General features: G+C 71.7%; 50 protein-coding genes (2 of these 50 running past the window's edge). 24 read left to right on the plus strand and 26 right to left on the minus strand.

Annotated features, from left to right (window positions below):
• Positions 1-631, minus strand: the 5' portion of a protein-coding gene (locus tag AMS65_RS03465; RefSeq protein ID WP_075200819.1) for a DUF1206 domain-containing protein. It extends 173 nt beyond the left edge of the window; 631 of the gene's 804 nt are visible here — the first part of the coding sequence; the start codon lies at positions 629-631; its stop codon lies beyond the left edge, outside the window.
• An 85-nt stretch (positions 632-716) separates the two neighbouring features.
• Between AMS65_RS03465 and AMS65_RS03470 the strand changes: the two genes are divergently transcribed.
• From AMS65_RS03470 to AMS65_RS03480, 3 genes are all read left to right on the plus strand, one after another.
• Positions 717-1,742, plus strand: a complete 1,026-nt coding sequence (locus AMS65_RS03470) for a hypothetical protein (protein WP_241489323.1) — start codon at positions 717-719, stop codon at positions 1,740-1,742.
• 27 nt (positions 1,743-1,769) lie between these two features.
• On the plus strand, positions 1,770-2,702 hold the full coding sequence (locus AMS65_RS03475; RefSeq protein ID WP_053382772.1) for an aldo/keto reductase: 933 nt from the start codon (positions 1,770-1,772) through the stop codon (positions 2,700-2,702).
• A gap of 199 nt (positions 2,703-2,901) precedes the next feature.
• Positions 2,902-3,288 carry a DUF1304 domain-containing protein gene (locus AMS65_RS03480; protein WP_053382773.1) on the plus strand — a complete coding sequence of 129 codons (387 nt, stop codon included), beginning with the start codon at positions 2,902-2,904 and terminating at the stop codon, positions 3,286-3,288.
• A 106-nt stretch (positions 3,289-3,394) separates the two neighbouring features.
• Here AMS65_RS03480 and AMS65_RS03485 read toward each other — a convergent pair whose 3' ends face one another.
• Together AMS65_RS03485 and AMS65_RS03490 are read right to left on the minus strand one after the other, a co-directional pair.
• The gene (locus AMS65_RS03485; protein ID WP_053382774.1) at positions 3,395-4,177 is read right to left on the minus strand and encodes an ABC transporter ATP-binding protein; all 783 of its coding nucleotides are present in this window, start codon (positions 4,175-4,177) and stop codon (positions 3,395-3,397) included.
• Between the two features lie 120 nt (positions 4,178-4,297).
• Entirely contained in the window at positions 4,298-5,245 is a 948-nt protein-coding gene (locus tag AMS65_RS03490) for an ABC transporter substrate-binding protein (RefSeq protein WP_083451455.1), read from the minus strand.
• Between the two features lie 40 nt (positions 5,246-5,285).
• On the opposite strand from AMS65_RS03490, the gene AMS65_RS03495 reads away from it, so the two are divergent.
• The 4 genes from AMS65_RS03495 to AMS65_RS03510 are packed head-to-tail and all read left to right on the plus strand — an operon-like array spanning position 5,286 to position 9,821.
• Positions 5,286-6,335 carry a FecCD family ABC transporter permease gene (locus tag AMS65_RS03495; protein ID WP_241489324.1) on the plus strand — a complete coding sequence of 350 codons (1,050 nt, stop codon included), beginning with the start codon at positions 5,286-5,288 and terminating at the stop codon, positions 6,333-6,335.
• Positions 6,332-7,393 (plus strand): FecCD family ABC transporter permease, encoded by a 1,062-nt coding sequence (locus tag AMS65_RS03500; RefSeq protein WP_241489325.1) that lies wholly within the window; start codon positions 6,332-6,334, stop codon positions 7,391-7,393. Before AMS65_RS03495 ends, AMS65_RS03500 begins: the two co-directional genes overlap by 4 nt.
• Positions 7,386-8,285 (plus strand): siderophore-interacting protein, encoded by a 900-nt coding sequence (locus AMS65_RS03505; RefSeq protein ID WP_083451457.1) that lies wholly within the window; start codon positions 7,386-7,388, stop codon positions 8,283-8,285. The genes AMS65_RS03500 and AMS65_RS03505 overlap by 8 nt, the downstream gene beginning before the upstream one ends.
• 51 nt (positions 8,286-8,336) lie before the next feature.
• Positions 8,337-9,821 (plus strand): lipase maturation factor family protein, encoded by a 1,485-nt coding sequence (locus AMS65_RS03510; protein WP_053382775.1) that lies wholly within the window; start codon positions 8,337-8,339, stop codon positions 9,819-9,821.
• 252 nt (positions 9,822-10,073) lie between these two features.
• On the opposite strand, the gene AMS65_RS03515 is transcribed toward AMS65_RS03510, so the two are convergent.
• On the minus strand, positions 10,074-10,544 hold the full coding sequence (locus AMS65_RS03515; RefSeq protein ID WP_053382776.1) for an Hsp20/alpha crystallin family protein: 471 nt from the start codon (positions 10,542-10,544) through the stop codon (positions 10,074-10,076).
• A gap of 96 nt (positions 10,545-10,640) precedes the next feature.
• Positions 10,641-11,747, minus strand: coding sequence for a PQQ-dependent sugar dehydrogenase (locus AMS65_RS03520; protein WP_053382777.1), 1,107 nt, complete (start codon positions 11,745-11,747; stop codon positions 10,641-10,643).
• Positions 11,748-12,041: 294 nt separating this feature from the next.
• Here AMS65_RS03520 and AMS65_RS03525 point away from each other — a divergent pair, with 294 nt between their 5' ends.
• A complete protein-coding gene (locus AMS65_RS03525; protein WP_053382778.1) occupies positions 12,042-13,463 on the plus strand; it encodes a YibE/F family protein in 1,422 nt (473 codons plus the stop codon).
• Here the strand turns inward: AMS65_RS03525 and AMS65_RS03530 are convergent.
• Positions 13,447-13,812, minus strand: coding sequence for a DoxX family protein (locus tag AMS65_RS03530; protein WP_053382779.1), 366 nt, complete (start codon positions 13,810-13,812; stop codon positions 13,447-13,449). The genes AMS65_RS03525 and AMS65_RS03530 overlap by 17 nt on opposite strands.
• Positions 13,813-13,924: 112 nt before the next feature.
• Between AMS65_RS03530 and AMS65_RS03535 the strand changes: the two genes are divergently transcribed.
• The 3 genes from AMS65_RS03535 to AMS65_RS03545 all read left to right on the plus strand — a co-directional run bounded on the left by AMS65_RS03535 (position 13,925) and on the right by AMS65_RS03545 (position 16,032).
• The gene (locus AMS65_RS03535; RefSeq protein ID WP_053382780.1) at positions 13,925-14,374 is read left to right on the plus strand and encodes a winged helix-turn-helix transcriptional regulator; all 450 of its coding nucleotides are present in this window, start codon (positions 13,925-13,927) and stop codon (positions 14,372-14,374) included.
• A gap of 9 nt (positions 14,375-14,383) precedes the next feature.
• Complete coding sequence (locus AMS65_RS03540) at positions 14,384-15,025, plus strand: cyclase family protein (RefSeq protein WP_075200820.1); 642 nt, start codon at positions 14,384-14,386, stop codon at positions 15,023-15,025.
• Between the two features lie 392 nt (positions 15,026-15,417).
• On the plus strand, positions 15,418-16,032 hold the full coding sequence (locus AMS65_RS03545) for a 1-acyl-sn-glycerol-3-phosphate acyltransferase (RefSeq protein WP_053382781.1): 615 nt from the start codon (positions 15,418-15,420) through the stop codon (positions 16,030-16,032).
• A gap of 149 nt (positions 16,033-16,181) precedes the next feature.
• Here AMS65_RS03545 and AMS65_RS03550 read toward each other — a convergent pair whose 3' ends face one another.
• The 8 genes from AMS65_RS03550 to AMS65_RS03585 form a co-directional block, all read right to left on the minus strand.
• The gene (locus AMS65_RS03550; RefSeq protein ID WP_157502045.1) at positions 16,182-16,856 is read right to left on the minus strand and encodes a hypothetical protein; all 675 of its coding nucleotides are present in this window, start codon (positions 16,854-16,856) and stop codon (positions 16,182-16,184) included.
• 14 nt (positions 16,857-16,870) lie between these two features.
• On the minus strand, positions 16,871-18,649 hold the full coding sequence (locus tag AMS65_RS03555) for a carboxypeptidase-like regulatory domain-containing protein (RefSeq protein WP_053382783.1): 1,779 nt from the start codon (positions 18,647-18,649) through the stop codon (positions 16,871-16,873).
• A 53-nt stretch (positions 18,650-18,702) separates the two neighbouring features.
• A complete protein-coding gene (locus AMS65_RS03560) occupies positions 18,703-19,893 on the minus strand; it encodes an FAD-dependent monooxygenase (protein ID WP_053382784.1) in 1,191 nt (396 codons plus the stop codon).
• 40 nt (positions 19,894-19,933) lie between these two features.
• A complete protein-coding gene (locus AMS65_RS03565; protein WP_053382785.1) occupies positions 19,934-20,839 on the minus strand; it encodes a hypothetical protein in 906 nt (301 codons plus the stop codon).
• Positions 20,836-21,138 (minus strand): hypothetical protein, encoded by a 303-nt coding sequence (locus AMS65_RS03570; protein ID WP_053382786.1) that lies wholly within the window; start codon positions 21,136-21,138, stop codon positions 20,836-20,838. Before AMS65_RS03570 ends, AMS65_RS03565 begins: the two co-directional genes overlap by 4 nt.
• Entirely contained in the window at positions 21,135-22,937 is a 1,803-nt protein-coding gene (locus AMS65_RS03575) for a serine hydrolase domain-containing protein (protein ID WP_053382787.1), read from the minus strand. The genes AMS65_RS03570 and AMS65_RS03575 overlap by 4 nt, the downstream gene beginning before the upstream one ends.
• 133 nt (positions 22,938-23,070) lie before the next feature.
• Positions 23,071-25,167 carry an Ig-like domain-containing protein gene (locus AMS65_RS19765; protein ID WP_053382788.1) on the minus strand — a complete coding sequence of 699 codons (2,097 nt, stop codon included), beginning with the start codon at positions 25,165-25,167 and terminating at the stop codon, positions 23,071-23,073.
• Positions 25,164-27,245 (minus strand): carboxypeptidase regulatory-like domain-containing protein, encoded by a 2,082-nt coding sequence (locus tag AMS65_RS03585; RefSeq protein WP_053382789.1) that lies wholly within the window; start codon positions 27,243-27,245, stop codon positions 25,164-25,166. Before AMS65_RS03585 ends, AMS65_RS19765 begins: the two co-directional genes overlap by 4 nt.
• Before the next feature lie 374 nt (positions 27,246-27,619).
• Between AMS65_RS03585 and AMS65_RS20305 the strand changes: the two genes are divergently transcribed.
• The 7 genes from AMS65_RS20305 (at position 27,620) to AMS65_RS03620 (ending at position 35,297) form a co-directional block, all read left to right on the plus strand.
• On the plus strand, positions 27,620-28,603 hold the full coding sequence (locus AMS65_RS20305; protein WP_053382790.1) for a helix-turn-helix transcriptional regulator: 984 nt from the start codon (positions 27,620-27,622) through the stop codon (positions 28,601-28,603).
• A 5-nt stretch (positions 28,604-28,608) separates the two neighbouring features.
• Complete coding sequence (locus tag AMS65_RS19310) at positions 28,609-29,826, plus strand: helix-turn-helix domain-containing protein (protein WP_162231746.1); 1,218 nt, start codon at positions 28,609-28,611, stop codon at positions 29,824-29,826.
• A gap of 84 nt (positions 29,827-29,910) precedes the next feature.
• Complete coding sequence (locus AMS65_RS03600) at positions 29,911-30,534, plus strand: TetR/AcrR family transcriptional regulator (RefSeq protein ID WP_157502049.1); 624 nt, start codon at positions 29,911-29,913, stop codon at positions 30,532-30,534.
• Between the two features lie 148 nt (positions 30,535-30,682).
• Positions 30,683-31,366: a hypothetical protein gene (locus AMS65_RS03605; protein WP_053382793.1), complete on the plus strand. Its 684-nt coding sequence runs from the start codon at positions 30,683-30,685 to the stop codon at positions 31,364-31,366.
• Positions 31,363-33,279: a DUF2207 domain-containing protein gene (locus AMS65_RS03610; protein WP_053382794.1), complete on the plus strand. Its 1,917-nt coding sequence runs from the start codon at positions 31,363-31,365 to the stop codon at positions 33,277-33,279. Before AMS65_RS03605 ends, AMS65_RS03610 begins: the two co-directional genes overlap by 4 nt.
• 182 nt (positions 33,280-33,461) lie before the next feature.
• Positions 33,462-34,550, plus strand: a complete 1,089-nt coding sequence (locus AMS65_RS03615; RefSeq protein ID WP_053382795.1) for an EamA family transporter — start codon at positions 33,462-33,464, stop codon at positions 34,548-34,550.
• 105 nt (positions 34,551-34,655) lie between these two features.
• Positions 34,656-35,297, plus strand: coding sequence for a TetR/AcrR family transcriptional regulator (locus AMS65_RS03620; RefSeq protein WP_053382796.1), 642 nt, complete (start codon positions 34,656-34,658; stop codon positions 35,295-35,297).
• 166 nt (positions 35,298-35,463) lie between these two features.
• On the opposite strand, the gene AMS65_RS03625 is transcribed toward AMS65_RS03620, so the two are convergent.
• The 3 genes from AMS65_RS03625 to AMS65_RS03635 all read right to left on the minus strand — a co-directional run bounded on the left by AMS65_RS03625 (position 35,464) and on the right by AMS65_RS03635 (position 39,203).
• Complete coding sequence (locus AMS65_RS03625; RefSeq protein ID WP_053382797.1) at positions 35,464-36,891, minus strand: hypothetical protein; 1,428 nt, start codon at positions 36,889-36,891, stop codon at positions 35,464-35,466.
• Between the two features lie 95 nt (positions 36,892-36,986).
• Entirely contained in the window at positions 36,987-38,429 is a 1,443-nt protein-coding gene (locus tag AMS65_RS03630; protein ID WP_053382798.1) for a hypothetical protein, read from the minus strand.
• A gap of 93 nt (positions 38,430-38,522) precedes the next feature.
• On the minus strand, positions 38,523-39,203 hold the full coding sequence (locus AMS65_RS03635) for a TetR/AcrR family transcriptional regulator (RefSeq protein WP_162231747.1): 681 nt from the start codon (positions 39,201-39,203) through the stop codon (positions 38,523-38,525).
• Positions 39,204-39,358: 155 nt separating this feature from the next.
• Here AMS65_RS03635 and AMS65_RS03640 point away from each other — a divergent pair, with 155 nt between their 5' ends.
• The 4 genes from AMS65_RS03640 to AMS65_RS03655 are packed head-to-tail and all read left to right on the plus strand — an operon-like array spanning position 39,359 to position 43,081.
• Positions 39,359-39,928, plus strand: coding sequence for a DUF6790 family protein (locus tag AMS65_RS03640; protein ID WP_053382800.1), 570 nt, complete (start codon positions 39,359-39,361; stop codon positions 39,926-39,928).
• Positions 39,912-41,534, plus strand: coding sequence for a serine hydrolase (locus AMS65_RS03645; RefSeq protein WP_053382801.1), 1,623 nt, complete (start codon positions 39,912-39,914; stop codon positions 41,532-41,534). Before AMS65_RS03640 ends, AMS65_RS03645 begins: the two co-directional genes overlap by 17 nt.
• Positions 41,535-41,540: 6 nt before the next feature.
• Positions 41,541-42,212: a hypothetical protein gene (locus tag AMS65_RS03650; RefSeq protein WP_053382802.1), complete on the plus strand. Its 672-nt coding sequence runs from the start codon at positions 41,541-41,543 to the stop codon at positions 42,210-42,212.
• Complete coding sequence (locus tag AMS65_RS03655) at positions 42,209-43,081, plus strand: PrsW family glutamic-type intramembrane protease (RefSeq protein ID WP_053382803.1); 873 nt, start codon at positions 42,209-42,211, stop codon at positions 43,079-43,081. Before AMS65_RS03650 ends, AMS65_RS03655 begins: the two co-directional genes overlap by 4 nt.
• On the opposite strand, the gene AMS65_RS03660 is transcribed toward AMS65_RS03655, so the two are convergent.
• From AMS65_RS03660 to AMS65_RS03675, 4 genes are all read right to left on the minus strand, one after another.
• Complete coding sequence (locus AMS65_RS03660) at positions 43,014-44,165, minus strand: agmatine deiminase family protein (RefSeq protein WP_241489326.1); 1,152 nt, start codon at positions 44,163-44,165, stop codon at positions 43,014-43,016. The genes AMS65_RS03655 and AMS65_RS03660 overlap by 68 nt on opposite strands.
• Positions 44,162-45,151 (minus strand): EamA family transporter, encoded by a 990-nt coding sequence (locus tag AMS65_RS03665; RefSeq protein WP_053382804.1) that lies wholly within the window; start codon positions 45,149-45,151, stop codon positions 44,162-44,164. The genes AMS65_RS03660 and AMS65_RS03665 overlap by 4 nt, the downstream gene beginning before the upstream one ends.
• Before the next feature lie 280 nt (positions 45,152-45,431).
• Positions 45,432-46,874, minus strand: a complete 1,443-nt coding sequence (locus AMS65_RS03670) for an MFS transporter (RefSeq protein ID WP_075200821.1) — start codon at positions 46,872-46,874, stop codon at positions 45,432-45,434.
• Between the two features lie 25 nt (positions 46,875-46,899).
• Entirely contained in the window at positions 46,900-48,033 is a 1,134-nt protein-coding gene (locus AMS65_RS03675) for a 3-isopropylmalate dehydrogenase (protein ID WP_053382805.1), read from the minus strand.
• A 152-nt stretch (positions 48,034-48,185) separates the two neighbouring features.
• Here AMS65_RS03675 and AMS65_RS03680 point away from each other — a divergent pair, with 152 nt between their 5' ends.
• Together AMS65_RS03680 and AMS65_RS03685 are read left to right on the plus strand one after the other, a co-directional pair.
• Positions 48,186-49,658 carry an aldehyde dehydrogenase family protein gene (locus tag AMS65_RS03680; protein WP_053382806.1) on the plus strand — a complete coding sequence of 491 codons (1,473 nt, stop codon included), beginning with the start codon at positions 48,186-48,188 and terminating at the stop codon, positions 49,656-49,658.
• A 150-nt stretch (positions 49,659-49,808) separates the two neighbouring features.
• On the plus strand, positions 49,809-50,609 hold the full coding sequence (locus tag AMS65_RS03685) for an SDR family NAD(P)-dependent oxidoreductase (protein ID WP_053382807.1): 801 nt from the start codon (positions 49,809-49,811) through the stop codon (positions 50,607-50,609).
• Between the two features lie 332 nt (positions 50,610-50,941).
• Here AMS65_RS03685 and AMS65_RS03690 read toward each other — a convergent pair whose 3' ends face one another.
• From AMS65_RS03690 to AMS65_RS03710, 5 genes are all read right to left on the minus strand, one after another.
• Positions 50,942-52,342, minus strand: coding sequence for an amidase (locus AMS65_RS03690; RefSeq protein ID WP_053382808.1), 1,401 nt, complete (start codon positions 52,340-52,342; stop codon positions 50,942-50,944).
• Positions 52,343-52,439: 97 nt separating this feature from the next.
• On the minus strand, positions 52,440-54,368 hold the full coding sequence (locus AMS65_RS03695; protein ID WP_053382809.1) for a dipeptide ABC transporter ATP-binding protein: 1,929 nt from the start codon (positions 54,366-54,368) through the stop codon (positions 52,440-52,442).
• Positions 54,368-55,279 (minus strand): ABC transporter permease, encoded by a 912-nt coding sequence (locus AMS65_RS03700; protein WP_193787002.1) that lies wholly within the window; start codon positions 55,277-55,279, stop codon positions 54,368-54,370. The genes AMS65_RS03695 and AMS65_RS03700 overlap by 1 nt, the downstream gene beginning before the upstream one ends.
• Positions 55,280-55,281: 2 nt before the next feature.
• On the minus strand, positions 55,282-56,229 hold the full coding sequence (locus AMS65_RS03705; RefSeq protein WP_053382810.1) for an ABC transporter permease: 948 nt from the start codon (positions 56,227-56,229) through the stop codon (positions 55,282-55,284).
• 185 nt (positions 56,230-56,414) lie between these two features.
• Positions 56,415-57,124 carry the 3' portion of an ABC transporter substrate-binding protein gene (locus tag AMS65_RS03710; RefSeq protein ID WP_053382811.1) on the minus strand. The gene runs 811 nt beyond the window's last position, so only the last 710 of its 1,521 coding nucleotides appear in the window; the start codon falls outside the window, past its right edge; the stop codon is at positions 56,415-56,417.

Genomic DNA, 57,124 nt, shown 5'->3' on the forward strand with positions numbered 1-57,124 from the left:
GCACGCAGATCACGACCAGCGCGATTCCCTTGGCGATGAAGCCGAACGCGCCGAGGCCCGAGATCCAGTGCCCCGCCGCGCCTGACGGGAGGTCGAGCCGCGCCCGGAAGCTGCGCCGCGCGCCCATGACGATGAACACGATGCCGCCGATCCCGATCGCGAGACCCGCCGTGGTGAGCAGGAACGGCCCGCCGGGGAAGGCGAGCACACCCCGCCCGGCGTTTTCGGCGCTCTGCTCGGCGTTCGGTCGCGCGCCGAGCGCCACGGCCGCGGCGAGGGAGCCCATCGCGAGGAAGACGGCCGCCTGCCCCCACTCGGCGAGTCTGCGGCCCCACCGCTTCGGGCGGCTGTCGATGCGAACCGCAATGCCGTGGATCGCGTGGTAGGCGCCCAGCGCCCACAGCAGGGCGGCGATCACCCACAGGCCCAGGAACCCCAGGGGCACGTCGGCGATGGCCGTGAGCGCGCCCGCCTGGTCGCTCTCGCCGCGCCTGCTCCACGCGACCACCAGGGCGATGACGCCGACGAGCAGGTGCACGACGCCGGTCGCGACGTATCCGCCGCGGGCCAGCGCGCGCAGCGCAGGATGCCGCTCCGCGGCGCGAGCGGCCGATTTCACCGAGTCAGGCACAGGTGCAGCTTACGCCGGAGTGCCACCGGTCGCGCACATCGTCGTATACCGGTATCCCTCACCCGGGCTTCGTAGAATCGGGGCGATGAGCGAACTGCAGCATCCGGCGACCCCGTCGCCGGGCCTCTCCGGGGCGATCGGCGGGCCGGTCGCGCCCGGATCGCCGGGTGTTCCGGGCGCTCCGGCTGTTCCGGCTGGTCCGGGCGCGCCCGCCGCTCCTCACCGCCCAGCCTTCGCGCGGGCGCTCGACCGGGCGCTCGCGGTGCAGCGGCCCGTGGTGCTCGCGCACATCCGCAGCGTGCGGCTGCGGCATCCGCACGCGAATCCCGACCAGCTCGTGCGCATGCTCGAGCGCCGCTACCTGCTCGCGATCACCGGAGGCGGGGCCGCGGTGGGTGCGACCGCGGTGATCCCCGCCATCAGCACGCCGGCCACGCTCGCGCTCTCCGGCGTCGAGACGGTCGGCTTCCTCGAGAGCACCGCCCTGTTCGCGCAGTCGGTCGCCGAGGTGCACGGCATCCCCGTCGAGAACCCCGACCGCGCCCGCGTGCTGGTCATGAGCCTCATGCTCGGGCGGGAGGGCGCCGATCTGCTGAGCCAGCTCACGCGCCAGACCGTCGGCCGGGGCGGCGGGCGCCCGGCGTTCTGGGGCGAGGTCGTGACGAAGACGCTGCCCAGGGGTGCCGTGCGGCCGGTGCTCGACGGGCTGCAGCGATCCTTCGTCAAGCACTTCGCGAAGATCGGCGGCGGCTCGTTCGTGGGCAAGGCGCTGCCGTTCGGGATCGGCGCCGCGGTCGGCGGCGCAGGCAACCACATCCTCGGGCGCCGCGTGGTCGCGGCCTCGCGTCTCGCGTTCGGGCCGGCCCCCGTGTGGTTCGCGCCCGAGCTCGCACCGAGGGAGGGCGCCGAGCGGCTCGAGCGGAGGATCCTGCGCGGGGCCCGTGCCGCGGGCGGCTCGATCGCTGCGGGCGCCGGCGCGGGGGCGGGCGCGATCGCTCGCACCGCGAAGCAGGCCGCGCGATCCGCTCGCCGCAAGCGCGATTCGGAGGGGACGGGGACTCCGGCGGTCGACCGGCTCGCGGAGCTCTCGACGGAGCATCGCGCCGAGTAGAGTGACAGAATCGACCGAGGGAGCACCATGAAGACCTTCCAGATGCCCGGCACCGACCTGGTCGTACCCAACGTGGTGCTCGGCCTGATGCGCATCCAGGACAAGAGCGACGACGAGGTGCGAACACTCGTGGGCGCGGCCCGTGACGCCGGCATCGCGTTCCTCGACCACGCCGACATCTACGGCTCCGAGGTGCACGGCTGCGAGCGCCGCTTCGCCGAGGCGCTGCGGCTCACCCCTTCGGAGCGCGAGCAGTTCGTGATCCAGTCGAAGGCCGGCATCGTCAAGGACGGGCCGTACTTCGACTTCTCGTACGAGCACATCGTCGAGTCGGTCGACGGCTCGCTCGAAGCGCTCGGCACCGACTACCTCGACATCCTGCTGCTGCACCGGCCCGACGCGCTCGTGGAGCCGGAGGAGGTGGCGCGCGCGTTCGACGAGCTGTCGGCCGCCGGCAAGGTGCGCGCCTTCGGCGTGTCCAACCACACGCCCCGCCAGATCGACCTGCTGCGCCGATACGTCGAGCAGCCGCTCGTCGCCAACCAGCTGCAGCTCTCCATCACCCACTCGCCGTCGATCGCCCAGGGCATCGCCGCGAACATGCAGGGACTCGACCAGTCGGTCTCGCGCGATGACGGCATCATCGACTACTGCCGTCTGCACGACCTCACGGTGCAGGCGTGGTCCCCGTTCCAGGCCGGCTTCTTCGACGGCCCGTTCCTCGGTTCGCTGCGCTTCCCGGAGCTGAACGCCGTGATCGAGCGGCTGAGCGCGAAGTACGACGTGCCGGGTGAAGCGATCGCGGTGGCCTGGATCACGCGGCATCCCGCACAGATGCAGGTGGTGCTCGGAACGACGTCGCCCGAGCGGGTGGCCGCGGCCGCGCTCGGCTCGGAGGTGCCGCTCACCCGCGCTGAGTGGTACGAGCTGTTCCGCGTCGCGGGGTACACCGTGCCGTGACCCCTCCGGGAACGGGTGAGTTCTACTTCGAGACGCGCCTGCTGCACTATCCCGCACATAGTGCAGCACACGCGACCGTAATCCCGAGCGAGGCTGCGCCGGCCACAGGACCCCGCCGTTGCCGCACGGGGAGAGCCCAGAGGTCGGATAGGGTCGGGGCAGAGCACCCGGCCGCCGGGTGCGCGGGAGGAGCCGCACGATGATCATCGCAGGACTGGTACTCGCGGGCCTTGCCGCGCTGCTGCACGTCTACATCTTCTACATGGAGTCGATCGCCTGGACGAGCCCGCGAGTACGGGCCACGTTCGGCACCTCCGAGAGCGGGGCCGCCGCGACGAAGGAGCTGGCCTTCAACCAGGGCTTCTACAACCTGTTCCTCGCGGTCGCCGTGTTCCTGGGCATCGTGTTCTCCGTGTCCGGGCAGACCTCGATCGGCGCAACGCTCGTCTTCGTGGGCGCGGGTTCGATGGTCGCGGCGTCGCTCGTTCTGCTGCTGTCGAGCCCCGGCAAGGCGAGAGCCGCCCTCGTGCAGGGCGTGATCCCGGCGCTCGGCGTTCTCGCGCTCGCCGTCGGCCTGGCGGCCTGAGACGAACCGGGATCGGGCTGAGATCCGGGCCCCGATCCCGAGCCGGATCGGCCGCGAGCCGGATCCCGAACTGAATCAGCCGCGAGCCGGCACTGGCCGCCACGGGCTATCTGCGCAGCACCATGGGCGTGCGGGTCACGGGGTCCGGGTGGATGACGGCGTCGATGCCGAAGACCTCGCCGACCCGGTCGGCGGTGATGAGCGATTCCGGGCTGCCCGTGGCCACGACCCGGCCGTCCTTCATGAGGACGAGGTGGTCGGCGTAGCGCGCCGCCTGATTGAGGTCGTGCAGCACCGCCACGATCGTCTTGCCCTGCGCATTCAGGCGCCGCAGCAGGTCGAGCAGCTCGTACTGGTGGGCGATGTCGAGAAACGTGGTGGGCTCGTCGAGCAGCAGCACCGGGGTCTGCTGCGCCAGCAGCAGCGCGATCCAGACCCGCTGGCGCTGGCCTCCCGAGAGCTGATCGACGAAGCGGTCCGCGAGTTCCGCGGTCCCGGTGGCGAGGAGCGCCTCGCGCGTCGCCTCATCGTCGGCGACGGTCCAGCGCTGGAGCGGCGTGTGGTGCGGGTGCCGCCCGCGCGACACGAGATCCGCGACCCGCATCCCCTCCGGCACGATCGCGTCCTGGGGCAGCAGCCCCATGCGGCGCGCGAGGGCCCGGGAGCCGTACTCGGCGAGGTCCCGGCCGTCGAAGAGGATCGTGCCCGACTCGGGGCGCAGCACCCGGGCGAGCGAGCGCAGCACCGTCGATTTGCCCGACGCGTTCGGGCCGAGGATCACGGTGAACGAGCCCGCGGGAAGCGCGAGGTCGATGCCGTCCACCACGACCCTCCGGTCGTAGGACACCACGAGTCGGCGGGCCTCGAGTGCGGCGGGCGGTGCGGTCATGGGCGGAGGCCTCCGTTGCGCGGGGTGGCCGGTCGAACGCCGGTCCGGGGCGGGCGGGATCGAACGGGTTCGGTCGAAGTCGGGACGGCGGCTCCCGCGTGACCGGGAGCCGCCGCGGGATCAGGCGAGCAGTTCCTCGACCTGGTCGATCACGAGGTTTGCTCCGAGCACGCCGATGCCCACCATCCAGGTGTCGTCCTCGACCTCGTAGGCCGAGTCGCCGCTGACGCCGGGCAGCGCCGACCACAGACCGGTGATCTGCTCCTGGGTGGTCGCAGACGGGTCGCCGCCCGGGCTCATGTAGAACACGACGTCGCCGTCGATCTGCTCGTACAGCTCGGGGCTGAGCTCCATCATCGACCACTCGTTCCAGTCGCGCTCGCCGAGGTCGAAGCCCATGTCGGTGAGGAGGGAGCCGGAGAACGTCTCGGGGCCGTAGAGCCGGAAGTTGTCGGCGCGGAAGCGCACGATGGAGGCGGTGGTGCCCTCGGCGCCCACGGTCTCGCCCACCTCGGCGGCACGGGCCGAGACCTCCTCGATCTTCTCCTGCATGTCGGCGGAGCGGTCGACCGCGGCGGCGGTGAGCTCGGCCTGCTCGGTCCAGTTCGTTCCGGTGTCCTCGGAGAAGACCGTGGGGGCTATCGAGGAGAGCTCGCTGTAGAGCGCTTCGTGGCGCACCTTGGAGCCGAGGATCAGGTCGGGGGCGAGGTTGGCGATCGCGTCGATGTCGGGCTCGGCGATGTAGCCGACCGGCTCGGTCCCGTCGAGCTCGTCGGCGAGGTAGGCCGGGAAGCTCCGGCCCTCGCCGATCTCGGGGGCGCCGACGGGGGTGATGCCGAGCGCGACCAGCGCGTCGATCATCGGCGAGTCGAGCACGACGATCCGCTCGGGAACCGCGTCGAACTCGGTCTCGCCCATGGCGTGTTCGACGGTGTAGGAGCTCCCGTTCCCGGCTGCGGCGGGTTGCTCGGCGGCGGAGCCGGCGCATCCAGCGAGGAGTGCGAGGCCGCCGACGGCGGCGATGGCGGCGATCAGTCTGCGGGCTGGGGAGGAGGATTCTCTGTTCACGATTGTTCATCATATGAAGATTTGGTTAGGCTTACCAAACGTGGCCGATCCGATCCTCACCGAACACCCCTCTCCTCGATCGTACAGAGTACGGTCCACGCGGGGGTGGGGGATCGCGGTGCTGGCCGCCGCACTTCTGGCGGTATCACTGGTGCTCAGCCTCGCCGTCGGCGCGCGGTTCGTGCCGTTCGACCAGGTGGTGCGGTCGCTGTTCGGCACCGGAGATGAGAATGTGCTGAACATCGTGGGCACCCTGCGTGTCAACCGCACCGTCAACGCGGTCTTCTGCGGCGCGGCCCTCGGCGCGGCGGGCGTGCTGATGCAGTCGCTCACCCGCAACCCGATCGCGGATCCGGGCATCCTCGGCGTCAACGCCGGCGCGGCGTTCGGAGTCGTCGCCGGGCTCAGCCTCTTCGGTGCGATCGGCGCGGTCGGTGCGATCTGGTTCGCGCTCGCGGGTGCCGCGCTGGCGGCCTTCGTGATCTTCACGTTCTCGGTCAGTCGTTTCGCCGCCGGATCGCCGGTGCGCCTCACCCTCGCCGGGGTGGCGTTCTCGGCAGTGCTCGTCGGCGTGTCGCAGGCACTCGTGCTCACGAGCGAGTCAGTGCTCGACGTGTACCGCTTCTGGCGGATCGGCTCGCTCACCGCCCGGCCGCTGGAAGAGGCGCTGCCCCTGCTCGTCTTCCTCGTCGCGGGCACCCTGCTCGCGCTCGCACTCGGGCCCGCGCTGAACCTGATGGCCCTCGGCGACGACAGCGCCATCGCGCTGGGGGTGCGGCCGGGTGCCGTGCGCGCGCTCGTGCTGGTGGCCGTCACGCTGCTCTGCGGCACCGCCACCGCGCTCGCGGGCCCGATCTCGTTCGTGGGGCTCGTGGTGCCGCACATGCTGCGTCGCGCCGTGGGGCCCGACCTGCGGCTCGTGCTGCCGCTCTCGCTGCTCGCGGCCCCCGCGCTGCTGCTCGTCGCCGACGTGCTCGGACGCGTCATCGGCAACGGCGCCGAGGTACAGGTGGGCGTGGTGACGGCGTTCATCGGCGGACCGCTGCTCATCGCGTTCGTCACCGGGCGGCGGAAGGCGGGGCTGTCGTGAGCGTGCGCGTGCGCGAGCACGCGCTGACGGCCGAAGACCGCGTACTCCGATCCGCACGCGGCCGGTGGTCGCTGCGCTTCGGTCGCCGCACCGCCCGGGTCTGCGCCGCGCTCGCCGTCGCGCTCGTGCTGCTGCTCACCGCCGCCCTCATGCTCGGCGACTTCGTCGTCACGCCGGCCGCGGTGGTCGAGACGCTGCTCGGGAACGCGCCCGATCAGCGCACGGAGTTCTTCGTGATCGGGCGGCGTCTGCCGCGCGCGCTCATCGCCATGACGGTCGGGGCCTGTCTCGCCGTCGCCGGCGCGGTGTTCCAGACCCTCACGCGCAACCCGCTCGCGAGCCCGGACATCATCGGGATCAGCGGCGGGGCGTCCGTCGGCGCCGTGTTCGTGATGCTCGTGCTGGGCGGCTCGACCGGGCAGGCGAGCCTGGGCGCCGTGGTCGGCGCGATCGCGATGGCCGGGGTGATCGTCGCACTCACGGCGCGCGCGGGGCTGCACGGGGTGCAGCTCATCCTCACCGGAGTCGCGCTCTCGGCCATCGCGATGGCCGCGGTCGAGTACGTGCTCTCGCAGGTGTTCGTGGCCAGCGCCACGACCGCGCAGACCTGGCTGGTGGGCTCGCTCCAGGGACGCAGCTGGCCGGATCTGGTGCCCGCGGCGGCGATGCTCGCGCTGGCTGTGCCGATCCTGTGGTGGAAGGCCGCCGACGCGCGCATGATGGTGCTCGGAGACAGCGCCTCCATCGCGCTCGGCGTGCGCACCTCGCGGGTGCGGTGGATCCTGCTGGCGGTCGCCACGCTGCTCGTCGCGGTGGCGGTGGCCACGGCCGGCCCGATCTCGTTCGTGGCGCTCGTGGCGCCGCACGTCGCCCGTCGGCTCTGCCGCTCCGAGAGCCTCCTCTGCGCGGGGCTCGCCGGCGCCGTTCTGCTCGTCGCGAGCGACCTCGTGGCGCTCTACGCCTTCGCCGCGCCCGTTCCCGTCGGAGTCGTCACGATCACGCTCGGCGGCGGGTTCTTCCTGTGGCTGCTGTGGCGGGAGGGGCGTCGTCATGCCTGATCCCGCACCGGGTGCCGCGCCCGATCCCGCAGCGGGCGCCACGCCCGATCCCGCACCCGGGGCCGCGACTGGAACGGCATCGGAAAGCGCGCCCGAGACCCCGGCCGCGCGCGGCCCGCGACGCCCGCGGCGCGCCCGCCCGCGGGTGTTCGCCGCTCGGGTGACGGTCGCCGAACAGGTGACTCCGGGCATGCGCCGGCTCACGATCGCGGCCCCCGAACTCGCGGACTACGCGCCCATGGGGCCCGATGAGTACCTCGGGCTGCTGCTGCCCCGCACCGAGCACGCGCCGCTCGTGCTGCCGCCGGCCGAGCGCGCCGACGCCATCCGGGCCGCCGTGGCCGAGCTGCCCGAGGAAGTGCGGCCCGAGCTGCGCTGGTACACGCTCCGCGCTCACCGTCCGGCCGATGCCGAGATCGACGTCGACTTCGTGGTGCACGGCGACGAGGGGCCCGGTACGCGCTTCGCCCGGCGCGCGAGGCCCGGATCCGCGCTCGGCATCCGGGAGTGCACCGCCCTGTACGACCCGCCGCCCGGCGTGCGGACGCAGGTGATCGCCGGCGACGAGTCGGCGATCCCGGCCATCGCGCGGATCCTGGAGAGTACTCCGGGCGAGATGCGGACGCACGCTTTCATCGAGATCGCCGACCCCCGCGACCGCCAGGATCTCGGCGCCGAGATCGCCTGGGTCGATCGGGACGAGCGTCCCGGTGCCGCGCTGGAGCGCGCGGTTCGGGCCGCCGAGCTTCCCGACCGCATCGACTACGCCTGGGTGTGCGCGGAGCGCGGGGGCGTGCAGGGCATTCGCCGGCACCTCGTCGACGACCGAGGCGTGGCCAAATCCCGCATCGTGTTCTCGGGGTACTGGCGCCTCGGCGAAGCGCGCGGGTAGGCATCGCGCACCCCTGCTGCGGCGCTCGGAGCGGAGGCGTACCCTGTCGATATGGACGGTTTCGCGGCTGTCGATTTCGGCTTCGCGCGCGAGATCCTGCAGCGCGGGATCGCGGCGCTGTACCTCGTCGCGTTCGTCTCCAGCCTGAACCAGTTCCGCCCGCTGCTCGGCGAGCGCGGGCTGCTGCCGGCACCGCGGCTGCTCGAGTGGGCGTCCGTCTCGCGGGATCGCGGGCGCGCGATCCGGCCCACGCTGTTCCGCCGTGTCCGCTACACCGACCGCCGGCTGGCGCTGCTGTGCTGGGCCGGCATCGCGGTCGCGGCGATCCTGGTGATCGGGATCCCGCAACTCGCGCCGCCCTGGGTACCGATGCTGGGCTTCCTCGCCCTGTGGTTCGGGTACATGTCGATCTCGAGCATCGGGCGGACGTTCTACGGCTTCGGATGGGAGATGCTGCTGCTCGAGGCGGGGTTCCTCGCCGCGTTCCTGGGATCGCGGGATCAGCCGCCGCCGACCGCGGTGATCGTGCTGTTCTGGTGGCTCCTGTTCCGTCTCGAGTTCGGCGCGGGCATGATCAAGATCCGCGGCGGACGCGAGTGGCGCGACCTGACCGCGCTCACCTACCACCACGAGACCCAGCCGATGCCGGGCCCGCTGAGTCGGCAGGCGCACCTGCTGCCGAGGTGGTTCCACCGGGGAGAGGTGCTCGGCAATCACTTCGCGCAGCTGGTCGTGCCGTTCTTCCTGTTCGCGCCGATCCTCGGCCTCTGGGTTCCGGGGCCGGTGCCCGCGCTCGTCGGCACCGTGGCGGCGGGCATCGTGATCGCCACGCAGCTGTGGCTCGTGCTCACGGGCAACTTCGCGTGGCTCAACTGGGCGACCATCGTGCTGGCGTTCTCGGCGGTCTCGATGCCGGCGCCGGGTTCCGCGGCGACCCGGTCGTCGGAGCCGGGCGCGGGGATCGACGGCCTGCCCTGGTACTGGTTCGGGATCACGGGCGCCGTGGCGCTGTTGTACCTCGTGCTGAGCATGCCCGCCCTGCGCAACCTGTTCGCGAGGCGCCAGCTGATGAACGCGAGCTTCAACCGCTGGCAGCTCGCGAACGCCTACGGGGCCTTCGGCACGGTCACGAAGGAGCGGATCGAATACGTCATCGAGGGCACGATGGATGACGACCCCGAGGCGGCCGACTGGCGGGAGTACGAGTTCAAGGGCAAGCCCGGCGATGTGCGGCGCGTCCCTCGGCAGTTCGCCCCGTACCACCTGCGGCTGGACTGGCTGATGTGGTTCCTGCCGCTCGGGCGTTCGCTCGACGAGTGGTTCACGACCCTGCTGGTGCGGCTGCTGGAGGCGGACGCCCCGATCCTCGCACTGCTGCGCCGCGATCCCTTCGGCGGCGAGCCGCCCCGATGGGTGCGGGTGGTGTCGTACCGCTACCGCTTCTCCTCCCGCGCCGAGCGCGGGGAGCACGGCGCGGTCTGGACGTGGGATCATCGCCGCGTGCTCGTGGCCCCGATCCGGCTGAACACTGGTTGAGCGGTCTCGTGCGATCCGCGATGGCGCCGCTGCGCCATGCGAGTCGGAGCAGCCCGCCTGTCGCCGGTTGAGCGAGCGACGAAGGAGCGAGTCGAAACCCAGAAGATCCCGAGGGTGTCGGCGTCGACTCCGCTGCGCTCCGCTCGATCGGGGCCGGGTGCTCCGCTCGATCGGCGACCGTGATGCAGCGCAGCGATGAGGCTCCGGCGAGGAACCCCTCGCCGGAGCCTCGTGTCCGGATCAGCCGTGCGGCTATGCCTTCGCGTCTTCGAGCAGACGGGCCTCGGATCCCGCCTCGGTCGATGCGGCCTCGGACTCGATCACCGGCCCGCTCTTGACCTGGACCTTGCGCGGCTTCGCCCGCTCGCTCACCGGGATCGTGACGCTCAGCACGCCGTTGTCGTAGCCGGCGGAGATCCGCTCGGTGTCGATGCCCTGGCCCAGGCTGAGCTGGCGCAGGAAGCTGCCGGGGGTGCGCTCGCGCGTGATCCACTTCACGTTCTCGTAGTCGGGCAGCGTGCGCTCGGCGCGAATGGTCAGCAGCTGGCCGTCGACGTCGATATCGACCGAACCCGGATCCATGCCGGGGAGATCCGCCGTGAGCAGGTACTGGTCGCCGTCGCGGTAGAGATCCATGGGCATCTGCCGGGGACCTCGTGCCGGGCCGTCGAGCAGCGCATCGGCGAGGCGTTCCATCTCGCGAATCGGACTGTAGTGTGCCATCACTTCACCTTTCATCGGGTCTGCATCAGTGCCGGTTGAAAGTTGAGTGCTGTTGACTCAACCTGTGCCCAGATTAGCACTCTGATGGTGAGAGTGCTAAGGGTGTTCGCCGAAGGCGAGCAGCCGGTCGTCCTCCGGCCCCGGCTCGCCGCGCCCGTCGGTGTTGTTCGTGAGCACCCACAGCGAGCCGTCGGGGGCGGCGACCGCGTCGCGCAGGCGCCCGTACTCGCCCACGACGAGTTCCGTCGAGGTCGAGGGATCGGCGAGCGGCACGCTGCGCAGCCGCTCGCCGCGCAGGTTCGCGATGTAGAGGTGGTCGCCGAGAACCGCGATCCCGCTGGGGCTCGCGTCGGCTGGAGCCCACTGCTGCACCGGGTCGATGAACCCGCTCACCCCGGCGATGCCCTCGACGTCGGGCCAGCCGTAGTTGCCGCCCGCCTCGATCGTATTGAGTTCGTCCCAGGTGTTCTGGCCGAACTCGCTCGAGTAGAGGGTGCCGTCGTCGTCCCAGGCCAGACCCTGCGGGTTGCGGTGTCCGAGGCTGTAGACCGGCGAGCCGGGGAACGGGTTGTCGGAGGGGATCTCGCCGGACGGCGTGACGCGCAGGATCTTGCCGGCGAGCGAGTCGGGATCCTGCGCACTGCCGGGGCTCCCGGCGTCGCCGGCCGTCGCGTAGAGCATCCCGTCGGGCCCGAAGGCGATCCTGCCGCCGTTGTGATTGCCGGCGGCGGGGATTCCGTCGAGGATCGTCTCGGGGGTGCCCAGGCCGGACAGCTCCGACCTGCCCCGCAGCTCGAAGCGTTCGATGCGGTTCTCGTCATCGGCGGTGAAGTAGGCGTAGAGATAGCCGTCGTCGTGCACCGCGATGCCGAGCAGCCCGCCCTCGCCGCGGGGTGCGACGCCCTCGATGACCGCCAGCTCGCGGGCGGCTCCGTTCGCGTCGAAGGTGAGGATGCGGGCGGTGTCGCGCTCGCTGATCAGCGGGGTCTCCCCGTGGAACGCGAGCGACCAGGGTGCGTCGAGGTCGCTCGCGATGATCCTGGGGTTCGAGGCGAGGCCCCCGGCGCTCGGCTCGCTCGGCTCGGCACCGCCCGGCGATCCGGCACCGCCCGGCGATCCCGTGCAGGAGGCGAGCACGAGTGCGACGAGGACGGATCCCGCGATCAGTCCTGCTGGCCGTCTCGCCGGGGCCGTGGCTCGCATGGCGTCCCCCTCTCGCTCCGAGCCTACGTCGATTCGGCGTGGGAGGGCAGGGGGTGGTCCGCGGGCGAAGGGGGAGTGGCTAGGATCGTTTCCATAATGAGATGCATTATCAACTTCTGGAGATCGCGGGCGGGGGGTCCCGCAGGGGCAGCGGGGCCGGACCGCAGCGGGCTCGAGGGAGCCGAGTCCGGCGGAGAGCGGGCGCACCTGCCCGAGCGTTCCCACTCGCACTCCCATTCGCACTCGCATTCGCTGCGGCGAGGATCCGGCTGGGCGGTCTCCGCGTCTCCGCTCGTGCGGTACCTCACCCTCGGCCTGCTGGTGCTCGTAGCGGGCGCGACGGTCTGGGGAATGGTGGCGCTCTGGCCGGACGGTTCCCAGGTGGCGCGGGTCGCGGATCGCGCGATGTACACCGCCGAGGGCGTGACCTTCGAGCGCGGCGAGGTGCTGCGGATCGACGCGGGGTGCGACACCGGTGTCGAGGACGGGGCGGAGGCCGGGAGCGCTGCAGCGGCCACGGGGGACGAGGCCGCTGCAGGTGCTGGGGGTGCTGAGGGTGCTGCGGGTGCCCAGGGCCTCGGGACGCCGGGCGACAACTGCCTGCTCGCCGGCGTCGGCGTGCGCACGGGGCCCGACGCCGGGCAGTTCGTCGACATCCAGTTGCGCGGTGCACTGGCGGCGGCGGGCATCCGGCCCGGCGACCATCTCGAGCTGCTCGCGTACCCCGTCGCGGCGAGCGCGGGCCCCGCTGCGGGCGCGGATCCCGATGCGGGTGCGGATCCCGACGCGAGCGCGGGCCCCGCTGCGAGCGCGGGCCCCGCTGCGGGTGCGGGCCCCGCTGCGGGTGCGGATCCCGACGCGAGCGAATCCGGTACTACTGCGACGTACGAGATCGCGCGCGGCTACGACGTCACCGGCGTCTTCCGAGGCTGGCAGCTCGTGCTGCTCACCCTCGTGTTCGCCGGGGTGGTGATCGCCGTGGGACGGTGGCGCGGCCTGCTGGCGCTCGTGGCCCTGGGAGTGGCCGCCGGAGTGCTGCTCGCGTTCGTGCTGCCCGCGCTCGTGGCGGGCGGGCCGGGGCTGCTCATCGGCGTCGTCGGTTCGAGCGCGATCATGTTCGCCACCCTGTACTTCGTGCACGGGCCGAACATGCGCACCACGGCCGCGCTCATCGGCACGCTGTGCGGGATCCTCATCATGGCGGGCATCTCGTTCGTCGCGGTGCAGATGACCCGGCTGAGCGGGATCGGCGACGAGGCCTCGGGGCGGTTGGCGGGGCTGGCCGCCGAGATCGACTTCCGCGGGCTGCTCAGCTGCGCGATCATCATCGCGGGCTTGGGGGTGCTGAATGACGTCACCATCACGCAGGCCTCCGCGGTCTGGGAGCTGCGGGCCGCAGCACCCGGCATGCCGCGGCGCGAGGTCTACGCGCGGGCGATGCGGATCGGCCGAGACCACATCGCCTCGACCGTGTACACGGTGTTCTTCGCCTACGTGGGGGCGGCGATGAGCGTGCTGATCCTGCTGCTCCTCTACAACAGGCCGATGCTCTCCCTGCTCACGCACGAGGACATCGTCACCGAGATCGTGCGCACGCTGTGCGGCAGCGTGGGGCTGGTGCTCGCGGTGCCGCTCACCACCTGGGTGGCCGCGCTCTTCCTGCCGCCGGTGGAACAGCGCGCGGCGGACAGCGCCGACCTCACAGCAGCACGATGAACCCGAGCGCCGCGCTCGCCGCGGAGAGCACGCCGAGCACCACGGCCGCGATCGTGTTCTCTCGCCGCCGCAGGTGGACGACGATTGCCCCCGCCATCGTGAGCGCGAGCCCGATCGCGGCGATCGGGGTGAGGATCGGTGCGACACCGGTGGCCAGGGGGAGGATCAGCCCGAGCGCGCCGAGCAGTTCGATCGCTCCGATGAACTTGATCGTCGCCGGCGCGAAGTCTTCGACGTACTCCATGCCGCCCGCAGCGAGCGTCTCCTGGGAGCGGGCGAGCTTCATGACACCGGCGCCGAGGAAGGCGAGTGCGAGCAGGGCGTTGACGACCCAGAGGGCGATGAGCATGGGAATCTCCGGTGATCTCGAGTGTGGTCGCTTACGATAAGTAAGCAACCCCATCGTGCAGTACGGAGGGGAGGCGTGCAAAAGGCACATCGGTGTGAGTAGGTGACATGGAATGACGGCGCATGAGACGGCCCCGGCCCCGCTGACCGACTACGAGGGATCGTGCCAGGGTGCGCACGGTCCCGAGGACGGGCGCATGATCCGCGAGGTGCTCGCGCGGATCGGCGACAAGTGGTCGCTGCTCGTCGTCGCGACGCTGCGGAACGGGCGACTCCGCTTCACCGAGTTGCAGAATCACATTCCCGGCATCTCGCAGCGCATGCTCACCCTCACCCTCCGCCACCTCGAGCGCGACGGGCTGCTCTCGCGCACCGTGCACGCCGAGGTGCCGCCGCGAGTCGAGTACGAGCTGACCGATCTCGGCAGAACGCTGATGGAGCTCGCCGTCGGGCTCGGCATCTGGGCGGTCGAGAACCGCGGCAGGATCGAGGCCGCTCGGGCGGCCTACGACGCATCCTCGAGGAAGCCGGGAAACCCGGGACCGAGCACCGCCGTGACGTAGGCTGAGCGTGTGCTCGACCTCAGCCACCCCATCACCTCCGGCATGACGGTCTACCCCGGCGATCCCGAGGTGCGGGTGGAGCCCGCGCTCACGGTGGCGGCGGACGGCGTCGCGGTGGCGCGGCTCGACCTCGGCTCCCACACCGGCACCCACGTGGACGCGCCGGCCCACACGATCGCCGGCGGCCGCACGATCGACCGGATCGCGCTCGACGAGCTCTGCGGCGAGGCTCTGATCCTCGACGTCGCCGACCGGGTGCGGGAGGAGACGCTGATCGACGCCGCGATGCTCGGACTCGACCGCTTCGGCTCGGTACCGCCGATCGTGGCGATCCGCACCGGCTGGGACCGCTTCTTCGGCGCCCCGCGCTACCTGCGGCACCCGTACCTCGGCGCCGAGGCGGCCGCCAGGCTGCTGGAACTCGGGATGAGAGTGCTCGCTGTGGACGCCCTCAACCCCGACCGCACACCGCGCCCCGGCGAGTCCGTCGATTTCGCCGTCCACGCCGCCGTGCTGGGCGGGGGCGGGGTGATCGTGGAGAACCTGCGCGGGCTCGAGCAGCTCGGGGAACGGGCGCGGATCGGGATCTTCCCGCTGCCGCTCGCGGGCGCCGACGGCGCTCCGGCCCGGGTGGTGGCCTGGCGCGTGTGACCCCGGTGGGCTGAGCTGCCCTGTCCGCCCCGCCTCTCCGCGGCAGGGCCGCGATCCGGCTCGCTTCTTGTCGCGCGATGCCCTCGTTGCGTGGGATCTTCGTTGCGCGGTACCCCTCTCTTGCGCCGGATTCCCCTCGCAGAAGATATGCGATCTGCACAAGATATGAGGTTTTGCAGGACATCCGCCATATCTACGGCGGATCGCATATGTTCTGCAGGGCAGGGTTGCGCAGGGCAGGGCAGGGCAGGCCGGGCCTGAGCAGGGCGGGGTGGGGCGAGGCAGGGTTGTGCAGGGCGGCGCAGGGTTGCAGAAGCTTGCCGAGGGATGGGCGCAGACCCTGCGCGGGAACGTATCCCGCTCGGAGCGGTGCTCACCCGTACCCTGGGGGAATGATCTGGGAGTCGTTCCGCGCCGCCGCCCGAGTGTTCTGGCGCCTGTCGCCGTGGAGCCTGGTGCGGGAGGCCGAGCCGGTCGTCGGACCGCGGCTGCTGATCGGCGCGCCCCACACCTCGAACTTCGACTTCCTGCTGATGCTCGGCATCGCCTGGGAGGCGCGGATGCACATCCACTGGCTCGGCAAGCGCGAGCTCTTCCGGGGGATCGCCGGTCCGATCATGCGGGGGCTGGGCGGCATCCCGGTGGATCGAGCGAACGCGGCCGGTGTGGTCGAAGCGGTCGTGGCTCGTGCGCGGCAGTCCGATCGCTTCCTGCTCGTGGTGACCCCGGAGGGCACCCGGCAGGGGAAGGGCTGGCGCAGCGGCTTCTACCGGATCGCGAAGGCCGCGCAGCTGCCGGTCACCCTCGGATTCGCCGACGGGGCTACGAAGACGGCGGGTCTCGGCATCACCGTGTCTCTGACCGGTGACGTGGTGGCCGACATGGACCGGATCCGCGAGTTCTACCGCGACAAGACGGGCGTGCGCCCGGAGTACCGCACGGAGCCCCGGCTGCAGGACGAGGCAGGACTCACGCGGAAGCTCGCGGAGGGGCGGGACGCCGGCTGAGGGGAGCACTCCCGCCGGTCGAGCGGGCGGAGTGAGTCGCAGGACCCAGGGTGTGGATCCTGCGACTCCGGCTCGTTCCTCGCCTGCGCGCAGGATGACGCGGGGCGGGCGATGCTCGGCATCGCGCTCCGTGCGGCCGAGCGCCTCGACTACCGCGGGGGATCCGGTAGGCCGGCGAACCCCGCGAGCAGCACCAGGACCGCCCCCGCGCCGATCGCGACGGCCGCGACCCAGACCGCTCCGATGATGGCCGCGTCGCGCACGGGCAGGCCGTGCTTCGCGAGGCTGCGGCCGTCGAGGCGGCGGCGTCCGAAGACGGAGCGCGGCCACCCCATCCGCACCATGAGGAGCGGAGGGATGGCGACCGCGAGGAACAGCACGCCGCAGACGAGCCACGCGATCGAGATCCCGTCGGCCAGGAGGATCGCCGCGATCAGGAACGCGACGCCCTCGACCCCGAAGAGCAGGCTCCAGAAGAACCCGTGGGCTGGCGCGCCGAAGCCCTGCGCGCCGAAGACGCCGAGGATCACGCCGGCGGCGACGGCGAACATGCCGAGGGTGATGCTCGCTCCGCTGCCGGTCGGGCAGTGCACCGCGATCTCGTAGGGGCCGCCCTCGGCGCAGAACCCTCCGACGCCCATGATCTCCAGCGAGCCGGCGAACAGCGCGACGGTGCCGGCCGCGAGCAGGAACCAGGATCCCGCGAAACCGATCCAGTTGCGCGTCCGCAGGGGCACCTCGACGAGACCGGGGCCGGTGTCGTCGGAGACGACTGCCGGGACGAGGCGCTCGGTGCGGGGCGCCCCCGCGTTCGATGCGTTCACGGTCGCTCCCTCCGTCAGGCCCGCTCGGCCGCGCCGGCGCGGCGGCGCAGAGAGGCGGCGGCGCACACGAGGCCGGCGGCCAGCAGCGCGGCGGAGGCGAGCAGGGCACCCTCCGGCGCGCCGCCGGTGCGTGCGAGGCCGGGCGCGCCGCCGGTGCCGGATCCCGAACCGGATCCCGAACCGGATCCCGAACCGGAGCCGGAGCCGGGAACCGTGCCGGTGCCGGGGCAGTGCCCGCTCCGCTGTTCGCCGGCGGCGGGGCAGTCGTGCGCCCCTCCCGGGCAGCGGCTGTCGTGCTCATCGCACTCGGGCTCAGCGGGGCAGCCGGTGTCGCCCTCGGTGCACTCGGGCTCGGCGGGGCAGACCTCGTCGCCCTCCTCGCAGCCCGGATCCGGGCACGGGATGACGTTGCCGAAGGGGTCGGAGCACACGCCGTCAGATTCCTCGCGGTCCGGATCGTCGGCGAGCCGGGCGTCGAAGGAGAGCTCCGCGCTGACGCCGGTGATCTGGATCGCCTCGGCCTCCGCCGCGACGCGGGTGTCGTTCCACCACTCGCTCAGCAGCCCCGTTCCGGACGGTGCGCGGAAGAAGAGGTAGTAGGTGCCTGCGGGCACCCCGGTGAAGCGGTAGACGCCGTGCTCGTCGGTGCGCGCGGTCGCGACGATGTTCGCCGCGTTGAGCTCAGGTGCGCTGAGCAGATGCACCGGGGCGTCGTCGAGGGGCTCATCGCTGGGGCCGGTCACGACTCCCTGAAGCACGCTGGTACCGGCCAGGCGCACGTCGATCGCCACGGCGGTGCGACCGTCCTCGACGCGCACGGCCGAGCTGGAGGCCTCGTCGGGAGCGTCCTCCCACCACTCGCCGATGAAGCCCGGATGCGACACCTCGATGCGGTAGTCGCCGTCGGGCATCTGGTCCGAGAAGGTGAAGGCGCCGCTCGCGTCGGTGTAGCGGGGGTAGCCGGATCCGCCCTCGTGGTGCAGGGTCACGAGGGCTCCCGCGATCGGCTCGCCGTCTTCGGTGGCGACGGTGCCGCCGGGCAAGAGGCCGAAGTAGGGGTCGGCCTGCGTGTAGATCGTCACGGTCCTGAACGAGCCGCCCATCGTCACCTGCGGGGTCGAGGGCCGGTCCACGCTGCTGTCGGGCGAGTTGGCCACGAACCAGCTGGGCAGATCGCCGGAGAGGGGGTGCGGGACCGCCCGCACGTCCCAGAGGCCGGTCGGCACGTTGAAGAAGCGCTTGTGATCGGCGGCGAGATGCTGCACGGCGGCTCGGGGAACGGTTTCGCCGACGCGGTAGAGCTCGGCGCTGGAGGGGGCGTCGGTGCCGTCGGAGTAGCCGGTGATGACGCGGAGGTCCGCGACGGGAGGCGTCACCGGGTAGGCGTCGTACACGATGTCGCCGAGATCCTGCGGTGCGCCGTCGATGACGAAGGAATCGGCCAGCTGCGGATCCCGCGTATCGCCGAGCCAGACCGGGGCCGGCCCCTGGAGGTCCTGGGACTCGGCGCGCAGCCGATAGCTGCCGGCGTCGACGTCGGGGATCTCGAAGGTGCCGTCCGCCGCTGAGAACAGGGTCGCCACGGGCGCGTGCAGCTCGTCGACCGGGAAGAGGTGCATGCGCGTGACGATGCCGTCGCCGTTGCCGTCGATCACGCGGCCCGTGGAGCCGGTCTCGATGGCGACCGCGGGTGCGGGTGCGGCGGCGGTTGCGGTCGCGGGGATGAGGATCGCGGCGGCGAGGGCCGCGATCAGGAGCGTGCGCAGCGGTCTGCGCGCGGGCGATCGTGTCATCTGAACGGTCTTTCTCGTGGGGGAAGGTTCCGTACCCACTTAAGCAAATTGAATTAGTTTTTGTGAGGCAGCAGTATGCCGTTGCAGCGTCCCGCCACGGCGGCGGGAGCGCCCTCCGCCGGACGCGGCCACGCCTGGAGGCGCCGGCTCGCCGCGCCCATCGCGGATCCCGGCGTGAGCCGCAGCAGCGCATCGCGCAGGGTCGCCGCGGCCGGGTGCGAGGCCTGGGCGCTGCGGCCGGTGCTGCGGGATCGCCGCCAGACCGATGTGGTGCGCTTCACGCGCAGCTCGTCGTAGCGGGAGAGACGGGCGGATAGCTCGCTCGCGTCGGCCCCGCGCAGCAGCAGGGTGAGCGTGGCCGCATCCTCGATTCCCTGCCCGGCGCCCTGCCCCAGGTTGGGGGTCATCGCGTGCGCTGCGTCGCCGAGCAGTACGGTGCGTCCCCGTACGAACGAGCGGAGAGGGTGCGCGAGATCGCAGAGGTCGTGGCGCAGCACGCGGTCGGGCGGCGTCGCCGCGATGCACTCGCCGATCTGCGCGTGCCAGCCGGCGAAGGCCCCGCGCAGAGCCTCGTGCTCGTCGGGGAACACCGTGCGCTCCGGAGCGGTCAGCGTGGCGAACCAGTACACCCGGTCGTCGGGCAGCGGCACGATCCCGAACAGCCGCCCGCGCCCCCAGGTCTCCCCGGCGGCCCCGCCCAGATCGACGGCGCCCGCGGTCACGCCGCGCCAGGCAGTGCAGCCGGCGTACCGGATCCCGGTGTCGAGCCCCAGAGCCAGACGGCTGCGGCTGCGGATGCCGTCGGCCGCGACGACCAGGTCGAAGCGCTCCGGCTGCCCGTCGATGGTGATCTCGGGCTTGCCGTCCGCGGACGCACCCGCCTCGGCGCCGACGACGAGGGTGCCCGGAGCGAGCGCGGCGGTGAGCGCCCGGTGCAGCTCGGCGCGGTGCACGCTGCGCATCGAGGACATCGCCTTCGTGGGCACCGTCAGCAGCCACGACCCGGAGGGGGTGCGCTGTCCCGAGCGCAGCGACGCGATCGCGTCGCTCGAGACGCCCCTGACCGTGTCGCCGAGACCCACGAGGTCCAGCGCCTCGAAGGCGTTGCCGAACAGGGTGAGACCCGCGCCGACCGGGCTCGGATCCCGCCGCCGCTCGTAGACCCGCACTTCGTGGCCGTCCCGCTGCAGACCCGCTGCGGCGACGAGGCCGACGATCCCGGCTCCGATGACTGCGATGCGCATGTTTCTCCTCCGTGCTCCCGCCGCAGCGGGGTCTCTGCGATCAGTTGTAGGCGCCCGGGCCGCTGCCGTCCAGCCCCGGCACGAGCAGCATGAGCACCACGAGCAGCAGGACGGCGAGCGCCGTCGCGGCGAAGGCGGCGGCGAAGACGCCGACCATCTTCAGGTAGCGGAGCCAGTCGCCGCGCGTCGCGATGTCCCGCCACACGGCGTTCGGTCGCTCGTAGAAGAACGCCCAGAACACGTTGTGACTGCTGGTGATGTGCTGGTACGTGCGCGAATCCCGGATCGGCAGCCGTGGCGCCTCTCGCGGGGTGAGGGCGGCCGCGACGGCGACGTCGGCCCGCTCGCGCTCCTCGGGCGAGAGGGTCGCGCAGATAGTCTCCGGCAGCAGTGCGATATCGGGGGCCTCGCCGGTGAAGCGCGCCGCGAGCAGCACGCTGCCCGGCCAGAACCGCTCCTCGTCACCCGGCAGGAGGCGCATGAGGATCCGCGTGCGGTAGGGCTGCGCCCCCTCGGCCGCGATGAGCAGGGTGACGCTGTGCAGCTCGCCCCCGGCGGAGAACCGGCCCGATCGCTCCTTCTCGCACACGGTCGCCGCGGCGAATCCACCGGGGTAGCCGAGCAGCAGCCGCCCGGGAGGCGGGTTGCCCGCCATGTAGCGCGCATCGACGACGGCGCGACCGCTCGGATCGACCCAGCGGCCGTCCGACCGGGGGAAGTAGACCTCGCCCGCGGGGGAGTTGCCGGCCGCGGAGAGCGCGCCGAGTATGATCGCGCCCACGAGGGCGAGCGCCGCGATCCACGGCGGCAGCACCTCCCACCCGAGCGCGCGGGCTGCGACGAGCGCACTGCCGGTGCCCGCGAGCGCGCAGACCCCGGAGGCGAGTCGGCGCCGCCGCGGGCCGACGGGTCGGCCGTAGGAGCCGATCGCGTAGCGGTAGCTCACGCGCCGGCCCGTAACCGTTCGCGGTGCTCGCGTACCCGGGCGAGGAAGCCCTCGAACACCCGGAACGATGCCTCGTCGAGCTCGAAGCGCAGCACCTGGAACGCGAAGTGCGCCCCGCGCGATCCGAGCGCCACCCGGACGGCGCCGCGCGTCGGCTTCACCTCGACCGTCAGGTACTCGATGTCGTAGACGAAGACGCCGGGCTCCCAGCGCGGGGTGGCGACGGTGACGAGGTGCCGGTCCCAGGTGAGGTGCAGATCCTCGGCCAGCGCGAGGCGCTCGTACGGCGGCGGGGTCACGACTGCTCCGAGGGCGCGGATGCCAGTGCGGGTGCCGGCCTGGTGGGCCGGGCCGCCGGGCCGGGTGCGGGCTGCGGCGCGGGGCGCGCCGGGGGCGCGGCGGCCCCGGCCCGGCGGTGCCGCACGACGGTTGCGATCCCGCGCCCGAGCAGCAGGGCGCCGATGAGCCAGGAGATCAGGGTGAGTTCGATCGACGCGGCGAGGGGATCCGGGCTCCAGGAGGGGCTGCCGGTGAGCATCATGCCCGCGGCGACCGACCAGAGCGACACCACGAGAATCGCTCCACCGATGTCGAACAACGCGCGCATCGCGGCGCGGCGCGCGGCCGCCGCGTGGGTCGGGGCGGGCGCCCTGCGATCCCGCCGCGCTCGCAGCCGGCCGACGAGCAGCACGGCGCCGAGCAGCACGGCGCCGAAGGCCGCGAGGATCGCGGCCGTGACGCCCGCCGGCTCGCCCGAGGCGCCGCCCGGGTCGCGGCCCTCGAGCGCGGCGACCGCCTGCAGCGTCGGGGAGGTCTGCTCGTACAGCGGGCTGTTCGTGGCCTGCACCAGCACCACCGCCTGCCCGTCGCCCGGCCTGAGATGCGCGTGCGCGAAGAATCCCTCGGTGCGTCCCACGTGGGCGGCGACCGGGCTCGAGCCTGAGCCTCCGGTGCCCCAGCCGAGCCCATAGCCCGTGGTGCCGGGGGCCGCGGCGCCGGGCGCGCCCGTCGGCACGTGCTCGGCCAGTATCGCCCGCGCACTCTCGGCGCTCAGGAGCACGCTCCCGTCGTCGGCGATCCCGCCGCGCAGCAGCATCCGTGCGAACGCCGCGAGGTCGCGAGCCGTCGAAACGGTGTATCCGTCGGGGGCCGCGCCCGAGGGCACGGTCTCCTCGAAGGGGATCGGCACGCCGAACGCGAGCCGGTGCCCGGCCGCCGCGACCTCCTGGGCCGTGGCCGGTTCCGCACTCGAGCCGAGCATCCCGAGCGGAGCGAACAGCTCCCGGTCGAGGTGCGTGGCGAACCGCTCACCGCTCACCGCCTCGATGACGGCGCCGAGGACCGCGTAGTTCAGATTGGAGTACTCGAAGGCTGCGACGCCGTTCGCCTCCGAGCGGGGGATCTCGTTCGCGGCCGCGGCGCGATCCGCGATCGAGAGCGCGGGATCGCGCCGCGCGTCGAGGCCGGCGTCTGCGCCGAACCCGCTCGTGTGGGTGAGCAGCTGCGCGATCGTGACGGGGGTCTCGTCCTGCGGGCGGAAGTCGGGCAGATACTCGCGCACCCCGGCATCGATCCGGATCCGGCCCGTGTCGACCAGGCGCATCACGGCCGCGGCGGTGAGCGGTTTGCTCAGCGAGCCGATGAGGAACGGGGTGTCGGCGTCGGCCCCGCCGCTTCCCCCCGTCGAGGTGGTGAGCACGGGGGCACCGGCCGGGTCCGTGCCGACCGCCGGATCCGGCTCGATGACGGCCCAGGCCGCCGGGGCCTGGGCGCCCGGGGCGAGTGCCGTGCGGGCGAGCGCGTCGCCCATGAGATCGGTCCACCGCTCGCTCGCGAGGTCGTCCGCCGGGCGGTGCACCGAGTCGTTCTCGGCGGTTGCGGGGGCCTGGGACGGGCCCCGGGACTTGGATGCATGGAGGCGGCCCGGGGATTGGGACGATGGCGCGTCGGCCGATGACTCGCCCGCGCCCAGCAGCACCAGAGCGAGCGAGGCGACCACGGCCGACAGTGCGAGCGCCGTGCGCCGCAGCGCGCCGTGCGCCCCTGTGACGGTGAGAGGCCCGGGCGCCCCCGACGGATGCGGAGTGGTGGGGTGCATGTCGTTTCCTGTCCTGTGCCACCCGGTGCCCGGGGCCGGGCTCGCGGCCTGCGGCCGGAGCGGCGGGCGGGCACCGGGTGATGCGTGCGCGAACTGCGATCGCTCACTGACACGGTAACTGAATCTGATTAGTTTATTCGTGGCGCGGTCGTGCCTCGGCAGAACGCTGCCACCGCGCTGCCGGCGGCCTGCCCGAGACCCGCCGCCCGGCGAGCAGCAGGCCGCTCGCGCAGAGCCCGGCCACCGCGAGGGCCAGTCCCCAGCCGAGCTGCATGCCCGGATCGCCGGTCGTGGCCAGCCCGTCGGCGCGCGCGGCGTCGGTGTCCGTCTTGGTGTTCGCGGTCGCGGTCGCGCCGGTGCCGGTGCTGGCGGTGCTGCCTCTGGTCGAGCCGCCATCGCCGCTGTGGTCGCCGGAGCCGGAGCGGCCATCGGCGTGGCCGCCCCCGCTCGCGCCGCCGGAACCGCCGCCCTTCGCTCCCACGGTGATCGTCACGGTGGCGGTCTGCCCGGTGGGCCGGCCATTGTCGTCGTCGGCCGTGTAGGTGAAGCGGTCGGTGCCGCTGAACCCCGGGTCCGGAACGTACCCGAAGCAGCCCTTGTCCTCGAACTCGAGCACGCCGTGCTGCACGTCGTCGACGAGCTGCCACGAGCGTATCTCGCCGCTGTCGTTGCCGCCGAAGTGGAACTCGGAGAGGTCGCACTGGGGGTGCAGTGGGATCGCGGTTCCGTGCGGCGTCGAGTAGGCGTCATCGCGCAGCACGACGGGCTCGTCGGGAGCGGGGTCGTCGGGAGCGGGGTCGCCGACGGTGATGCGGACGGTCGCCGTGGCCGAGGCGATCGGCCCCTCATCGCGCAGCATGTACGTGAAGGTGTCGATGCCCTCGAAGTCGGTCGGCGGGAAGTAGGTGAATGTGCCATCGGTCGCCACGGTCACCTCGCCGTTCCTGTCGGTGGGGCGGGTGATGTCGGGGCTGTTCGCGTTCACGACGCCCTGGATGCCCGAGACGCGGAGGCTGCGGTAGCCGTCATCGTTGTCGAGGAGCCCCGAGGCGGGTCCGGTCACCCGGAGCTCGGCGTTCAGCGGCGTCGCATACGAGTCCCCGACTGCGGACAGCCGCGTGCCGAGCACGGCGATATCGATGCGCTTGACCAGCTCTCCCGGGCCGAAATCCACCGCGACGGCCTGCGAGGGGTCGTAGGCACCCGGGTAGTAGGTGGTGGCAAGGTCGGTGCCCGCCGGCGGGATCACCCGGATCGCGTAGACGCCGGGATCGATGTTCGCCTCGTTGAAGTGACCCTCCCAGTGCCCGGTGCTGAGCACCGAGGTCGTTCCGGCCACGGCCCCGGTCGCCGGATCGTAGAGCTCGATGGTCGCCCCTTGCACCGGATAGCCCTCGGGATCGGTCACCAGGCCCATGGCGAGATTGCGGTTCGGCGTCAGCGAAGGATCGTGCACAGGGTATGAAGCGCCGGGGGTGAGGATCGTGTATTGCGATGCGTACCCGTAGCTCTCGAAGATCACGCTGTAGGGCTTCTGCTGGAGCCCGGTGATCCAGTACGTGCCATCCGCTGCGCGGGCCGATGCGGTGAACCGCGGCTCGCTCCGATCCACGGGTTCGACCCAGATACTGCCCCTCACCAGCGGCAGTCCGGTCGAGGCGTCGGTCATGGTGCCCCGGAAGCCGATCGCGTTCACGTTCGGCTTCGAGAGCAGGGTGACGGTGAAGACGTGCACTTCCTGACCCACGTCGAGTTGACCGCTGTGCCCCATCAGATCGGGGCGGCTCGTGATGCTCGGATTCGCCGAGAACGTATAGCTGCCGTAGGGGAGCGAGAGATAGTGCGCCTCGCCATCGCTGTCGATCACACGCTCCCCGTGCCCTTGGATCAGCACGGTGCCGCTTCTGACCGGGTCGCCATTCACGTCGCGCACTCGGACCGTGACGTAGCGAGAGGTGTTCGGCGGGAGCAGCTGGGCGCTTCCGCCGGAGCCCTCGGGCAGGCGGGGTTCGGTCTCGGCGCGAGCGGTGTCGGGTGGCGCTGCCCGAGAACCGCCCGGTTCGGTCTCGGCGGGCTCCGCGGCCTCGTCGGCCACCGCGGCGGCGGCGATCTGCTCGACGGGTGCCGCCTCCTCGTCCGCTGCGAGCGCGGCCGATGAGGCGAGGCCCGCCGGAGCCATGAGGCTCACGGCCAGGGCGACGCCGAGGGCGACGCGGGCGCGCTGCTTCACGGGCGCTCTCCTTCGTTCGCGACGAGCTCGACGCCCGCGAGCGCCCGGGCTGCGCGGCTGCGGCGGTGCCGCATGACGAGCAGCAGCACCGCGCCGTCCACCAGCAGGAAGCCGGCGATCCCGAGCACCCAGATGAGCGCGCGATCGTCGAAGCCGGTGCGTGCGAGGGCGCCCGGGATCGCTGCGCCCGGAGCGGTCTGCTGCGGCCCCGCGGCGTCAGTGCCTCCGGTGTGATCGTGCGATCCCGTGCTGCCGGATCCCGGGTCGCTCGATCCGGAGCCGTTCGCCGAGCCGTCGGATCCCGGGCCGCTCGCGGATCCCGAGGCGTTCCCGTCGGCGGCGGATTCGCCTGAGCTGCCGGATTCGCCTGAGCTGTTCCCGTCCGACTCGCCGCTCGAGGCGCCCACCCGGATGGTCACGGTCGCGGTGAGGCCGGGCATGTTCGGGTTGAGTACCACGCTCGAGGCAGGGTCGAACAGCCGGTACGTGAAGCTGTCGACGCCGGTGAAGCCGTCGTCGGGCTGGTAGACGAAGGAGCCGTCTGCGGCGAGCAGCACCTCGCCGTGCGAGGTCGGGGTCACGATGCCGTCCACGAAGAACGGCTCGTCGGGGTCGTCCTGCAGCAGGCCGTTCAGGTCGTCGTTCGCGAGCACGCCCGGCGCTCCGACCTGCAGCAGGGTGTTCTGCGGCGTGGTGTAGCTGTCGTCCGCCGCGGTGAACCGCAGCACCGGCGCCGGTTCGGCCAGGCCGTCCAGCACGAGCGGTTGCAGGTTGAACTGCTGCCCGCTCATGGTGAAGCTGCGCGGCTGCGACAGGAGATCGAGCTGCGCGGCGTCGTCCCACCAGCTCGCGTGCACGGTGTACTCGCCGAGGGGGAGGCCGGTGGTCGCGAAGCGTCCGCTCGCATCGGTGTTGCCCCCGTACACGAGCGAGCCCTCGTCGTCGAACACCTCCACCCGGGCGCCCGGAACCGGTGAGTCGCCCGGCAGCAGCACGTAGCCGACCGCGATGGCCGCGGTGCGCAGCTCGGCGTCGATGCCGGTGAGCGTCACGCCGGTCGAGGGGAACTCGAGCGCGGTCGCCGCCGAACCGGCGGATGCGCCCGACCACCAGACGGTCGCGAATTCCGAGCCCTGAGGGCCGCTGACGCGGATCGTCCCCGACCCCGGTGCGATCTCGGTGAACGCATAGGTGCCGTCGGCGGCGGTGTGCGTGCTGTGGCCGCCGCCGTTCGGGTAGAGCAGCTGCACCAGAGCGTTCTCGATGCCCTGGCCGTTGACATCGGTGATCCGTCCCGACACGGTCGAGTAGAGCGAGAGCGCGACATCGAGGCGGGCGCTGCCCTGCGGGGTCAGCGTCGCCGTGCCCCAGGCGCCGACGCGTCCCGGGTACTCGACGTAGTAGGCGTAATTGCCCACGGGCAGGTCGGGAATGCTGAAGGAGCCGTCGGGGGCGGTGGTGGCCCGATGCTCGCCGACGGCGGAGTCGATGCGCACCTCGGCGCCTGCGAGGGGGAGGCCGTTGGCGTCGGTCACCGTGCCCGTGAGGGTGCGCTTCGGCAGAGCGGCTGCCACGAGAGTCGTCTGCGGCAGCTTCGGCGCGGAGCGCGTCTCGAGGGGTGGGGCGCTCGGGTCCCCGTCATGTGCGGGAGCCTCGCGGTCGCCGTCGGCCTCGGCGGGCGTCGCGGGCTCCGCTGCCGTCGGTTCCGCCAGAGGCTCCGCCACAGGCTCCGCGACGGGCTCCGCGACGGGCTCCGCCGCAGGCTCACCCGCAATGGGCCCGGCCGTCTCGTGCGCCAGAGGCTCCTCGGGCGCAGGAAGCGCGAGTCGTGCGGCATCGTCCTGCGCGGGATCCTGCGGCACCGGATCCTGCGCGGGATCGCCCTGCGCCGGAGCTCCGGGGTGCGCACCCGGTTCCTCCGGTGCGGCAGACGGGTCGGCGCCGGAGAGCGCGGTCGCCGGAGCCGCTGGAGCGGCGGGTTCCTCGGCCTGCGCGGCGGCGGCGGGCAGGAGCATCGCGGTGACGAGGGCGCACGCGAGACCGGTGCGTCCGAGCAGGGATGGGGTTCTGGGGTTCATGGCTGTCCTGTGGTTCGATCCTGTGGTGCGGTCCTGGAGCGGGGAGGGGTGCGGCGCGGATCGCACCGCACCCCTCGGGTTGCTGCCGCGGGAGGCGCCGCCGCGAGGCGCGGCCAGGACCAACCGTGTCCGAGGCGGCGCCGTGTGAGATTGCACTTCGCGCCCCGCCTGTCGGCAGCGGACTCCGCCGGAGGGCGGCGAAGCCGGTCTGGAGTTGTTCTCGTGCAATCCGGGTTCGGATGGTGCACAATGGAACCATAACCAAAGCTGGTTAGTTTATTGATGGCGCTGATGTGCCACGGCAGAAACCCGACACCGTCTTCCGGTGCCGCCGCCGCAGGAGGACGGCGACCCGAACGAGAGCGAGGATCGCGATGAGCGAGACCGAATGGCAGGGGGCCGCGCCTCTCGGCCGCGCCGCGGCGATCGTGCGCGAGCACGCGGCCGAGCTGCTCCCGCTGCTCCGCATCCGCCCCGGCACCCGCGAGGAGGCGCTCCGCCTGCTCGATGCGGCTGAGGCGTCGACCGTGCTCGACGCGCTCGTGGGATCGGGCCTCGTCGCGGAGTCCGGCGGTTCGCTCGAGTATCTGGATCCCGAGCCGCTCATCGCGTCGCTCGCCGCGCAGGTGCTCGACGACGAGCAGCAGCGACTGGCCGAACTGTCGGAACTGGTCTCCCAGCTGCCCGAGCTGACGCGGGCCTGGCAACTCGGTTCGGCGGCCGAGGGGCAGCAGATCCAGGGCGAGATCGCCCGCGGCACCGATCAGGCGATGACGAGGTGGTTCGAGATATCGGCGCGCCTCGCCCCCCAGAACCCGTGCGCGGTGGTGCCCGACCTCGGCTGGATCCGCAGGAACTTCGCCCCGATGCTGGAACTCGGCGCCGACGCCTTCCCCGAGAACTTCGAGGCGAGGTACCTCTTCACCTCCAGCGCTCTGGAGGACGACGAGGATCGGCAGATCGTCGACATGCTCGTCGGACTCGGCGCGCAGATCCGGCTCTCGCCGCGGCTCCCGGGCTGGTTCTCGCTGGAGCGGGACAGCATGGCGTGCCTGCCGACGGCCTGGGGCGCCACCTCGCCCGAGGGGATCGCCTTCATCTACTCCGCACCGGTGGTCTCGGCGGTGCAGACCCTCTTCGACGCCCTCTGGGCCAGCGCCGCACCGTACCCGCAGAGCGGGCAGAGCTGGCAGACCGTGCTCGACCTCATGGGGCGCGGCAAGTCGGACGAGCAGATCGCCGAGGCTCTCGGGCTCGGGCTGCGGACCGTGCGCCGCCGGGTCGCCGAGGCGATGGACGAGCTCGGCGTCAATTCGCGATTCGAGCTCGGCGCCGCGTGGGCCGGGCGGGAGTGGTGATCGCCGTGAGCGCGGCCCCCCGCACGAACTCCGCAAACTCCGCGAGTGCTGTGCGCTCCGAGAACTCCGCGAGCGCCGTGCTCGACACCCGGTCCCGCGATCTCCTGCTGCGTCTGCTGCGCGGCACGCCGCGCTCGCTCGAGGGCATCCGCGGTGTGGCGCAGCCGGGCGTCGATCTCGCGGAGTCGCTCACGCGACTCGAAGACGCGGGGTTCGTGACGGTCGAACCCGGTGGCCTCGGCTACGCGGTTCCCTCCGAGATCACGAGGGCGCGGGCCGCCGAGTCCCTCGCGCAGCATCGGGCGCGGGTCGCGATCGCCCGCGAGGCCCTCCGCTCGCTCGGCGCCGCGACGGGCGCCCCGACCCGGCGCGATCCCGCTGCCGGCTCGGCGGTGCTCCCCGTTCCCGGCCCCGCCGTTCCCGGCCCCGCCGTTCCCGGCCCCGCCGTTCCCGGCCCCGCCGTTCCTGCAGACGCAGCGCCCGGGCCGGAGGGCGCCCCCGTGCTGCATCTCGCGGCGGGTGACGCCGCGCTGTGGTGGCGCACCTGCGTCGAAACCGGCCTGCGCGGCATGCGCCTGGCGATCCCGCGCCTCTCGAGGATGCGGCGGGAGTTCGACGAACTGGTGCGCGAGCTCGAGACCGCGCCCGTCGAGAGCGCCCCCGGCGCGGCACCGGGCGGCGGAGCCGAGCTGCTGGTGGGCAGCGACGCGCTGGAGGACCCGGACGGCGCCGAACTGCTGCAGCGCCTCAGCCGCCTCGGTATCACCGTGCGCGTGCTGCGCCGGGTGCCGGGGTGGCTCGGCTGCGATCCGAGCGGCCGGACGGTGCTCTCCGCTGCCTCGGCGCAGGATCCCGTCTCGGGCCTCGTCACCACGGAGGATCCGGCGCTCGCGGGCGCCCTGGGCGAGGTGTTCGACACCTGGTGGAGGTGGGGGATCGGGTACCCCTTCGCGGGTCCGCAGCGGGAGACGATCCTCGCACTGCGCGAGCAGGGGCACGAGGACCAGGAGTGCGCCGCGATCCTGGGCCTCTCCGTGCGCACCGTGCAGCGGATCATCGCGGAGCTCATGGACGAGATCGGTGCGCGCTCGCGTTTCGAACTGGGCGTCTGGTGGGCGAGGCGCGTTCGTGCCGCGGAGGCCCCGGGCGGGCCGGCTGCGGGAGGCCCAGGATCGGACCCCGGATCGGGTGCCGGATCGAGCCGCGGCGGGCGACGAATATGATGAGTTCCGCCTCCGGGCCCGCTGGGGGTCCGGTGATGACGTCGATGATCTGCGCGGTCATCGGTGATGAGACGAGGTGCTTCCATGGCTAGACCGAAGGTGGCGATTCTCTCGCGCGACCGCATCGCCCGTGCGGCGCTCGAGATCGCGGACGACCACGGCAGGCTCACGATGGCGCAGCTCGCCAAGCATCTCGGCGTCACCTCGCCCTCGCTCTACAACCACGTGAACGGCCTCGACGAGGTGCTGGAGCTGATGCGCGAGGCCATCCACCGCGAGCAGGGTCCGAAGATCGATCGCAGCTGGCCGTGGCAGGAGGTCGTGCGGCACGTCGCCTATCACGACCGCAACTCGATCGGGCAGCACCCTTGGCTCGCCGCCGACCTGATGATCTCGCAGGTCGCGGCCGGGGACCCCATCTCCTCGGTGGTCGACTTCGCCGAGGTGCTGCGGAACGCGGGCTTCACGGTGGAGGAGGTCTACCGGATCATCGGCACCGTCGACCTGCTCACCGCGGGCGGGGCGCTCGACCTGGGCGCCCCCGATCGGGTCTATCCGATCGAGACCGAGCTCGACGACACCGCTCTCGGGGAGTCGCTGCGCGCCAACCCGAAGGGCCGGGATCGAGCCGACGCCGTCTTCGGCTTCGCGGTCGAGTCGTTCGTCGCAGCCCTCGAGAAGCTCCTGGAGGGTCGCGCCGCCTCCTGAGCCGGGCCGTGGCCGGTTCCTGCCAAGGCAGAAACCTGTCGTCATTAAACTAATCTGCTTCATTTAGCCTGATGGTGGAACCACCGGTTCCCTCGGCGCACGGCTCACCGCCGTGCCGCGAGCACCATCTCCCGAAGCAGGATCCGCCATGATCACCGACACCGCCCCCATCCCCGTCGCGCCGTCCGTCGCGACGTCCCCGCAGGGCGCCGACCGCGGCGCCGAAGCCGGTGCGGCCGGCGAGACCGGCGCCGCACCCCGCCGGCGCGCACTCGTCCCGATCCTCGGCATCGCCTGCGGCCTGCTCGCCCTCGCGCTCGCCGCCGCGATCGTGCTTCTGGTCGTGCGCGGGGCGCCCGCGCCGGAGAGCGGCCCGACGCCGTCGGCCGCTGCGGCTGCCTCGGAGGAGGAAGCCGCAGCCCCGGCTCCCGAGGCCGCGGACTCCGAGCCGCACGCGTCGGCCGCGGGTTCGACCGCGGGTTCGGGCGGGGGAGCCGCAGCCGGCTCCGGATCGCCGAGCACCCCCGTCGCGCCGCCCGTCCCCGCGGTGCCCGCCTTCACCGGATTCCAGGCCTCCGCCACTGCGATCGCCTGCGCCGACGACGGCGAGGTGCACCCCGTGACCGTGAGCTGGTCGAGCGTCAACGCGACCGCGGGCTGGTTCGGCGTCGACACCGCCGATGCCTCGGCGGCGCCCCTGCAGCAGGTCTCGCCCTCCGGGTCGTTCACCTGGGACTTCTTCTGCGGTAACGGCTCCACCACCTACACGGTGACCGTCGCAGACCAGGACGGGCGGCTCGCGCACCGGTCCGTGACCGTCTCCCGGGTGTGACGGCGGTGCGCGCGCTCATCTCCGCGCTGCTGGCGGCGCTGCTCCTGCTCGTCGCGGCGCCGCCGGCCAGCGCCGGCGTCGACGACTTCGAGTTCGCCTCCTTCCACGCCGAGTACCTGCTCGACCGGGACGAGAGCGGGCACTCGACGCTGCGCACCCGCGAGACCCTCGTCGCGGTGTTCCCGGAGCATGACCAGAACCGCGGCATCAAGCGTGCGATCCCGAGCCACTACCGGGGCTTCGACACCCGGCTCGAGATCGTCGCCGTTACCGACGCTGCCGGCGAACGACGCGACTACACGATCGACGCCGACGGCGACTTCGAGGTGCTCACGATCGCGGTGCCCGAGGGGCGGTTCGTCCACGGCGAGCAGACGTACGTCATCGAATACACCCAGCGGGACGTCACCGGCTTCTTCGCCGACACGGCCGCCGACGAATTCTACTGGGACGTCAACGGGACCGGCTGGCGGCAGCCCTTCCACCGGGTCTCGGTCGAACTGCACGTCGCCCCCGGCGTCGCGGAGGCGCTCACCGGAGACGCCGCCTGCTACCGGGGCGTGGACGGGTCGACCGATCGGTGCGCGATCGAGCGCGTCGACGCCGCGGACGGCTCGGCGGTGCTGAGCGCGGCGGCCGAGGGGCTCGGCCCGCACGAGAACCTGACCGTCGCCGCCGGCTTCGCGCCGCGCACCTTCGCGGAGCCGCAGCCGGGCTTCGTGCAGCGCTTTGCCCCGATCCTCGTCGCGCTCCCCGCGGCGGCTGCGCTCCTGACCGCTGGCGCGATCCTCGTCCTCTCCCGCACGGCCTGGCGCGACGCTCCGCGCCGCCGCGCCGTCATCGCCCAGTACGAGCCTCCCTCGCAGATCGACGTGTTCCTCGCCGCGGAGCTGCTGCAGCGCCAGTCGCGCGCGGCGGTGGCGGCGATGCTCGACCTCGCGGTGCGCGGCAACGCCCGCCTGCTGCAGCACGCCATGCCGTTGGCGGCGTATCGGGGGATCCGGGTGGGCGGGGTCTCCGCCGCGCCGGGCGCGGCCATCCCGTCCGTGCCCGTGTACGGCGTGCAGGCGCTGGGGGAGGAAGGACTGACGGCGGCGGAGCGATCCTTCGCGGGCATCCTCTTCCCGCCGAAGCCCAGCCCGGGCGCAGCGCGCTGGTTCGATCGCAACGACGGGCAGCTCGCCGAGCGCGTCATCGCCTGGCGCGGCGAAACCGCGCGTCGCGCGCTCGCCCTCGGGCTGCGCCGCAGGCCCGCCGCCGCCTCACTCGCCGCCGTGATCCTGCTCGCCGCGTGCACCGCGGTCGCGCAGGCGATCGGGCTGTACGCCCTCATCGAGCGGGTGGAGCGGGATCCCGCCCTCGCTTTTCCGGCCCTGCTTGGCATGGCGGGCACCGCGGCGACCGTCTTCCTGCTCATCCACGCCTTCCGGAGGCGGCCGCTCACCGCCGCGGGGCGCGAGGCGGTCGACCATCTGCGCGGGCTCCAGCTCTTCATCCGCGTCGCCGAGGCCGACCGCATCCGCATGCTGCAGAGCGCGAGGGGTGCGGAGCGGGTCGATGCAGCACAGAGAGCCGGCGGATGGCCGGTCGCAGCCTCGGCTGCCGCGGTCGATCCGGAGTTCGAGATCGCCGTGGTGCGCGTCTACGAGCTGCTCTTGCCCTACGCGGTGCTGTTCGGACTCGAGCGGGAGTGGATGCAGACCCTCGCGCACTACTACGAACGCGTGCAGCAGAGGTGGCTGCTCGCCGACGCCGGGCTGCCGCTCTCGACCTTCCCCAACCTCATCGGAGGCTTCGTCGCATCGACCTCCACGAGCTACTCGGGCAGCGCCGCGTCGTCGAGCTCCGGCGGCTCCGGCGGGGGCGGGTCCTCCGGCGGGGGCGGCGGCGGAGGCGGGGGAGGCGGCGTGTAGCCCCGATCCCGCACCCGATCCCGTCATCCTGCGGAGGGCTTCTCCCCGTCATCCTGCGCGAGGAACCCCGCCCTCCCGCGCGAGCAATTCCTCCTCCGTCATCCTGCGCGAGGAACGAGTCGCAGGATCCACCCCACCCCATTCACCCCACCTCACGTTCCACCCTCTCGAAAGGACCCCGCATGCTCGCCGTTCTCTTCGGCGCCTCCAGCGCCCTCTTCTTCGGCGCGGCCGACTTCATCGGCGGCTTCGCCTCCAAGCGCATCATCGCGATGCTCGTCACGGCCCTCGCGGCCCTCGCCGGGGTCGTCGCGCTGACCATCGCGGCTCCGTTCGACGGGGGCGTGTGGCATGCCGAGACCTGGATCGGAGGCATCGCCACGGGTCTCGCCTCGTGCCTCGGGATCTGGCTGCTCTACTCCGCGTACTCGGTCGGCCCGATGACCACGCTCTCGCCGATCGTGGCGATCGTCTCGACGGTGGTGCCGATGTTCGCGGGCCTCGCGACCGGTGAGACCTTCAGCGGGCTGGGGTGGATCGCGGTCGTGATCGGGCTCATCGCCATCGGGCTCGTCGCGGCGGCCCCCGACGGGCGCACCTCGAAGGCGCGTCCGGCCGACATGGTCAAGGCCGCCTTCGCCGGAGCCTTCCTCGGCGTCTTCTACATCTATCTCGACGGCGGCCTCGGCAACGTCCACGTCGATGAGGCGGGCCTCACCCCGCTCATGGCGAACCGCATCACCTGCGCCGTCGTCGCCTTCCTGATCGTGGCCGTGCTCGCCGCCAGGGGGCGGCGCGTCGTCGTCGGCGGGCGCCCGGTCGATCCCCGTTCCGGGGTGCCAGTGCCCGAGCGCTTCGCGTCGTCGTCGCGGGGCGGGGCGGCTGCCGGGTCCGATGGTGCCGAGGTGCCCGCCGGCGCCGCGGGATCCGGTACCGCCACGCTGATCTCCGCCCGGGCCACCGCGCCGGCTGCCACGTCCACGGGGAATGCTCCGTCCGCTCGGAAGTCGCGGGGCGCGGCCAAACGTGCGGTGCTGATCTCGGCGGTCATGCTCGCGATGCTCAGCGGCACCCTCGATGCGACGGCCAACGCGCTCTTCAGCTTCGGGCTGGCGGTCGGCGACCTGGCGGTGCTGTCGGTGGTGAGCGGCTTCTATCCCGCGGTCACGATCGGTCTGGCCTTCGTGCTCCTGGGGGAGCGCCCCAATCGGCTGCAGGGCATCGGCATCGTGCTCTCGCTCGTCTCCCTCGTCGGCATGTCGCTGGCGTAGCTGGCCGCGCGGCGCGGATCCCGCGTCCCGCGTCCCGCGCCGGAGCCCTAAAGTGCAATTCGTGCAATTATGCACGTTGCCAGCTGGCTCGCGTATGGTGGGGGCATGGCTGAGCGCGAGACCCCACTTCCCGGCACCCGCCAGGAGCGTCGGAAGGCGGCGACGCGTGCCAAGATCCTCGACGCGGCGGAGCGGCTGTTCGGTGAGCGGGGATACGCCGAGACCTCGATCGAGGACATCTCAGACGCGGCGGACGTAGCCGTGCGCACCATCTACACGCACTTCCCGTCGAAGGCGGCGATCATGCTCGCGGCCTTCGACACCTGGGTTGACACCTTCGTGGGCGCAGTACTGCAGCGCCCGGTCGATGAGCCGGTGGCCGACACGGTGCGCGAGGCGCTGCGGGCGGTCGAGGCGGAGGGGTGGGCCGACCACCCCGAGGATCACGACACCCCGGTGCACCCCATGGTCGGGCACCTGCACGAGGGCTCGCCCGACGTCGCCGGTCACGTGCTGCAGCGGTGGATGCGCGAGATGGACCGCATCGCCAGGGACGCGATCGAGCGGGGCGACTACGAGCCCGGCTCGCTCGAGCCCCAGGCGCGCGCGGTCGCGGTGTTCGCCGCGTGGATCGCGGCGCTCTCGGCGGCTGGCGGGCGCGAGCGCGGACGGGAACTGTCGGCGGGCGCGACCGGGCACGGGATCGGACTCGAGGTGCTCGCGCTGATGGCGAGCGGCAAGCTGTAGGCGAACGAACTGGGACGGTCCCCGGTTTCGACCGGTTCGATGGGCCGAACCGGTCCGACCCGACAGGCGCAGCCGACCCGTCCTATACGACGGAACCGGGCGAGCGCTCACGCGTCTCGCCCGGTTCCGGCTCGGCTCGGCCTGGATCGGCCCGGCTCGGCTCAACTCAGTCGAGCTCGATCTCCATGCCGCCGTGCGCGAGGATCCAGTCGGGGGTGGGGTTCTCGGGCAGCTCAGGCGCCGACTGCAGCAGCTTCTCGCGCTCCTTGTCGTGCTCCTTCTCGTCGTCGGGCTTCGGCACGATGTCCTCGTTCGGGCACTTCACGGGGTAGGCGAATCCGTGCAGCTGCTCGGCGGCGTAGGTCATGTTGGTCTCGTCCGTCCACGATTCCGAGAGCGGGAGCATGTAGCTCGTGTCGTTGATACGCACGATGCGCTTCTCTTCGACGATCTCGAAGCTGCCGCTGACGTGCAGGTTTGACTCCTGCCCGTAGAGGATGCTCGCCCATCCCCAGACGACCGGAACGTCGATGCTGGCCTTGTACGTGTGCTCGAGTTCCCAGGCGCGGCTGTACTTGGCCTCGATGGCGAGCGCGAGTTTTTCCGGGTTGCCGATGGTGAGCGTGGCCGAACCCGCGAGCTTGTGCTCGAGCTTGTGCTCGACCCCCTTCGACCACTTGTGACGCGCGTTCTCCTCGCGGCTGGGGCCGCAATTCTGGTAGCTGTGCAGAACGTGCCAGTGGGCCCGATCCTGCGTCTTGACCTCCTGCTTCGTCGAGATGAACCGGCAGGTGGGCTCGTTCTTCGAGCATTTCTCCGTGAGCAGCTGCTCCGCCTCGGCTTGGTCGGTGATGACCACGGTCGGCTTCTCGTAGAGCGTGATCTTCGGCTTCGGGTTGAGGCCGTGCCCCTTGTCGGCGGTCCACTCGGCCTTGCAGGCGTAGCGCGAGCGCGTCTGCGGTTTCCAGGTGCGGGCGTCGAGGATCGAGCATGCGACGGTGTTATCGCCGATGGTGGGGATCTTCGTGTGTGTCCACAGCAGATCTTTCGAGCCGTCGATCGTGAAGTTCGCTTGGATCTCGGCGGCTCCGAGCACGTCGCCCTGGAAGCACCAGTTCCCGGCATTGTTCGCTGCGATCCGGTCGGGGATTGTCGACCACGATGCGTTGTACCCGCGGCAGCCGCCGCCCGTGACGTCGGCGCCGAACTTCGCCAGCCCGGGCAGGGTCTGCACGGTCATAGCGGCGCGCGGCCCGAGCTTCTGGTCGCCCGACTGAGGTGCGGGCTCCTCGGCTGAGGCCGACTGTACCGCCGGGAGCACCGCATCCGCGGGGATGTCGTCACCGGTGGTGGAGATCTCGCCGCCCGCCTCGGCGCTGGAGGTCGCCGAGGACATCGGCTCGATGGTGGCGGGGTCGGGCGCCTGCGGAATCTCGCTCGCGTCGACACTCGATTCGTCGCCGACGGCCTTCGTGCTCTGCGCGAGAGTGTCGGGCGAACAGCCGACGGCGCCGATCGCGACGGTCAGCGAGAGGGCGATCGCGCCGATCCAGCTGCTTCGACTTCGGACGCGTGTGCGGGTCTTCGGGGTCATTTCGGCTCCTGGGTGACGATGGTGGGACGAGGTGCGCCGGTCGGTGGGTGCGCAGGGCTGCGCGGCTTCGCTGCCCTGCGGTGTGAACCGGCGCCTCATGGCTTCGCCGGGATCTCGGTGTACACGCCGCCGTGGGCGAGCAACCAGTCGGCGCCGGGGGAGGGGGAACCCGAGACGTACGGAGGGTTGCTCTGCAGCACCTGATCGCGCTGCGGATCCGAGAGGGTCTCAGCGCCGGCCTTCGGCACCAGCTCGTCGTTGGGGCAGACGACGGGGTATGCGAGAGCGCCCGTGGTCTGCGGCTCGATCACGTTGCCGCCTTCATCCGTCCAAGACGTGTTGAGGGGCAGATGGAAGTCGGCATCGTTGATCTGGTAGGTGGCCGTTGGGGTTGACACGGTGAACTGGCCGACGATGTGCAGATAGGCCTCCTGTGAGTAGAACCAGTTGGCCCAGCCCCACGGCACCGGCTGCTCGATCTCGGCAGAGTACTTGTAGGCAGCGCTCCACATGTGCTCGTACTCGGCCTTGACCTCGAGGTTCACCGCGTGAGGCTTCCCGCCGGCGACCATGGCTGAAAAGCCGAGCGAGTCCGTCTGCTTGTGTACGACCTCGTCTTCCCAGAGGTGCTTGCCGTTCTCCGTGCGCGATGAGCTGCAGTTGTCGAAGTAGCTGAGCAGGCGCCAGTGTGACTCGTCGGGCTTGACGACCTCCTGCGTGGTGGCCTTGAACTTGCACTCGGGCTGCCCGTCGGCGCAGTACTCCTTGAGAATGCGCTGGGCTTCGGCCGAATCTTCGAGCACGACGAGCTTCTTCTTGTCGGTGAAGCGCACCTTCGGCATCGGGTTCCAGCCGTGACCACCGTCCTGCAGCCAGCGTGCGTCGCAGGCCCAGTTCGACTTGGTGTTGGTCTTCCAGGTCTTGGGGTCGATGATGGAGCACTGCAGAATGTTGTCGCCCCAGTCGGGCACCTTCACGTACACCCAGGCCAGATCGGTGGTGCCGGGCAGGGTGTAGGTGACCTCGAGTTCGGGGTCGCCCTTCTCCTCGAGACAGGATCGGCTGATCCCGCCGGCTTTCACCTTCTCGACCACCATCGGCTCGTGGAAGCCGACGGTGGCTCCGCCCTGGGAGTGGTCCACGCACTCGTAGCGCTTGTCCTTGTTGGGTTTGTTCTTGTAGGTCTCGCCGCGCTTCGCGATGTCGCCATCGGGGCTCGCGACCGTCAGGTGGATGCGGGGCAGGCGAGTCTCCTCGTGCGCATCGCTCGTCAGCAGACCTTCGCCGGCCGCGACGGTGCCCGCTTCCTCCCCGTCGGGAAACTCCTGCGGCGTCACCAGCTCGCCGAGCGGCTCGATCGTGCCGACCAGGCTGGTCGGATCTGATTCACCGCCGCCGACCGCCTTGCCGGTCTGCGCCAGATCGCCGGCTGTGCAACCCACCACGGTGAGCGCTGCCGCGAGCGCGAAGGCGGTGACGCCGCTCCAGCGCAGTGCCTGACGCGCTGCGTGCGGATGTCTGGACGCTCGTATCGTCATGTTCGACTCCCTTACTGCCATGACTGCATAAATTGCATCAGAGGGAGTATTGCATGCTTTGCATTAAATTAGCAAGAGGATCTTCGCCTCCCGCTACAGCTGGCCGCGGGTGAGGCGCGTCGCGAACTCCACGATCAGACTGTTCGCCGTCGCATCGGAGGGCAGCGGCTCGCCGGTGAGCGAGAGTCGAGCGGTGAAGATCGGCGCCATGCACGCGGCGAAGACCGCGGTGGCTCGGGCCTGCGGGATCCGGGAATCCGGTGGGAAATCACCGCGCTCGGCGGCGTCGGCGGCGATGCGATCCTGGGCCTGCATCCAGGCGTGCATCATGTAGCCGGCTACCTCCGGCGGGCCGGCGACCAGGCCCAGCGCCGACGGCGGCGACTCCGCCACGTTGCCGTACGAGCGGTCCACCCACCCGTCCTCGGTCATCGCGCGCAGTGATGCGGCGACCGCCTCGGCGATGGGTTCGTCGACCGGGCGGGCGAGAATGCCGTCGACGAGGGTGTCGAGCCAGTCGTCGAAGTAGCTGAGCAGGATCGCCGCCTTGGAGGGGAAGTGCGTGTAAATGGTGCGCACCGCGACGTCGGCGGCCTCCGAGATGTCCTCGACCGAGGTCTCGAGGTAGCCCTTCTCGGCGAAGAGCCGGTTCGCCGCGTCGGTGATGCGGGCGCGGGTGCGCGCTTTTCTGCGGGTGTGGCGGGACTGCGGCACCGGAGCGTTCGGTGGGGCGGGGTCTCGGGGTGAGTCGTTGGGATGCGGGGAATCGGGCATCATCGGCACCTTTCTCGATGCATCAGGGCAAATAATGCAGCTATGCTAGTTACAGCATTCTTGCATGAAGTGCGCGATTCCGTTCCCCGATGCGTACCGGGTCGGTCGCGGGGCCCGCACTCTCCCGACGAACTTCGCAGAAAGGCGCAACACCCATGGAAGAACTCATCGGCGGCATCATCGCCTTCACTCTCAAGAACTTCACCCTGACGTTCTTCCTCGTGGGCATCGTCGTCGCGGCGATCGTGGTCCTGGCGAAGCGCCCCGATCGGCACGGGATCTTCGCGACCTTCCTCAACTGGTTCCTGTTCTTCGCGATCGGCGTCACCTACTTCTTCAACGGCATCATGCACACCGTGTTCGGCGACCTCTCGGCCTCGCTGATCGGGTGGGAGAACAACGGCTTCCAGGCCGAGGTCGGGTTCGCGAGCATCGGCGTCGCGATCGTCGGCCTCATCGCGTTCCCCCAGCGCATGCCGTTCAGCCTGAAGTTCGCCGCGCTCGTCGGTCCGGCCTGCTTCCTCTGGGGCGCCGCCGGCACACACATCGTCGACATCATCACCACCGGCAACATGTCGAGCCACAACGCCGGCCTGATCCTCTACAGTGACATCATCACGCCGATCATCGGTTTCGTGCTCTGGGGCTGCGCCTTCGCGACGCGAGACCGCGGTCGGGATCGCATCCGTCCCGAGGAGCCCGTCGCCCATGCCGCACTCGCGTAGCCGTTTCGCCGCACGACTCGGGGCGGTCACCGCCCTCGCACTGCTGACGACGGGGTGCACGTCGCCGGCCGAACCGGCGGAACCGCCTCGTATCGAGGTCGGCGTCGGCGACACCCCCGGCCAGGATGTCATCGCGCTGCCGGACACGCTCGACGCTCAGATCGAGCGCGCCCTCGTCGCGCTGCCGGGCATCGCCGAGCACGCGCTCGAGCAGTCCGGCGTGCCCGGCATGGCGGTCGCCGTCGTGCACGGCGACGACGTTCTGTTCGCCGAGGGGTACGGCGTGCGCGAGATCGGCACCGACCTGGCGGTGGCGCCCGACACCGTTTTCCAGATCGCCTCGCTCTCCAAGCCGCTCTCGGCGACCGGAGTGGCGGCGGCGATCGGGGAGAGCGGCGGCGCGTTGGACTGGGAGACTCCGATCCATGACCTGCTGCCCGACTTCGCGCTCTCCGATCCGGTGGTCACGGAGCACGCGACCGTCGGCGATGCTTTCAGCCACCGCACGGGGCTCGCCACCGGGGCCGGCGACGATCTCGAGGATCTCGGCTACGACCGTGCGGCGATCCTCGATCGTCTCGATCAGCAGCCGCTCGGCGCCTTCCGCACGAGCTATCACTACTCCAACTTCGGGCTCACGGTGGGGGCCGAAGCCGTCGCGGCCTCGCGCGACGAGCCGTGGGAAGACCTGATGGATGAGCTGGTCTTCGAGCCGCTCGGCATGACCTCGACCTCGGCGCGGCACGATGACTTCGTCTCCCACGATGATCGCGCGCTGCTGCACGCCCTCGAGGGAGGGACGTTCGTCGCCGCTTACGACCGGGATCCCGACCCGCAGTCGCCGGCCGGCGGCGTCTCCTCGACGGTCGCCGATCTCGCGCGATGGATGCGGATGCTGCTCGCGGACGGCGAGCTGGACGGGACGCGGATCGCGGATCCCGCGGCGCTCACGGCGGCCATGACGCCGCAGACGGTGTCGGGCACCGGTCCCGGACTGAACGGGCGCCCCGCGCACTACGGCTTCGGTTTCAACGCCTCGCCGCAGGTGAGCGGACGCATGGCGATCTCCCACTCGGGGGCCTTCGTGCTGGGGGCGGCCACCAACTTCCAGATCGTGCCCGATCTCGACCTCGGCATCGTGGTACTCACCAACGGGGCTCCGGTGGGGCTGCCGGAGGCCGTCACGGCGCAGTTCCTCGATCTGGTGCAATACGGGCACACGACGCGCGACTGGGTCTCCGACGCCGCGGGCTTCTTCGCGGGCTACACGGCTCCCACCGGCGATCTCGCCGGAGCGGACCGCCCCGCCGATCCGTCGGCCCCTCCCGCCGCCGAGAGCCTCGTCGGCACCTACGACAACCCCTACTTCGGCCCGCTCATCGTCGAGTCCGACGGAGACGGCCTGCGTGCACGACTCGGCCCCGCGGGCGGCGCCGAGCTCGCGCTCGAGCCGTGGGACGGAGCGACCTTCGCCTACTCGCCCAGCAGCGAGAGCGCCCCGTTCGGGTCCCTGGCGAGCGCCGTCTTCGCACCGGGTGACGGGGGATCGGTGCGCCTCGCCTCCTTCGACGAGCAGGGCCTCGGCACCTGGACGCGCCGGGGATAGCGGCTCGTGCGGGAGCGGGGCGCGCAGCCCGGCGCGCGTGCGGCCGTCGGCGAGGGGGAGCGCGGGAACGAGGCCGAGCGCGGGAACGAGGCCGAGGACGGTGGAACCCGACGCCTCGCGTGGGGCGGAGCCGGGACCATGGTCGCCGTCGTCGCGGCGCTGATCGTCGCTCCCCTGCTGCTGGAGGCGTTCGCCCCGGAACCGTCCGAGGATCGCATCGGCGTGTACGAACGCGTCGAGTTCCAGGAGGCCGGTGCCGACGGGCCGGTGCTCGCCGGACTCATCGCGCCCGCGGGCTGGTCCTGGGCGGGCGGGCGTCAGACCGGTCCGTATGCGGCGCCCGGTGACGCGGCGATCGTCTCGGTGTCGCTGCGCACCGACGTCGCCGATCCCGAGACCCTCCTGCGGGAGTCCCTCCCGGTCGGAGCGTCGGCGCTGCGGGTCGAGACGTCGCTCACCGGCTCGGGGCTCGACCTGTACTCGGTCGAGCACGACCTCGCGGCCGGCGATAATCCGTCGCTCGCCATCGCGCTCTGCACTCGTTCCGGACCGACGCACTGCGTGCTCGTGGATGCGGTCTTCACCGATGCCGTTCTCGACGGGGGCGGTGACGATCGGCGCGAGCGGACGCTGGCCGAGCTGCACCGCATGCTCGACAGCGTGGAGTTGCTCCCGTGAGGCCGATCCCGAGCGCGGTCCGTGGGCCGAGCGGGCGCGCGCCGGGGCTCTGGCAGCCCGAGCACCCCGTCTTCTGGGTGATGCTCGTCGGCCTGCTCGTCTGCGCGCCGCTGCAGCTGCTGGCGTTCGCCGCGCAGGAGCCGTCCGCCGTGTCGATGGGGGTCGCGGGCCTGACCGCCGCCGTGCAGCTCGCGGCGCTCTGGCTGGTCGCGCGGGCGGTGTCGCGCGGCCGCGGGCGACCGGTCGCGCTGCGGCTCATAGCGCTCGCCTGGGGGCTCACGGTGGTCCCCGTGGTCGCCGTCCTCGCGAACTCCCACTACTTCGCCGCGCTGCGATCCCTCGGCCTGCACAGCCTCGCGGCATCGATCGCGGCGCCGCTCGACGAGGACCTGCTGCGCGCGGTCGGTGTGCTCGGCGTGCTGCTCCTCGCTTCGCGCGAGCGCATCACCGCGCTGGACGGGGCGATCTACGGGGTGCTCGTCGGCGCCGGATTCGAGATCGCGGAGAACCTCATCTACCTGCTCGACGCCCACGACCTCGACGGAGTCGTGCGCATGAGCCTCATCCGCACCGGCATCGGCTTCGGCCTCCACGCGCTGTGGACCGGGATCGCGGGCGCCGCGCTGGCCGCCTGCCTCGCGCGGTACCGGGCGGGAATGCCGGCGCGGTGGTGGCTGATCCTGCTCGGGATCCTCGGCCCCATGGCGCTGCACGCGCTCTGGGACGCCCCCGCCCCGTCCGTCGATCCGCGCGCGAAGGCCGGGGTGCTGATCGCGGTGTACGCGGTGACGCTGGCGGGATTCATCGCGGCGGTGGTGCTGGCGCGGCGGAGCGAGGCGGCCGCGGCGGTGCCGGCTGCTGCTGCGTGATGCAGTGGATGCCTCCGCCCAGCGCGAAGATCGGGCGGGCGTCGATCCCGATCACCCGGCGCCCGGGGTAGGCGTCGCGGAGGACGGATACTGCCTCGGCGTCAGCCGGATCCTCGAAGGTGCACGCGATGACCGCGCCGTTCACGAGCGCGTGGTTCACGTACGTGTAGTCCACCCACCCCGTCCGGTCGCGCAGCGTGCGCGGAGCCGGCAGGTCGATCACGGTCAGCGGGCGGTCCCGCGCATCCCGCTCCCGCGAGAACCGGCTGCGCAGCGCACGGGAGAGGCGATGGTCGGGGTGCGCGGGATCCCGCTGCGCGTGCAGCAGCACGGTGCCGGGCTCGCTGAAGCTCGCGACCATGTCGATGTGGCCGCGGGTGCCGAGCGGGCCGTAATCCCGGTGCAGGCCGCGCTCGACCCAGATCGCCGTCTCGGCGCCGATCGTGCGGGCGAGCTCCCGCTCGACGTCGGCGCGGGTCCAGCCCGGGTTGCGGCGCGGATCGAGCTGCACCGTCTCGGTGACGAGCACCGTACCGGCGCCGTCGACGTGGATGCCTCCGCCCTCGTTCACCATCGAGGAGCGCAGCAGGTCGGTTCCCGCGGCGGCGGCGACGCGGGCCGCGACCTCGTTGTCGGCCCGGGTGCCGGCGAGGTCGAGCCCGCCCCAGGCGTTGAACTCCCAGCTCACCGCCGTGAGCCGGCCCGACTCCGCCGCGACGACGAAGCTCGGCCCGCTGTCGCGCATCCAGGCGTCGTCGACGGGGGTCACGAGCTGCTCGACCCCGGCCGAGAGGTGCTTCCGGGCCGAGTCCCGATGCGCGGGGTCGACGAGCACGGTGACGGGCTGGAACTCGCGGATGGTGTTCGCGACCGTTGCCCAGGCCCGCCACACGGAGTCGCGAGGGGCGTGGGAGCCGTCGAGCATGTAGTCGGCCGCCGGCCAGGCCATCCACGTGCGGGTCTGGGGTGCGCCCTCGTGCGGCATGCGGTACGCCGGGGGAGCGGAGGGGGTTGCGGAGTAGGCTGCGTCGGGGGCTCGGCCCGAGGGGAGCGCGGTGGCGGGGAGCGCGGCCGGGGGGATCACGCGGCCTGCTCCATCGTCGCACCGCGTTCGTGCGCGCCCAGCCCCGCGGGCGCCGGCTTCTCGCCGCTGAAGAACGTCGCGAGCCCACCGGCCGCGGCCACGCAGACCATGCCGCAGAGGGTCAGCGCGTCGAGCCTCTCTCCGGCGATCACGGCTCCGAGCGCCGCCGCGAGTACGGGGTCGAGCGAGAGCAGGATCGCGACGGTGCGGGCCCCGGTCACCCGCACGGCGAGGAAGTCCGCCGTGAAGGCGAGCACCACGCCGAGCAGAGCGGACACGGCCAGCACCGGAAGGTCCGCCCATACCAGCGCGCCGACCGACGCGACCGCGAAGGGGGAGGTGAGCAGCGCCGCGATCCCGAACGCCAGCGCGAGTTCTGCGCTGCCGCCGCTGCGCTTGCCGATGCGATCGGCGACCGCGATGTAGCCGGCGAGCGAGAGCGCGGCCAGCCCGCCGAAGAGCAGCCCGAGGGGATCGAACCCGGCCGAGGGCCTGGCGATCAGCACCACTCCGACGAGGCCGAGCACGGCGAAGAGCGCCTGCCGCGGCCGCCGCGAGGCGAGGATCGCGAGGGCGAACGGGCCGAGGAACTCGAGTGTGATCGCAACGCCCAACGGCAGGTGGACGAGGGCGCGGTACATGCAGAGATTCATCGCGGCGATGCTGCCGCCGTAGAGCAGGAGCAGCAGCCACTCGGCGCGGGTGCGACCGCGCAGCCGGGGGCGCACGACGAGGAGCATCGTGGCCGCGGCGATGGTGAAGCGCAGTCCGCTCACGCCGAGCGGGTCGATGCGGTCGAAGAGGGTCTGCGCCAGCAGGGCCGAGATCTGCACGCTCGTGGAGGCGACGAGCACCAGCACGAGGCCGAGGGCGCCGCGGCCGCGCGGAGTCAGCTGCTCGGCGCGGGATCCGAGCCGTGCGGCGGCTCGTGCGGCGGCTCGTGCGGTCATGCGGATGGTGGTGGGGATGGGCGTCTGGCTGGACATGCTCGCCTCCTGGGAGAAGTTGTCGTGCCATTAAATTAACCAAATAAGGTTAGTTTTACGACAGCCGGAACATGCCATGGCAGAGCTGCGCCAGCCGGCCCCGCCGGCCCCGCCGCCCGCACCCCGCCCGGCCGCCCGCACCCCGCCCCACCTACCCGGCCCGCACCCCGCCCCGCCCGCGTGGCGAATTCGAGGCCGGTGTGCTGCACTATCACCGCGATAGTGCAGCACACCGGCCTCGAATTCGGGAGGGCTGACGGGCGGGCAGCGGCGGGGAGGATCAGCCCGGCAGCGAGGGGCGCTTCTCGTCCGTCGGCTGCTTCGGGATGAACAGCGACAGCACGAGGGCGATGATGCCGGCCGCGATCGCCAGCCAGAAGCAGACGTCGAAGGCCGCGCGGCTCGGCACGGTATGGCCCTCGAAGTCGGTGCTCATCGCCGCGAGCACCCCGCCCATCACCGCCGAGGCGCTCGAGGTGCCGACGGAGCGGAAGAGTGCGTTGAGGCCGTTCGACGCACCGGTCTCGTGCGCGGGCACCGAGCGCATGATGATCATCGGCATCGCCGCGAAGGTGAACCCGATGCCGACGCCGATGAGGATGTTGGCGACGAGGATGTGCCACACCTCGGTCGACCAGAGCAGCACGAAGAGGTAGGCCAGCACGATCGCCGCCGTGCCGCCGGTGAACAGCGGCCGGGGACCGATCGTGCGCTCGAGCCAGCCCGAGAGCGGCGAGATGACCATCATCACGAGGCCGGCCGGCATCACGATGAGCGCCGCCTGCATCATGTCGAGGCCGAATCCGGATCCCGATTCGACGGGCAGCTCGAGCATCTGCGGGAAGGTCACGTTCGATGAGAACAGCGCGAAGCCCATGCCGATGGCGGCGATGTTCGTGAACAGCACCGCCGGCCGGGCGGCGACCCGCAGATCGAGCAGCGGATCCGAGGCCCGCAGCTGATACCGGCCCCACAGCAGCAGCACGACCACGCCGCCGATCCCGCTCGTCAGCGTGATCGGCGAGCTCCAGCCCCACTCCGCGCCGCGGGAGACGAACAGCAGGATGCCGGTCAGGCCCAGCGCGAGCCACGCGGCACCGAGCAGGTCGAGGCGGCCGGCCGTGCGCAGCACGTCGCCGGGCACGAAGACGGCGATGAGCGGCAACCCGATCGCGCCGAGTGCCGCCGCGAGCCAGAACAGCGCGTGCCAGTCGGTGTGCAGCGCGAGATATGCCGCGATGGGCATGCCGAGCGCTCCGCCCACGCCCATCGTTGCGCTCATGAGCGCCACTGCGGTGCCGAGCCGCTCGGGCGGCAGCACGTCGCGCATGATGGCGATCCCGAGCGGGATCACGCCGGTCACGGCGCCCTGCAGTGCCCGGCCGATGATGACCCCGACGATCGAACCGGCGAGCGCCGCGATGAGCGAGCCGACGACGAGCAGCGCCAGCAGCACTAGGACCACGCGCCGCTTGCCGTACATGTCGCCGAGGCGGCCCGAGATCGGCGTGGCCACGGCCGCCACGAGCAGCGTGATCGTGACCACCCAGCTGGTGTCCTCGCGCGAGGCGTTCAGCAGAACGGGCAGCTCGGCCTGCAGCGGCACCACGAGGGTGAACATGAACGACGAGCAGAGGCCGGCGAAGGCGAGCACCGCGACGGTGGCCCAGCGCGGCGGGGTGCGGGAGAGCCGCCGCCTGGCTCCCTCATCCCTGTTCCCCACCCGACCAGGCTATCGTGCGGCGCGGTTACGGCAACCGCGACGGCGCGAGGCCCGCGAGCACGCCGAGCAGCGAGTCGGGCACGAGCGCGGTGTCGGCGCGTCCCGTGCGCACGATCTCGGCGATCCTGGCACCGAGCTCGGCCGTGGTGGCGCCCATCTCGGCACCCGCGAGCGCGGGGAGCGCGGCGAGCACCTCGACCGTCGCAGCCTCGACGGCGCGGGCGGCCTCGCCCTCTCCGAGGTGGCCGAGCATGAGCGCGAGCGAGAGGATCGCGCCGGCCGGGTTCGCCTGCCCCGTGCCGGCGATGTCGGGGGCCGAGCCGTGGATCGCCTCGAACATGCTCGGCGCGCCGCCGTCCAGGTTGAGGTTCGCGCTCGTCGCGACCCCGAGGCCGCCCTGGATCACGGCGCCGAGGTCGGTGATGATGTCGCCGAAGAGATTGTCGGTGACGACCACGTCGAAGCGCTCGGGCGTCAGCGGCAGGTGGAAGCACATCGCGTCGACGTGCACGTAGTCGACCTCGACCTCGGGGTAGCGCTCGCCGACCTCGGCGACGACCCGCTGCCACAGCTGCCCGGCCGCGACGAGGATGTTGGTCTTGTGGCACAGCGTCAGCTTCTTGCGCCGGCCGAGGGCGAGGCGGAAGGAGAAGTCCACGACCCGCTCGATGCCCGCGTGCGTGTTGAGCGACTCCTGCATGGCGACGGCGTGCGGGGTGCCGGCGTGCACGGTGGAGCCCCGGCCGACGTAGGCACCCTCGGTGTTCTCGCGCACGATGACCATCTCGCAGCGCTCGGGCGCGAGGTCGGCGATCGGGGTGGGCACGCCGGGGTAGAGGCGCACCGGGCGCACGTTCGCGGCCTGCTGGAAGCGCTGGCGCATCTCGAGGATGAAGCCGCGCTCGAGGATGCCCGGGGTGACCCGGGGGTCGCCCATGGACCCGAAGAGGATCGCGTCCTTGTCGCGCAGCTGCGCCTCGACCGCATCGAACAGCTCCCCGGTCTCGAGGTAGTGGTTCGCGCCGGCGGCGAGGGTGCTGCGCTCGGTGCTGAAGCCGAAGCGCTGCTCGGCGGCATCGAGCACCTCGAGCGCGCAGCCGACCACCTCGGGGCCGATGCCGTCGCCGGGGAGTACCGCGATCGCGTAGCTGTTCGTCATGGTCGATCCTTTCGGAGGCGCTCGGCCGCTCGCGCCTTGGAGATGGGCCTGTGGTGATCTATATTAAATGGTAAGACCACTCAGCGCGATGGTGTGCCGGATACGGCATCGCATGCAGCGCCGTATCCGCCGTTCAGCACCAGGGAGCCGACATGCCAGACGCACTCGATCTCATCGCCCCCGCCGGGGCCCTGCCCATCGGCACCGGATGGCGCGAGACCGGCGCCTCATCGGACATCGTCTTCCCCTTCGACGGCAGCGTCATCTGTCGGGCGCCCGTGAGCACCGCAGCAGATTCCCGCGACGCGCTCGACGCGGCAGAGGCCGCGAGGGCCGAGGTCGCCGCGCTCACCACCGCGCAGCGCAAGGCGATCCTGAGCGACCTCACGGCGCGGGTGCGCGCCGAGGCCCGGCGCCTCGAGGATCTGCTAGTGCTCGAGACGGGCAAGCCCCGGGTCGACTGCCGCACCGAGGTGAACCGCACCGTCGTCACGCTCGAGGCGACGGCCGAGGAGGTCTCGCACATCCACGGCGAGACCGTGCCGCTCGATCTCCAGGAGCTCGGCCGCGGCATGATCGGGTACTACACCCGCAAGCCGGCCGGCGTGGTCGTCGGCATCGCCGGCTTCAACTATCCGCTGCTGCTCGCGACTCACAAGCTCGCCCCCGCGATCGCAGCGGGGTGCCCGGTCATCATCAAGCCGGCGCCCAATACCCCGCTCGCCACGATCGAGCTGCTCGCGATCACCCGCGAGATCCTCGCCGCCCACGGTGTCACGGTGGCCGCCGCGCAGCTCGTCAACGGCGATCCGATCGTCGGCGAGACGCTCGTGCGCGACCCGCGCGCGCAGGTGGTGTCGTTCACCGGATCCGCGAAGATCGGGCACCTCATCGCGCAGCAGGCGGCACCGCGCAAGGCCGTGCTCGAGCTCGGCTCGAACACCGGCTTCATCGTCGCGGCCGACGCCGACCTCGAGGCCGCCGTCGACGCCGTGCTGCGCGGCGGCTTCTACGCCAATGGGCAGGCCTGCATCTCGGTGCAGCGCGTAGTGCTCGAGCGCGGGATCGCGCAGCGCTTCACCGAGCGCCTCGTCGAGCGCATGGGCGAGCTCGTCTTCGGAGACCCCCGCGACCTCGACACGAACGTCGCCCCCGTCATCAACGCCGCCTCGGGAGAGCGGATCCGGGCCATGATCGACCGCGCGCTCGCCGCGGGCGCGACGCTGCTCACCGAGGGGCCGGGGGAGGGCGACGCCGCGCACCTCGCGCCGATCGTGCTCGGCGATGTGCCCGCCGACGTCGACGTCTGGTGCGAGGAGATCTTCGGCCCGGTCGTGTGCCTCACGACGGTCGACTCCGTCGACGCCGCGATCGACCTGGTCAACGACTCGCGCTACGGGCTGCAGGCCGCGATCTACACGGCGTCGCTCGAGAGCGCGTTCGCCGCGATCGATCGCCTCGAGGCCGGCGGGGTCGTCGTCAACGAGATCCCCGGCTTCCGCTCCGACATCATGCCCTACGGCGGCGTGAAGGACTCCGGGATCGGCCGCGAGGGTCCCCGATTCGCCATCGAGGAGTTCACCGTCACCCGCATGGCGATGATCCGTCCGAGGGCGCGCGGGTAGCGCCCGGCCCCCGTACGGCCGCCCTGCGCCCCGGCTTCCACCCCGACGCCCACGCCCGCCCTGCGGCCCCTCCCGGTCATCCGGCCGGGGCCGGAGGAGCGGAGCGAGTCGCAGGATCCATCACCTTTCCACACGATTCAGGAGACCCGCATGAATGACTCAGCCCCGATCGACTACTCCCGGCTCTTCCGCCTCGACGGCCGCACCGTCGTGGTGATCGGTGCGGGGAGCGGGATCGGGCGCGAGGCGGCGCAGGCTCTCGCGGCGCAGGGCGCGCACGTCGCGATCGCCGACTACTCGCTCGCCGGCGCCGAGGAGACCGTCGCGCTGATCGGCGCGCAGGGCGGCTCGGCCGAGGCGTACGAGCTGGACGTGCTCGACGACGAGGCGGTCGAGGCCGCGGCCGAGCGCTTCGGCACCGCATCGGCGCTCGTCTTCACCGCGGCGACCAACGTGCGCAAGCGCATGGACGACTACACGCTCGACGAGTTCGACCGCGTCGTGAACCTCAACCTGCGCGCGTCGTTCCAGCTGATCCGCAAGTTCGGCGCGCGCTTCGCGGCGAACGGGGGCGGCTCGATCATCGGCTTCGCCTCGATCCGCGCCCAGGTCGTCGAGCCCGGGCAGGGCGTCTACGCCGCGACGAAGGCGGGGCTCGTGCAGCTGGCGAAGACCGCTGCGGCCGAGTACGGCCCGCAGGGCGTGCGCGTCAACGTCGTCGCCCCGGGGGTCGTCGAGACCCCGCTCACGGCTCAGATCAAGGCGAACGACGAGTGGTACGGCGCCTACGCGCAGAAGGCCGCGCTCGGCCGCTGGGCCCGCCCCGACGAACTCGCCGGAGCCGTCGTCTACCTCGCCTCGGACGCCTCGTCGTTCGTCACCGGATCGACCCTCACCGTCGACGGCGGCTGGACCGCGATCGACGGTCGCTTCACCCCGCCTGCGTCGTAGCGCCGGGATTTCGACTCTGCTTCGCCTCGCTCAATCGGCGGATGGGACCCCGCTGGTTGAGCGAGCGCCTGCCGGTTGAGTGAGCGCCCGCCGGTTGAGCGAGCGCCCGCCGGTTGAGTGAGCGCAGCGAGTCGAAACCCTCGAACTCCTGGTTGCGGCTCCTCGCTCAAGCAGCGGTGTCGAGACCGCACCGCTGATTGAGCGAGGCGCAGCGAGTCGAAATCCGAGCGGTGAGGGTTACGACCCCTCGTGGTGAAGCCTCGAGAGGAGGGTTTCGGCGCTGAAATCGCGATCCCGCCGCCGAAACCCTACTCTCGGCACGGTCTCCGTCCTCAGGCGACGCGGGACCAGTCGACCGCGGCGTCGCCGCCGCGCACCGACTCGAACCACAGCGCCACGCGCATGAGACGGTCGTCGGTGCCGATCCCCGAGGCGATCTGCAGCCCGATGGTGCGGCCGTCGGGCTGCACGCCCGCGTTGATCGACACCGCGGGCTGGCCCGACATGTTGTAGGGCACGGTGAATGAGATGTGCCCCATGGTCTGCAGCGGATCGGTGATGGGCATGGGGTCCTCGGCCGCGAAGGCCGCGACCGGCGTCACCGGCGACAGCACGAGGTCGAACGGCTCGGTCGCCGCCCGTGTGAGGCGCGCCATCTCATCGCTCATGTTGCGGTTGCGCACCGTCTGCGCCGCTGAGAAGCCGGCGCCGGCGGCGCACCACGCGGCGATGAACGGCAGCACGACCGCCCGCTCGGCTTCACCGAGCGCCTCGAAATCGGCGAAGGATCGGCTGCGCCAGAAATCGACCAGCCCGTCGAGCACCGACTCCGGAACGAACGGCTCGAGCGGCTCGACCGCGGCGCCCGCCGCCTCGAAGAGCGACGCCGCGCGCTCGATGGCCGCGCGGGTCTCGGGCTCGACGGGGAGGCCCGAGCCGGCGTCGAGCTGCAGCGCGACGCGCATGCCCGCGGGGGAGAGCGGTTTGGTCGACCAGTGCATCTCGCGGTAGGCGCGGGTCAGGTAGTCGCGGGGATCGGGCTGCGCCACGATCGACATGAGGCGGATCGCGTCGGCGGCCGTGCGCGTCAGCGGGCCCGCGGCGCGGCCGGTGTAGGGCACGTCGAGCGGGATCAGCCCCTCGCTCGGCTTGAGCGCGGTGAGGCCCTGCCAGGAGCCGGGGAGACGGATCGACCCGCCGATGTCGGTGCCGACGTGGAAGGGGCCGTAGCCGGCCGCCGCGGCGGTGCCCGCTCCGGAGCTCGATCCGCCCGAGGTGTGCGCCGGGTTCAGCGCGCCGCGGGTGACGCCGTGCAGGCTCGAGACGCCCGAGGAGAGCATGCCCCAGTCGGGCATCGTGGTCGACCCGACGATGACGACGCCGGCCTCGAGCAGGCGGTCGGTGGTCGGTGCGTTGCGCTCGGCGATCGGCGGGTTCGGGATCGCGGTGCCCGAGGGCTTCGGCAGACCCGCGCGCGCGATGTTCTCCTTGACCGTCGTCGGTACGCCGTCGAAGGGACCGAGCTGCGCGCCGGCGCGCCAGCGCTCGGTCGAGGCGGCGGCGTCGGCGCGTACCTGCGCGGGATCGAAGAGGTACAGCGCGCCCAGTTCGGGCTCGCGCGTCTCGACGCGGGCGATGACGTCCTCGGCGACCTCGGCGGGCGTGAGCGACCCGTCGGCGTATCCCGTCGCGAGTGCGGCGGCGTCGAGGGCGGCGGGGCGGTTCGAGGTCATCCTGGGCCTTTCGTCGAGGTGGGCGGTGGGGATCGGATCGGGTTGCGGCTCGATTCCGCCGCCGGGCGAGCGGGGCGAGGCCTGGCCGAGACCCGCGTCAGGTGCTCTGGGCGAGCTCCTGGCGCAGCGTCAGCGACGAGTCGATGAGGCGCTTCGTGTAGGGATGCTGGGGGTCGCGGTACACGGTCTCCGTGTCGCCGGCCTCGACGATCTCGCCCGACTGCATCACGATCACCGAGTCGCAGAGGTGCCGCACCACGTTCAGATCGTGCGACACGAACACGAGGGTGAGCCCGTACTCGTCGACGAGGTCGGCCAGCAGGTTGAGCACCTGCGCGCGTACCGACACGTCGAGCGCGCTCACGGGCTCGTCGGCGACGACGACCTTCGGCCGGCAGATCAGCGCGCGGGCGATCGAGATGCGCTGGCGCTGACCGCCCGAGAACTGGTGCGGGAAGCGCGCGGCCGACGATGCCGGCAGGCCCACGGCCTCGAGCATCTCGGCGACCATGCGCTTGCGGTCGGCGGCGGTCTCGCCCCGGCCCGGCACGAGCAGCGGCTCGGAGATGATCTGCTCGACGGTCATGCGCGGATCGAGCGAGCCCATCGGATCCTGGAACACGATCTGCAGGTTCTGGCGCAGCGCGCGCAGCTGCGCCTCGCGCGCGCCCTTCACCTCGTTGCCGGCGACGACCGCGCTGCCCGACGTGGGCTGGTCGAGGCCGGCGAGGATGCGCAGCAGGGTGGACTTGCCGGATCCCGATTCGCCCACGACCCCGAGACGGCCGCCCTCCGGCACCTCGAACGAGATGCCCTTGAGCGCGTGCACCTGGGGAGCGGGCTTGAAGAGGCTCGTGCGGCCGCGGGTGTAGGTGCGCACGAGGTCGGTGACGCGCATCACGGGTGCGGAGCCCTGGGCTTCGACTCGCTTCGCTCGCTCAACCGGCGGAACTGCGGGATCGGGATCCTGGGTTTCGGCCGGATCGCCGATTGAGCGGAGGGCGGAGCCCGGAGTCGAAATCCCGGGTGCGGAGTGCTGGGTTTCGACACTTCGGCTCGGCTGCGCCTCGCTCAGTGCGGCGCTCGCATTCGCTTGCTCGACCGGCGGCGCTGCTCGCTCAACCGGCGGAGCCGCGTCATCCGTGCTCGGCGGCACGTACGCCTGCGCCGTCGCGACGGTGAAGAGCCGCCCGTGCTCGTCGACCGCGTCGAGATCCGACGCGGCGAGGAGCCCCCGGGTGTAGGGGTGCTGCGGGCGGGTGAACACCTCCTCGGTGGTGCCCTCCTCGACGACGACGCCGTTGTTCATCACGAGCACGCGGGTGCACATGTTCGCGACGACCGCGAGGTCGTGCGTGATGAAGAGCAGACCGGTGCCGCGCTCGCGCACGAGCTCGAGGATCAGGTCGAGCACCTGGCGCTGCACGGTCACGTCGAGCGCCGTCGTCGGTTCGTCGCAGAGCAGCAGCGCGGGATCGTTCGCGAGGGCCATGGCGAGCATGACGCGCTGCCTCTGCCCGCCCGACAGCTGGTGCGGGTACGCGCGGGCGGCCTGCGCGGGATCGGGCAGGTGCACCGCGTCGAGCATCTCGACGGCGCGGCGGTTCGCCTCGGCCCGGTTCGGCGCGAGCTTGTGCTGCAGGATGATCTCGGCCACCTGCGCGCCGGCGCGCATGAGCGGGTTCAGCGCCGTGAGCGGCTCCTGGAACACCATCGCCATGTCGTTGCCGCGCAGCTTCATGAGGTCGGCCTCGGGCGCCTCGAGCAGGTTGCCCGCGTAGCCGTCGATCTCGACCGAGCCGTCGGCGGTGACGCCGTTCGGCAGCAGGCCGAGCAGCGCGGTCGTGGTCATCGACTTGCCCGATCCGGATTCGCCGATGAGGCCGATGCGCTCGCCGTGCGCCATGTGCAGCGAGAAGTCGTGCACGAGGGTGCGGTGCGGGGTGCGCACGTTGAGGTCGTCGACCCGCAGCAGCAGTTCGCCGCGCTCGGCCGGCGCGGGTGCGTTCTTCGGTTCGGTGCGCATCAGTCGCGGCTCCCGTTCAGTTTCGGATCGAAGCGGTCGCGCAGGCCGTCGCCGAGCAGGTTGAAGCCCATGACGGCGATGGCGATGGCGAGGCCCGGCCACACGGCCAGCATCGGTTCGGTGCCCAGGAACTGCTGCGACTCCTGCAGCATGCGGCCCCAGGAGGGGGTGGGCGGCGGCGTGCCGAGGCCCAGGAAGCTGAGGCCGGCCTCGGCGAGCACGGCGAGCGCGAACGAGACCGAGGACTGCACGACGACCATGCCGATGATGTTGGGGAGCACGTGGCGCACCGCGATCCGGAACCGGGACTGGCTCGCCGCGCGCGCCGCCAGCACGTACTCCGTCGTCATCACCTGCAGGGTGCCGGAGCGTGCGACGCGGGCGAAGCCGGGCACGGTGGCGATGCCGATGGCGACCATGGCCGTGAGCGTCGAGGCGCCGAAGACGGCGCTGAACATGATCGCGAGCAGCAGTGCGGGGAAGGCCAGCGCGATGTCGGAGGCGCGCATGATGACCTCCTCGATCCAGCCGCCCCGGATGCCGGCGAGGATGCCGAGCGGCGTGCCGATCACGATCGCGATGCCGACCGAGATGACGCCGACGAAGAGCGTGATGCGGGCGCCGTAGAGCATGGCCGAGAAGACGTCGCGGCCGTACTTGTCGGTGCCCATGAGGTGGGCGAGACTCGAGCCCTGCAGGCGCGCGGCGGGGTCGGCCTGCACCGGGTCGTAGGGCGTCCAGACGAACGAGACGATCGCGGCGATCGCGACGAGCCCGATGAGGATCAGGCCGATGATGAGCGTCGCGGAGAGACGGCGCCGGCTCGGGCTCGTGCTGGCGCCGCCGGGGGCGAGGATCGCGCTGGTGCGCGGCGCCTGGACGGGAGGGGTGGGGACCTGTTGCGTGCTCATGGCTAGGCGCTCCTTCGCAGGCGCGGGTCGATGATCGTGTACAGGAGGTCGACCACGAGGTTGAGGATCAGGGTGATCGCGACGAGCACCATCACGACCGACTGCACGGTGAGCAGGTCGCGGTTGCCGACAGCGTCGAGCAGCATCGAGCCGAGGCCCGGGATCACGAACACGCGCTCGATGACGACGGCGCCGATGATGAGGGCGGCGATCTGCACACCGGTCACGGTGATGACCGGGATGGCGGCATTGCGCAGGCCGTGCTTGAGGAGGGACCCGTTCTTGCTCAGGCCCTTCGCGCGGGCGGTGCGGAGGTAGTCCTCGCTCATCACCTCGAGCACCGCGGAGCGCACGTAGCGGGTGAGGATCGCGCCCTGCACCGAGGCGAGCGCGACGACGGGCAGGATCAGGCGCCTGATGAAGTCGCCGAAGTCGACCGCCGGGGCCGTCCACCCGTTCGCGGGCAACCAGCCGAGGCCGACCGCGAAGATCATGACGAGCAGGATGCCGGCGAGGAAGCCGGGGATCGCGACGCCGATCTGCGAGCCGAGGCCGATCGTGACGCCCGAGAAGTTGCGGTGCTTCACGGCGGCCCAGGTGCCGAGCGGGATCGCGACGAGGAGCGCGACGGCCATCGCGGTGAGCACGAGGATGAGGCTCACCTGCACGCGATCGAGCACCATCGGGCTGATGTCGGCGCGGGTGAGATAGGAGGTGCCGAAGTCGCCGCGGAGCAGGCCGCCGAACCACTCGAAGTACTGCACGATGAGCGGCCGGTCGGTGCCGAACTGCGCGCGGGTCTGCTCGAGCAGCTCCGGCGTCGCGTTCACGCCGAGCGCGATCTGCGCCGGATCACCGGGGATCAGGCGCATGAAGAGGAACACGACGACCGTGGCGACGACGTAGGTCACCGCGAATCTCGCGAGATTGATCAGGATCCGTATGGCCATGCGGCTTCCTCGGGGTCAGGTGGTGGTGTGAGAGGCGTTCGCCGGGTGGTCGAGCCCGCCGGGAGCTGGAGAAGCGGCCAGCGGTCCCTCGTCATCCTGCGCGAGCCTGCGAGTCGCAGGATCTCACGGACTGCGAGATCCTGCGACTCCTTCGTCGCGCAGGATGACGGGGAAGGCCGAGCCGGCTACTGCCAGCTCAGGTTCGTGAGGTCGAGCGCTTCGATGATCGCATTCTCGGGCATGCCCTGCAGGCCCGCCTTCGCGACGGTGATGTTCGGGAAGAGGAATAGCACGCCGGACGCGGCGTCGTCCACGATCTGCCGTGCGACCTGCTGCATGCCGTCGATGTAGCCCGCCTCGTCGGCCGTGTCCGCCTCGGCGGCGATCGGCGCGATCTTCGAGTTGTCGTACCCGATGTAGTAGTCGGGGTCGTTGAAGACGGTGAGGATGTCGCGCGCCTCGACGGCGAGCACGGTGGTCATCTGGTAGTCGTGCTTCGTGAAGACCTCGTCGAGCCAGACCGCGGGGAACTCGGCCGACTTGATGGTGGCGTTGATGCCCACGTCCTTGAGCTGCGAGACGACGATCTCGGAGACGGCCTGCGCGTACGGGCGCGTCGGCACGGTGAAGGTGATGTCGAGATTCTCCTGGCCCGCCTCCTTGAGGAGTTCCTTGGCCTTCTCGGGATCGTACGGGTACACGTCATTGAGATCCTCGTAGTACGGATCGGTCGGGGTCGCGTAGGTCGCGACGAGCGATCCGTAGCCGTTCCAGGCGGTGTCGAGCACCGCCTGCTCGTCGAGGGCGTAGAGCACGGCCTGGCGCACGCGCACGTCGTCGAAGGGTGCGGCGCGGTTGTTGAGCGAGAGCGACACCTCGCCGCTCGAGGTTCCCG

It is taken from the genome of Leucobacter celer subsp. astrifaciens, assembly GCF_001273835.1.
Taxonomy (GTDB): Bacteria; Actinomycetota; Actinomycetes; order Actinomycetales; family Microbacteriaceae; genus Leucobacter; species Leucobacter celer.

Coding starts and splice junctions, on each gene's coding strand:
- AMS65_RS03505 (WP_083451457.1), top strand. CDS start 7,386: ATGCCTGATCCCGCACCGGGTGCCGCGCCCGATCCCGCAGCGGGCGCC.
- AMS65_RS03530 (WP_053382779.1), bottom strand. CDS start 13,812: ATGCTCATCGCCCTCTGGGTCGTCAACGCCCTGCTCGCACTCGCCTTC.
- AMS65_RS03620 (WP_053382796.1), top strand. CDS start 34,656: ATGGCTGAGCGCGAGACCCCACTTCCCGGCACCCGCCAGGAGCGTCGG.
- AMS65_RS03695 (WP_053382809.1), bottom strand. CDS start 54,368: ATGCGCACCGAACCGAAGAACGCACCCGCGCCGGCCGAGCGCGGCGAA.
- AMS65_RS03645 (WP_053382801.1), top strand. CDS start 39,912: ATGCCGCACTCGCGTAGCCGTTTCGCCGCACGACTCGGGGCGGTCACC.
- AMS65_RS03705 (WP_053382810.1), bottom strand. CDS start 56,229: ATGGCCATACGGATCCTGATCAATCTCGCGAGATTCGCGGTGACCTAC.
- AMS65_RS03675 (WP_053382805.1), bottom strand. CDS start 48,033: ATGACGAACAGCTACGCGATCGCGGTACTCCCCGGCGACGGCATCGGC.
- AMS65_RS03700 (WP_193787002.1), bottom strand. CDS start 55,279: ATGAGCACGCAACAGGTCCCCACCCCTCCCGTCCAGGCGCCGCGCACC.
- AMS65_RS20305 (WP_053382790.1), top strand. CDS start 27,620: ATGAGCGAGACCGAATGGCAGGGGGCCGCGCCTCTCGGCCGCGCCGCG.
- AMS65_RS03685 (WP_053382807.1), top strand. CDS start 49,809: ATGAATGACTCAGCCCCGATCGACTACTCCCGGCTCTTCCGCCTCGAC.
- AMS65_RS03630 (WP_053382798.1), bottom strand. CDS start 38,429: ATGACGATACGAGCGTCCAGACATCCGCACGCAGCGCGTCAGGCACTG.
- AMS65_RS03475 (WP_053382772.1), top strand. CDS start 1,770: ATGAAGACCTTCCAGATGCCCGGCACCGACCTGGTCGTACCCAACGTG.
- AMS65_RS03615 (WP_053382795.1), top strand. CDS start 33,462: ATGCTCGCCGTTCTCTTCGGCGCCTCCAGCGCCCTCTTCTTCGGCGCG.
- AMS65_RS03600 (WP_157502049.1), top strand. CDS start 29,911: ATGGCTAGACCGAAGGTGGCGATTCTCTCGCGCGACCGCATCGCCCGT.
- AMS65_RS03640 (WP_053382800.1), top strand. CDS start 39,359: ATGGAAGAACTCATCGGCGGCATCATCGCCTTCACTCTCAAGAACTTC.
- AMS65_RS03560 (WP_053382784.1), bottom strand. CDS start 19,893: ATGCGCATCGCAGTCATCGGAGCCGGGATCGTCGGCCTCGTCGCCGCA.
- AMS65_RS03485 (WP_053382774.1), bottom strand. CDS start 4,177: ATGACCGCACCGCCCGCCGCACTCGAGGCCCGCCGACTCGTGGTGTCC.
- AMS65_RS03690 (WP_053382808.1), bottom strand. CDS start 52,342: ATGACCTCGAACCGCCCCGCCGCCCTCGACGCCGCCGCACTCGCGACG.
- AMS65_RS03515 (WP_053382776.1), bottom strand. CDS start 10,544: ATGGCACACTACAGTCCGATTCGCGAGATGGAACGCCTCGCCGATGCG.
- AMS65_RS03665 (WP_053382804.1), bottom strand. CDS start 45,151: ATGTCCAGCCAGACGCCCATCCCCACCACCATCCGCATGACCGCACGA.
- AMS65_RS03520 (WP_053382777.1), bottom strand. CDS start 11,747: ATGCGAGCCACGGCCCCGGCGAGACGGCCAGCAGGACTGATCGCGGGA.
- AMS65_RS03625 (WP_053382797.1), bottom strand. CDS start 36,891: ATGACCCCGAAGACCCGCACACGCGTCCGAAGTCGAAGCAGCTGGATC.
- AMS65_RS03585 (WP_053382789.1), bottom strand. CDS start 27,245: ATGAACCCCAGAACCCCATCCCTGCTCGGACGCACCGGTCTCGCGTGC.
- AMS65_RS03545 (WP_053382781.1), top strand. CDS start 15,418: ATGATCTGGGAGTCGTTCCGCGCCGCCGCCCGAGTGTTCTGGCGCCTG.
- AMS65_RS03535 (WP_053382780.1), top strand. CDS start 13,925: ATGACGGCGCATGAGACGGCCCCGGCCCCGCTGACCGACTACGAGGGA.
- AMS65_RS03555 (WP_053382783.1), bottom strand. CDS start 18,649: ATGACACGATCGCCCGCGCGCAGACCGCTGCGCACGCTCCTGATCGCG.
- AMS65_RS03470 (WP_241489323.1), top strand. CDS start 717: ATGAGCGAACTGCAGCATCCGGCGACCCCGTCGCCGGGCCTCTCCGGG.
- AMS65_RS03510 (WP_053382775.1), top strand. CDS start 8,337: ATGGACGGTTTCGCGGCTGTCGATTTCGGCTTCGCGCGCGAGATCCTG.
- AMS65_RS03575 (WP_053382787.1), bottom strand. CDS start 22,937: ATGCACCCCACCACTCCGCATCCGTCGGGGGCGCCCGGGCCTCTCACC.
- AMS65_RS03480 (WP_053382773.1), top strand. CDS start 2,902: ATGATCATCGCAGGACTGGTACTCGCGGGCCTTGCCGCGCTGCTGCAC.
- AMS65_RS03635 (WP_162231747.1), bottom strand. CDS start 39,203: ATGCCCGATTCCCCGCATCCCAACGACTCACCCCGAGACCCCGCCCCA.
- AMS65_RS03680 (WP_053382806.1), top strand. CDS start 48,186: ATGCCAGACGCACTCGATCTCATCGCCCCCGCCGGGGCCCTGCCCATC.
- AMS65_RS03605 (WP_053382793.1), top strand. CDS start 30,683: ATGATCACCGACACCGCCCCCATCCCCGTCGCGCCGTCCGTCGCGACG.